41 protein-coding genes and 1 tRNA gene are annotated in these 49,599 nt (G+C 70.6%); 6 read left to right on the top strand and 36 right to left on the bottom strand.

Annotated features, from left to right (window positions below; all coding sequences use genetic code 11):
• Window positions 1-456: 456 nt before the first annotated feature.
• The 7 genes from ACFWX1_RS12805 to ACFWX1_RS12775 form a co-directional block, all read right to left on the bottom strand.
• Window positions 457-1,236 (bottom strand): type III pantothenate kinase, encoded by a 780-nt coding sequence (locus ACFWX1_RS12805; RefSeq protein ID WP_378386724.1) that lies wholly within the window; start codon window positions 1,234-1,236, stop codon window positions 457-459.
• Between the two features lie 44 nt (window positions 1,237-1,280).
• The gene (panD, locus tag ACFWX1_RS12800; RefSeq protein ID WP_378329000.1) at window positions 1,281-1,775 is read right to left on the bottom strand and encodes an aspartate 1-decarboxylase; all 495 of its coding nucleotides are present in this window, start codon (window positions 1,773-1,775) and stop codon (window positions 1,281-1,283) included.
• A gap of 12 nt (window positions 1,776-1,787) precedes the next feature.
• Complete coding sequence (panC, locus tag ACFWX1_RS12795) at window positions 1,788-2,699, bottom strand: pantoate--beta-alanine ligase (RefSeq protein ID WP_378386722.1); 912 nt, start codon at window positions 2,697-2,699, stop codon at window positions 1,788-1,790.
• A complete protein-coding gene (locus tag ACFWX1_RS12790) occupies window positions 2,696-3,649 on the bottom strand; it encodes a Rossmann-like and DUF2520 domain-containing protein (RefSeq protein ID WP_378386739.1) in 954 nt (317 codons plus the stop codon). Before ACFWX1_RS12790 ends, panC begins: the two co-directional genes overlap by 4 nt.
• A 97-nt stretch (window positions 3,650-3,746) precedes the next feature.
• Window positions 3,747-4,916, bottom strand: coding sequence for a PrsW family intramembrane metalloprotease (locus tag ACFWX1_RS12785; RefSeq protein WP_378386720.1), 1,170 nt, complete (start codon window positions 4,914-4,916; stop codon window positions 3,747-3,749).
• A 63-nt stretch (window positions 4,917-4,979) separates the two neighbouring features.
• A complete protein-coding gene (locus ACFWX1_RS12780) occupies window positions 4,980-7,139 on the bottom strand; it encodes a DUF6779 domain-containing protein (RefSeq protein WP_378386718.1) in 2,160 nt (719 codons plus the stop codon).
• 69 nt (window positions 7,140-7,208) lie between these two features.
• Window positions 7,209-7,670, bottom strand: coding sequence for a DUF3180 domain-containing protein (locus ACFWX1_RS12775; protein ID WP_378386716.1), 462 nt, complete (start codon window positions 7,668-7,670; stop codon window positions 7,209-7,211).
• A gap of 61 nt (window positions 7,671-7,731) precedes the next feature.
• Between ACFWX1_RS12775 and ACFWX1_RS12770 the strand changes: the two genes are divergently transcribed.
• Window positions 7,732-8,673 carry a MerR family transcriptional regulator gene (locus tag ACFWX1_RS12770; RefSeq protein WP_378386714.1) on the top strand — a complete coding sequence of 314 codons (942 nt, stop codon included), beginning with the start codon at window positions 7,732-7,734 and terminating at the stop codon, window positions 8,671-8,673.
• Window positions 8,674-8,818: 145 nt separating this feature from the next.
• Here ACFWX1_RS12770 and folK read toward each other — a convergent pair whose 3' ends face one another.
• The 13 genes from folK to dacB all read right to left on the bottom strand — a co-directional run bounded on the left by folK (window position 8,819) and on the right by dacB (window position 22,823).
• Entirely contained in the window at window positions 8,819-9,313 is a 495-nt protein-coding gene (gene folK, locus ACFWX1_RS12765) for a 2-amino-4-hydroxy-6-hydroxymethyldihydropteridine diphosphokinase (RefSeq protein WP_378386712.1), read from the bottom strand.
• The gene (gene folB / locus ACFWX1_RS12760; protein WP_378386711.1) at window positions 9,310-9,669 is read right to left on the bottom strand and encodes a dihydroneopterin aldolase; all 360 of its coding nucleotides are present in this window, start codon (window positions 9,667-9,669) and stop codon (window positions 9,310-9,312) included. Before folB ends, folK begins: the two co-directional genes overlap by 4 nt.
• Window positions 9,662-10,468: a dihydropteroate synthase gene (gene folP / locus ACFWX1_RS12755; protein WP_378386737.1), complete on the bottom strand. Its 807-nt coding sequence runs from the start codon at window positions 10,466-10,468 to the stop codon at window positions 9,662-9,664. Before folP ends, folB begins: the two co-directional genes overlap by 8 nt.
• Before the next feature lie 32 nt (window positions 10,469-10,500).
• Window positions 10,501-11,109, bottom strand: a complete 609-nt coding sequence (gene folE, locus ACFWX1_RS12750) for a GTP cyclohydrolase I FolE (RefSeq protein ID WP_378386709.1) — start codon at window positions 11,107-11,109, stop codon at window positions 10,501-10,503.
• Window positions 11,084-13,516 carry an ATP-dependent zinc metalloprotease FtsH gene (ftsH, locus tag ACFWX1_RS12745; RefSeq protein ID WP_378386707.1) on the bottom strand — a complete coding sequence of 811 codons (2,433 nt, stop codon included), beginning with the start codon at window positions 13,514-13,516 and terminating at the stop codon, window positions 11,084-11,086. Before ftsH ends, folE begins: the two co-directional genes overlap by 26 nt.
• A gap of 185 nt (window positions 13,517-13,701) precedes the next feature.
• The gene (locus ACFWX1_RS12740) at window positions 13,702-14,541 is read right to left on the bottom strand and encodes an ESX secretion-associated protein EspG (RefSeq protein ID WP_378386705.1); all 840 of its coding nucleotides are present in this window, start codon (window positions 14,539-14,541) and stop codon (window positions 13,702-13,704) included.
• Between the two features lie 87 nt (window positions 14,542-14,628).
• Window positions 14,629-15,429 (bottom strand): ESX secretion-associated protein EspG, encoded by an 801-nt coding sequence (locus ACFWX1_RS12735; protein WP_378386703.1) that lies wholly within the window; start codon window positions 15,427-15,429, stop codon window positions 14,629-14,631.
• Window positions 15,430-15,490: 61 nt separating this feature from the next.
• Complete coding sequence (locus tag ACFWX1_RS12730) at window positions 15,491-16,906, bottom strand: hypothetical protein (RefSeq protein WP_378386701.1); 1,416 nt, start codon at window positions 16,904-16,906, stop codon at window positions 15,491-15,493.
• 23 nt (window positions 16,907-16,929) lie between these two features.
• On the bottom strand, window positions 16,930-17,295 hold the full coding sequence (locus ACFWX1_RS12725) for a hypothetical protein (RefSeq protein WP_378386699.1): 366 nt from the start codon (window positions 17,293-17,295) through the stop codon (window positions 16,930-16,932).
• A 190-nt stretch (window positions 17,296-17,485) separates the two neighbouring features.
• Entirely contained in the window at window positions 17,486-18,037 is a 552-nt protein-coding gene (gene hpt / locus ACFWX1_RS12720) for a hypoxanthine phosphoribosyltransferase (RefSeq protein ID WP_345406546.1), read from the bottom strand.
• 3 nt (window positions 18,038-18,040) lie between these two features.
• The gene (tilS, locus tag ACFWX1_RS12715) at window positions 18,041-19,018 is read right to left on the bottom strand and encodes a tRNA lysidine(34) synthetase TilS (RefSeq protein ID WP_378386697.1); all 978 of its coding nucleotides are present in this window, start codon (window positions 19,016-19,018) and stop codon (window positions 18,041-18,043) included.
• Window positions 19,015-20,040, bottom strand: a complete 1,026-nt coding sequence (locus tag ACFWX1_RS12710; protein WP_378386735.1) for a zinc-dependent metalloprotease — start codon at window positions 20,038-20,040, stop codon at window positions 19,015-19,017. Before ACFWX1_RS12710 ends, tilS begins: the two co-directional genes overlap by 4 nt.
• 644 nt (window positions 20,041-20,684) lie before the next feature.
• Entirely contained in the window at window positions 20,685-22,823 is a 2,139-nt protein-coding gene (gene dacB, locus ACFWX1_RS12705) for a D-alanyl-D-alanine carboxypeptidase/D-alanyl-D-alanine-endopeptidase (protein WP_378386695.1), read from the bottom strand.
• A 171-nt stretch (window positions 22,824-22,994) separates the two neighbouring features.
• Here dacB and ACFWX1_RS12700 point away from each other — a divergent pair, with 171 nt between their 5' ends.
• Window positions 22,995-23,513 carry an inorganic diphosphatase gene (locus ACFWX1_RS12700; protein WP_378386693.1) on the top strand — a complete coding sequence of 173 codons (519 nt, stop codon included), beginning with the start codon at window positions 22,995-22,997 and terminating at the stop codon, window positions 23,511-23,513.
• 74 nt (window positions 23,514-23,587) lie between these two features.
• On the opposite strand, the gene ACFWX1_RS12695 is transcribed toward ACFWX1_RS12700, so the two are convergent.
• From ACFWX1_RS12695 to ACFWX1_RS12675, 5 genes are all read right to left on the bottom strand, one after another.
• Window positions 23,588-25,249 carry an MDR family MFS transporter gene (locus tag ACFWX1_RS12695; protein ID WP_378386692.1) on the bottom strand — a complete coding sequence of 554 codons (1,662 nt, stop codon included), beginning with the start codon at window positions 25,247-25,249 and terminating at the stop codon, window positions 23,588-23,590.
• 183 nt (window positions 25,250-25,432) lie between these two features.
• Window positions 25,433-26,701, bottom strand: coding sequence for a serine hydroxymethyltransferase (gene glyA, locus ACFWX1_RS12690; RefSeq protein ID WP_378386690.1), 1,269 nt, complete (start codon window positions 26,699-26,701; stop codon window positions 25,433-25,435).
• A 209-nt stretch (window positions 26,702-26,910) separates the two neighbouring features.
• Window positions 26,911-27,435, bottom strand: a complete 525-nt coding sequence (locus ACFWX1_RS12685; RefSeq protein ID WP_378327820.1) for a gamma carbonic anhydrase family protein — start codon at window positions 27,433-27,435, stop codon at window positions 26,911-26,913.
• 95 nt (window positions 27,436-27,530) lie between these two features.
• A complete protein-coding gene (locus tag ACFWX1_RS12680) occupies window positions 27,531-28,757 on the bottom strand; it encodes a M14 family metallopeptidase (protein ID WP_378386733.1) in 1,227 nt (408 codons plus the stop codon).
• Window positions 28,758-28,886: 129 nt separating this feature from the next.
• Window positions 28,887-29,474: a TetR/AcrR family transcriptional regulator gene (locus ACFWX1_RS12675; RefSeq protein ID WP_378386688.1), complete on the bottom strand. Its 588-nt coding sequence runs from the start codon at window positions 29,472-29,474 to the stop codon at window positions 28,887-28,889.
• A gap of 134 nt (window positions 29,475-29,608) precedes the next feature.
• Between ACFWX1_RS12675 and ACFWX1_RS12670 the strand changes: the two genes are divergently transcribed.
• A complete protein-coding gene (locus tag ACFWX1_RS12670) occupies window positions 29,609-30,067 on the top strand; it encodes a GreA/GreB family elongation factor (RefSeq protein WP_378386686.1) in 459 nt (152 codons plus the stop codon).
• A gap of 19 nt (window positions 30,068-30,086) precedes the next feature.
• Here the strand turns inward: ACFWX1_RS12670 and ACFWX1_RS12665 are convergent, their stop codons facing one another.
• Together ACFWX1_RS12665 and ACFWX1_RS12660 are read right to left on the bottom strand one after the other, a co-directional pair.
• Window positions 30,087-30,623, bottom strand: coding sequence for a class I SAM-dependent methyltransferase (locus ACFWX1_RS12665; RefSeq protein ID WP_378386684.1), 537 nt, complete (start codon window positions 30,621-30,623; stop codon window positions 30,087-30,089).
• A 170-nt stretch (window positions 30,624-30,793) separates the two neighbouring features.
• Window positions 30,794-30,870: transfer RNA gene (locus ACFWX1_RS12660), tRNA-Thr, on the bottom strand.
• 137 nt (window positions 30,871-31,007) lie between these two features.
• On the opposite strand from ACFWX1_RS12660, the gene ACFWX1_RS12655 reads away from it, so the two are divergent.
• Entirely contained in the window at window positions 31,008-32,687 is a 1,680-nt protein-coding gene (locus tag ACFWX1_RS12655; protein ID WP_378386683.1) for a hypothetical protein, read from the top strand.
• Window positions 32,688-32,760: 73 nt separating this feature from the next.
• Here ACFWX1_RS12655 and ACFWX1_RS12650 read toward each other — a convergent pair whose 3' ends face one another.
• From ACFWX1_RS12650 to topA, 6 genes are all read right to left on the bottom strand, one after another.
• A complete protein-coding gene (locus ACFWX1_RS12650) occupies window positions 32,761-33,966 on the bottom strand; it encodes a DNA polymerase III subunit delta' (RefSeq protein ID WP_378386681.1) in 1,206 nt (401 codons plus the stop codon).
• Window positions 33,963-36,074 carry a bifunctional MFS transporter/dTMP kinase gene (locus ACFWX1_RS12645; RefSeq protein ID WP_378386679.1) on the bottom strand — a complete coding sequence of 704 codons (2,112 nt, stop codon included), beginning with the start codon at window positions 36,072-36,074 and terminating at the stop codon, window positions 33,963-33,965. The genes ACFWX1_RS12650 and ACFWX1_RS12645 overlap by 4 nt, the downstream gene beginning before the upstream one ends.
• Window positions 36,075-36,213: 139 nt before the next feature.
• Window positions 36,214-36,837, bottom strand: coding sequence for a hypothetical protein (locus ACFWX1_RS12640; RefSeq protein WP_378386677.1), 624 nt, complete (start codon window positions 36,835-36,837; stop codon window positions 36,214-36,216).
• A 293-nt stretch (window positions 36,838-37,130) separates the two neighbouring features.
• On the bottom strand, window positions 37,131-37,916 hold the full coding sequence (locus tag ACFWX1_RS12635; RefSeq protein ID WP_378386675.1) for an ESX secretion-associated protein EspG: 786 nt from the start codon (window positions 37,914-37,916) through the stop codon (window positions 37,131-37,133).
• The gene (locus tag ACFWX1_RS12630; protein WP_378386673.1) at window positions 37,909-38,700 is read right to left on the bottom strand and encodes an ESX secretion-associated protein EspG; all 792 of its coding nucleotides are present in this window, start codon (window positions 38,698-38,700) and stop codon (window positions 37,909-37,911) included. Before ACFWX1_RS12630 ends, ACFWX1_RS12635 begins: the two co-directional genes overlap by 8 nt.
• A 555-nt stretch (window positions 38,701-39,255) precedes the next feature.
• Window positions 39,256-42,126: a type I DNA topoisomerase gene (gene topA / locus ACFWX1_RS12625; protein ID WP_378386671.1), complete on the bottom strand. Its 2,871-nt coding sequence runs from the start codon at window positions 42,124-42,126 to the stop codon at window positions 39,256-39,258.
• Window positions 42,127-42,450: 324 nt separating this feature from the next.
• On the opposite strand from topA, the gene ACFWX1_RS12620 reads away from it, so the two are divergent.
• Window positions 42,451-43,287, top strand: a complete 837-nt coding sequence (locus ACFWX1_RS12620; RefSeq protein ID WP_378386669.1) for a serine protease — start codon at window positions 42,451-42,453, stop codon at window positions 43,285-43,287.
• A gap of 3 nt (window positions 43,288-43,290) precedes the next feature.
• Here the strand turns inward: ACFWX1_RS12620 and ACFWX1_RS12615 are convergent, their stop codons facing one another.
• The 3 genes from ACFWX1_RS12615 to ACFWX1_RS12605 all read right to left on the bottom strand — a co-directional run bounded on the left by ACFWX1_RS12615 (window position 43,291) and on the right by ACFWX1_RS12605 (window position 46,995).
• Complete coding sequence (locus tag ACFWX1_RS12615; protein ID WP_378386668.1) at window positions 43,291-43,917, bottom strand: hypothetical protein; 627 nt, start codon at window positions 43,915-43,917, stop codon at window positions 43,291-43,293.
• 52 nt (window positions 43,918-43,969) lie between these two features.
• Window positions 43,970-44,449, bottom strand: a complete 480-nt coding sequence (locus ACFWX1_RS12610) for a hypothetical protein (protein ID WP_378386666.1) — start codon at window positions 44,447-44,449, stop codon at window positions 43,970-43,972.
• A gap of 284 nt (window positions 44,450-44,733) precedes the next feature.
• Entirely contained in the window at window positions 44,734-46,995 is a 2,262-nt protein-coding gene (locus ACFWX1_RS12605) for a sodium-translocating pyrophosphatase (RefSeq protein WP_378341316.1), read from the bottom strand.
• Window positions 46,996-47,296: 301 nt separating this feature from the next.
• Between ACFWX1_RS12605 and ACFWX1_RS12600 the strand changes: the two genes are divergently transcribed.
• Window positions 47,297-49,579 (top strand): DEAD/DEAH box helicase, encoded by a 2,283-nt coding sequence (locus ACFWX1_RS12600; RefSeq protein ID WP_378386731.1) that lies wholly within the window; start codon window positions 47,297-47,299, stop codon window positions 49,577-49,579.
• Window positions 49,580-49,599 lie beyond the last annotated feature (20 nt).

Genomic DNA, 49,599 nt, shown 5'->3' with positions numbered 1-49,599 from the left:
CCCTCAAGGTGGCCTTACCAGCACGGGTGTCCTATGTGGACGCTGGCTCACGACCCGAGGGTTGCTCGCCTGACATAGGTGCCCAACGCACCCAGAGCGCCCCTCGGGCTTCCCCCGTAATCGCTCGACGTCCCGAACGCGCCGTTCAGGACACCGGCCCGGCGGCACCCACGGCCTCGCCCCCTTGCCCCGAACGCTCCGATCGAGACGCTGAACGTCCCGAACGCGTCGTTCGCGACGCCCGCGCGGCAGCACCAACGACCACCCACCCTTGTCCCGAACGCTCCGATGAGGACGTTCAACGTCGCGAACGCGTCGTTCGCGACACTGGCCCGCCAGCGCCAAGAGCCACCCACCCGCCCCGAACGGTCCGTTGAGGACGCTGAACGTCCCGAACGCGTCGTTCGCGACGGCCGACACCCCGATACCGGCGACCCCGGCGAACTGCCAGCGAAGCTACGACCTGCGCGCGTTGCGTTCGTAGACCAGCCGCAGGCCGAGCAGCGTCAGATCGGGGACGTGCTCGGTGATCGTCTCCGATTCGCTGAGCACCAGCGGGGCGAGCCCGCCGGTCCCGAGCACGGCGACCGGCGCGGCCCCGTCCGGCGACAGCTCGCGCACGATCCGCCGGACGAGGCCGTCGACCTGGCCCGCGAAGCCGTAGAGAATGCCCGACTGCAGGCATTCCACGGTGTTCTTGCCGATCACCGAACGCGGCGGCACGAGTTCGACCTTGCGCAACGCGGCGGCGCGGGCGGCCAGCGCGTCGACCGAGATCTCGATCCCCGGCGCGAACGCGCCGCCGAGGAATTCACCCTTCGCCGAGATCGCGTCCACATTGGTCGAAGTGCCGAAGTCGACCACCACGCACGCGGTGTTGTGCAGGTGATGCGCGGCCAGCGTGTTGACCAGCCGGTCCGCGCCCACCTCCTTCGGGTTGTCCACCAGCAGCGCGACGCCGGTGCGCACGCCGGGCTCGACGACGATCTTCGGCAGCCGCGGGTAGTAGCGCGCCAGCATCACCCGCAGCTCGCGCAGCACCGCGGGCACCGTCGACAGCGCGCTGATCCCGGTGATCGCGTCGGCGTACCGGCCGAGCAGACCCCGCATGGTCAGCGCGAGCTCGTCGGCGGTGATGTGCGCGTCGGTCCGCATCCGCCAGTCGCCGACGAGTTCCTCGCCCGAGTACAGGCCCAGCACGATGTTGGTGTTGCCGACGTCGACCACGAGCAGCACGAAGTTGTTCCTTTACTGCGGCGAGGCCGCCGTCCTGGGGTGGTTCAGCTCTCCGCGTGCAGCAACGCGTCGAGGCGGCGCGCGTCCGCGGTCTCGGCCACCGGGAACGCGATGGTGTCCTCCTCCGGCAACGTCACGGTGCCGCTGAGCAGGCCGGACCCCTCCGGCGCGTGGCCGGCGTCCGTACCGCGCTCGACGATCCGGTTGTCCGCGTCGACGAACACGATCCTCGGCTGGTAGGCGGCGGCCTCCGCGTTCTCCATCTGCCCGTAGGAGATCAGGATGACCAGGTCACCGGGGTGCACCAGATGCGCGGCGGCACCGTTGATCCCCAGCACGCCGCTGCCGCGTTCCCCCTTGATGACGTAGGTCTCCAGCCGCGCGCCGTTCGTGATGTCCACAATGGACACCTGCTCGCCCGGCAGCAGATCGGCGGCCTCCATCAGGTCCTCGTCGACGGTCACCGAACCCACGTAATGCAGGTCGGCCTGGGTCACCGTGACCCGGTGGATCTTCGATTTCAGCATCGTCCGGTACATCGTGGACTCTCCCTATTCCCCTGCGTCCAACTCAGCTGCCTCCGGATGCTCGGCGGCCTTGCCGAGCAGCACCGGAACGTTGTCGATCAGCCGGGTGCTCCCTACCCGGGCGGCGATCAGCAACCGTGCTTCACCGTCGACGGGCGCGGGCCCGAGGTCGGTTCCCCTCAACTCCAGATAGTCGACATCGACCGCAGGTCGCGCGGCCAGTGTCCGGTTCGCGGCGTCGAGCACCGCTTCGGCGCCCTCGCGCCCGACGAACGCCCCCGCGGTGAGGGCGGCCGACAGCGCTACCGCGTCCGCACGCTGTTCCGGCGTGAGGTACACGTTGCGCGAGGACAACGCGAGTCCGTCCCGTTCACGCACGGTCGGGACCCCGATCACGCGCGTGGGGATGTTCAGATCCGCCACCATGCGCTTGATCAGCACCAGCTGCTGGTAGTCCTTCTCCCCGAAGAACGCGTAATCCGGACGTACCAGGTTGAACAACTTCGCCACGACCGTGAGCACCCCGGCGAAATGCCCCGGCCGGGACGCGCCCTCCAGCTCGTCACCGAGCGGTCCGGGATGGACGGTCACCGTCGCGCCCTCAGGATAGAGATCCGACGCCTTCGGCACGAACGCGATTTCGGCGCCCGTCTCTTCGAGCGTCTTCAGGTCGTCCTCGAGCGGGCGGGGGTAGGCGTCGAAGTCCTCACCCTCGCCGAACTGCAGCGGGTTCACGAAGATCGACGCCGCCACGACGGTGTTCGGGATCCGCTTGGCGCGGCGCAGCAGCTCGCGGTGCCCGGCGTGCAGCGCCCCCATCGTCGGCACGAAGGAGACCTTGCGGCCCACCGCGCGCAACGCGCCGGTGACCTGGCTGACGTGCTCGGGCGGCTGGAACGTGTTCAGCCTGCCGCGGGTGAATTTCGGTGTGGTCACTGGATCTGCTGCCCTTCGGCGGGATCGTCGAGAAGATCGGTGAGCTCGGCGGCCGCGGCGCCGTCCAGCAGCCCGGCGGTTTCCGAGCGCGCGACCGTGCGCCTGGCGAGCGCGCGGTAGGCCGGGGCGACCTCGGGTGCCTGCTCGGTGAGCACGGCCAGATGCTTGCGGACGGTACCGAGATCACCACGGGCGACCGGACCGGTCAGTGCGCGATCCCCGTGCCGCAGCACATTATCCAATGCCGCCGACAACAACGGTGCGACGAGTCGCTCGGACTGGCCGATTCCGGCCTCCCGCAACAGTTCCGCGCAGTCGGCGACCAGCGTCATCAGGTGGTTCGCGCCGTGCGCGAGCGCGGCGTGATACAGCGCACGCGCAGATTCGGGCACCCGCACGGGCTCCGCGCCCATCTCGACGGCGAGTGCCTCGCCGACGTTCCACGCGGCCTCGTCGGCCCCCATCGCGGTGATCCCGATGCTGCACGCGGCCAGCCGCTCGAGGTCCTCGGACCGTCCGGTGAACGTCATCACCGGATGCAGGGCCAGCGGCAGCACGCCCGCTTCGGCGGCGGGCCCGAGCACGTCGACACCGTGTGCGCCCGAGGTGTGCACCACGATCTGCCCCTGCCGGAGCGAGCCGGTGGCGACCAGTCCGCGCACCATGCCGGCGAGCGCGTCGTCGGGCAGCGCGAGCACCACGAGATCCGCGCGCCGCACCACCTCGTCCGGGGGCAGCAGCGGCACATCCGGCAGCAGGCGTTCGGCCCGCGCCAGCGAAGCCGCGGACAATCCGGACGCCGCGACCACGGTGTGTCCCGCCCTGGCCAGCGCGGCACCGAGCACGCTCCCCACCCGGCCGGCGGACACGACACCCACCGCGAGTCGGGCGGGCCTCATCATGGCGTACGCCCGTGGACGCTCATGGCAGACTCCCTTTGCTCGTTCCAGTCCCGTTTTCTTCGCACGGGTACCAGACGACGCGGCGAGAGTAGCCCCGATCCGCCCGGAGCACGGGCCTCAGGTGACAAGCTTCACCCGGACCGGGTCACCCTGAGCGGGCGGTCTCCGCGAGCCGGACGGCCTCGGCACGGGCCGCTTTCAACGTGGCCAGCAGCTCGGCCTGGCGTTCCCGGTCGTCCTCCGTACGCAGTCCACGACGGTACAGAAAGGCCAATTCGGTCACACTGGCCTGGTAGAGCCCGACCGCCTTGGCGGCCCGTTTGCCGGACTCGCGCCGTGCCTGGCGCCGCCAGTCCCGGCGTCCCGGGAGGCTCGCGAGCAGGTCGACCTCCGACGGCGCGATCCAGCGGTTCGCGACCATCTTGGGCAACGCGGCGGCGACGATCCGCTGCTCACGGCGTCGCTGCAGCACCACGAGGTAGAAGACCCCGATGAACAGCGGGACCATGATCAGGAAGTACACGGTGAGGAACGTCTTCGATCCGCCGATCAGCGCGGCGCCGTTCCACAGCGCGTGCAGGCACACCGCCGCCACGTACCCGCCCAGCGGCGCGAGGATCCGCATCACCTTGCTCGCGGTGATCGCCGCGACCCCGATGCCGATGCCGGTGAGCACCGCGAACAGCGGATGCGTGAACGGCGACAGGACACCGCGCAGGAAGAAGGCGGCGAGCACCCCGGCGTTCTGGCCGTTCCCGAAGCCGTGGTCGGCGAACGCGCGGCCGAAGTAGTAGATGTTCTCCATGAAGGCGAAGCCGGCCGCGCTGAACCCGGCGTAGACGACACCGTCCACAACGCCGTCGAACTCGCTGGTGCGCCGCCACAGGATGAGCAGGACGAAGGCGCCTTTCAACGCCTCCTCGACGATCGGCGCGGAGACCACCGCGCTGAACGTGCTGCCCTGCCCGCTGCCCAGCAGCAGGTCACCCACGGCCTCCGCGGTGCTGTTGATGAGCAGCGCGGCGATCGCCGCCACGCAGGCACCCCAGGCGAAGGCCAGCAGCAGCAGCTTCGCGGGTTCGGGCTCCCAGCGGTCGACCCACAGGAACGTGGCCACGACCACCGCGACCGGCACGAGCGCCGCGAGGGTGCCGATCCCCACCGCGAGCACGCCGACGCGGGCCGTGGCGAGGCCGAACAGGAACAGGCCGCACAGGGCGACGGCGATGAGCCCGAGCACGGGTAGCAGGACGGTGATCCGCCGTGGCCTGCGCCCGCGGTCGAGAGTCGTCGCCGTGGAGGGAGGTCCGCTCACAGCGGGTCACCCTACGCACACCGCGCCGGGGCGGGTCCGCTCACCCGAACGCCCGGCACGAGATCAGTCCTCGGCACGACGGCGGCGCCGGGGCGTCGAACCGCCGGCACCGTGTGCCGCGAGCAGCTCGTTGACCGAGCGGCCCGCCGCGTGCGAACCACCGGCGGCGGCCTCTTCACGCTCGGCGGAGCGGCGGCCCCGCGACGCGGAACCGTTGGCCTCGGCGTCGTGCTCGGCCTGGTGGCTACCGGAACCGTTGACCGCGCTGCCGTTCCGCTCGCCGTTCACCGGCTGCATCCCGCGGCGGCTGGTGGACGCGCGCTCGGCGACCAGGCCTTCCCACGCGGGCGGCTCACCCTCGGGACGCCGGCGGCGGCCGCCGCCCGAGGCGGGGGCGGCGGACGGTGCCGGCTGGTCGTCGTCCGCACGACGGCGGCGTCCCCCGGTGCGGCCGAGGCCGCGTTCCGACGGCGGCGGGGCCGGTGTGGAGGACAACGGCGCCGGGGTCGGCGTCGTCGGTTCCTCGGGCGGATCCTCGGCCGGGGTGCGGTGCGCGCCGTGCCGGGACGCCGGGGTCTCGAGGATCGGCGAAAGATCCGACCGGGAGAATTGCTCCAGCTTGGACGGCTTGCGCTGTTCGGGCTCGGCGGGCGCCTGCGGCTCGGGACGCGCGGGCGGCAGATCGGTGCGCGAAGGCTGCCGGGCCGCGCGGGGCTGCTCCGGAGTCGGCTCCGTCGCCGGTTCGACCGGCGGCTGCGGCCGGTTCGGGCGGGCCCGCTCGGCGAAGTCGTCGCGGCTCGGGAACGCGGCACTCAGGTCGGACACGGCACGATCCGGCGTCCGGGACGCGGCCCAGCCCGGCTGCCATTCGGCGGTGTTCTCCTTGGGCGTCTCCGGCTCGGTGCGCGGGCGCGCGGGAGGCGCGACGCTCGAGGCCGGACGGCCACGGTCGGAAGGCTTCATCGCGGGCCGGGTCAGGTCCGGCTCCGCGGGCCGCTTCTCGACCGCGGGCATCCCCGGATTGCTCTGCTCGGCGTTCGGCCGCGGGCCGAACCGGCCCTGCGGCGCACCCGCGCGCGGCATCTGCGGCCGCGACGCCTCCGCCGGGCGCAGCTGCGGCCGGGAGGCTTCCACGGCACGCATCCCCGGCTGCGAGACCTCGGCGGGCCGGACGACGTCGGCCGCGGGCTGCGAAGCCTCCGAGCGGGGGACGTCACGGCGCGTGGCCTCGGCACGGGCGGGCGCCGGGCGGGACTTCTGCGGCTCCGGCGGGCGCTGCCGCTCGATACGCGTGGTATCCGTGCGCCCGGCCGCCGCGGCCTGCCGTCGTGCGGCCTCGGCCCGCAGCTCGGCGTCCTTCACCGCACGCGCGGCGGCGGTGTCGGCCAGTGGATCCGGCGGCGCCGGACGGGTCGGGGGTTTCCCCTCGGCGGGCGCCGGCTTCGGACGGGAAATCTGCTGCGTGTGCAGGATGTCGTCGCCGTTGTTCCCGGCCGCGGGTTTGCGGCGGCGTTCCGCCATCGGGACCTTGACGCGGTCGATCAGCTCGGTCGGCCGTTCGGTCTCGGTGGCCTTCTTGGCCTTCTTACCGCGGCCCTTCCCGGCGCCGTTGCGATTGCCGTTCCCGTTTCCGTTGGCGCTGCCGTTCGCATTGCCGTCGAGGGTCGCGCTGAGATTGCCGTTGCCACCGGTCCCGGCGAGCAGCTGGGCAGGGGCGGGCTTGCCGGTGCCGTCACCCCCGGTGACGAGCCGGTTCTCGTCGTGCAGCGAGCGCATCCTGGTCGCCTGCGCGGTGAGCGCGACCCGTTCCAGCAGCACTTCGCCGCCGAAGAGGGCCTGCAGGCTCTCCCGCAGGGCGAGGACCTCGGAACGCAGCGCCTCGAGTTCCTCCTGGGACCTCGAGTCGGCCGCGGCCCTGGCCTCCGCCTCCATCTCCAGCTCGTATTCGCGGCGAGCCGCGATCTCCCGCTCGAGTTCGAGCTCGTACACAGCCTGCGCCTCGGCGACCGCGTCCTCGCTGTGTGCCGCGTGCTTGCGATAACGCACCGCCAGGAAGCCGCCGATCAGGGCGGCCCACAGGGCAGCGACGATGCCGAGCCGGAGGTAGCGAAGGTCATCGCTGAGCACGAGCGCGAGGGTGGCGCCGATGGCGAGGACTAAGCCGACGACTAGCCACGGCCTGCCCAGTAGGCGGCCGCGCGAGTCGTCACCCACGCCGGTCATGCCTGACACCGTACCTTCTAGTAATCCGAACGAGACCTAGTCGGTACTTCGAGCGGTCCGATTCAGGCGTTAACCGGTCGTTCGTCCGGGGTGCTCCCGATCACTGTCCGACGGCGTCCGGCAGCAGTGCTCCAGCCACAAAGCCGCTGCTACGAGCACTGCCGACGACGCCACGCCGATCACCGCGGCCGGGGTGTCGGCGACCGCGGCAACGAGTTCGTCACGTCTGGGGAAGACGTAGGCGAACGCCGCCAGCCACGCTCCGGCCATGAACGCGCCCGCGAGCGAACTCGCCTTGGCGAGTGCCACCGAACGTGCGATGCCGATTGCGGAGCGTATCCGGCGGGTGCGGATACGGGACCGGACGACGAACGCCAGCACGGTCTCGATCACGGCCAGCACGGCGAACGTGATCCCGGCGAGCGCGGGCAGCTGCGGCAGCGATCCGTAGGAAATCAGGAACAGCAGGTAGACGAGGACCAGGCCGAGCAGCCCGGCCACCACCAGGTCCCGTGGCCGGGTGAAGTGCATGACCCCACGGTACCGAGTCGGCGCTGGGAGACTTGACTCTCCACCGACTGGAGACTTCACGATGCGACCCGTGGGTACTTTCACCATCGGCGAACTGGCCAGGCGTACCGGCCTGCCGGTCAAGACCATCCGGTTCTATTCGGACGAGGGCCTGCTGCCCCCGACCGAGCGGACGGGCGCCGGATACCGCCTCTACGACACCAAGGCGCTGGCCCGGCTCGAGCTGGTCCGGACGCTGCGCGAACTCGGTCTCGGGCTCGCCGACGTCGAACAGGTACTGAGCATGCAGGCGACGGTGCGGGATCTGGCGATCCGGCACGTCGAGGCGCTCGACGAGCAGATCCGGCGGCTGCGGCTGCGCCGGTCGGTCCTGCGCGCGGTGGTGAAGCGTGATTCCGAGCTGGAGGAAGTGAAACTGATGAACCGCCTCGCGTCGATGTCCGACGAAGAGCGCAAGCGCCTGGTCGACGAGTTCTGGGCGGAGGTCTCCGAGGGTCTCGACGTGGACCCGGAGTTCTACGCGCGGATGAGTTCGGCCAAGCCCGACCTGCCGGACGACCCGAGCCCCGAACAGCTGGAGGCCTGGATCGAGTTCGCCGAGCTGATCCAGGACCCCGGGTTCCGGGCGCTGATCCGCGGGATGAGCCAGCGGCACGCCGACCAACGGGAGACCGGTGAGCAGCCGGCGATCGGCGACGCCCAGCAGCAGCACTGGTTTTCCTGGAGCACACGGGCCCAGGAGTGCTTGGACGGTGGGATCGCGCCGGACTCCGCGGAGGGTCGTGAGCTGGCGGAGGAGATCTTCGCAGCGTCGGCGCCGACAGGCCGCGACACCACCGACCCGGCGTACCGGCTGCAACTCGCCGAGACGATCGCCGCGGGCGCCGACCCGCGAGCCGAGCGGTACTGGACGCTGCTCGGGATCATCAACGGCTGGCCACCCTTCCCGAGCCAGGCGGCCCCGGCGCAATGGCTGGTCGCGGCGCTCAACGCCCACGCCTGACGACCGTCTCCGTTGAGCGTCCCCCAGGTTGTCCACAACCACCCTCGTTGTCCACAGATTCACCGAGGACCCGATATCCCCAGGTCAACCGCGATACGCTGGTTGCAGGGGTGCCCCCGGGAGGGTGGGGAATGCCCAGAGGTTGTCAGGCCAGGGTGAGGTCGGGGCGGAGCCGGACACCGGCGCGGTCGGCTTCGGGCAGCGCCGCGAGCAGGTCCGCGATGGGGCCACGTCCGGGAAGTTCCGCGTCCGGCTCGATCTCGAGCCACGGGATGAGCACGCTCGCGCGGTCCGGCGTGCCGGGGTGCGGCAGCAGCAGTTCGGGGTCGTCCGAGCGCACGCCGTCGACGGTCACTATGTCGACATCGAGCGTCCGCGGCCCCCAGCGCTGCTCCCGCACCCGCTCCGCGGCCCGCTCGGCGGCTTGCCCGGTGCGCAGCCAGTCCCACTGGTCCCGCGCCGGGTCGTCGACGAGACAGACGGCGTTGAGGAAGTCCGGCTGGTCCTCCACGCCCCAGGGTTTCGTCTCGTACACCCCCGACACCGCGACGAGTGCCGGGCGCACGGCGTCGAGCGCTATCCGCAGGAAGCCGAGCCGGTCGCCGAGATTCGAACCGAGCGAGAGGACAGCGCGGCTCATCGCTCCCGCCGGACGGTGACGGCGACGTCGTCGAACGTCAGCGGAATCGGCGCGGACGGCTTGTGCACGGTGACCTCGACCGCGTCCAGCCGCTCGTCCCGGATCACCTCGTCGGCGATCCGGCCCGCGACACTCTCGATCAGGTCGTACGGCTCACCCGCGACGATCCCCGCCGCGAGCTCGGCCAGTTCCCCGTAGTGCAGTGTCTTGGTGAGGTCGTCGGACACCGCGGCCGGGCCGAGGTCCAGCCACACCGTGATGTCGACGACGAACTCCTGCCCGTCGCGCTTCTCGTGCTCGAACACCCCGTGGTGCCCGTAGACTCGCAACCCGGTCAACGTGATCCGGTCAGGCATTCGCCGTTCCCCTCTGCCAAGCCGCCGCGACGGCGGCCGCGTCCAGTGACGCGCCGACCTCGTGCACCCGCACTCCCCACGCACCGGCCGCCGCGGCCAGTACCGTCACCGCCGCGGTGGCGTCCTCACGGCCGTCCGGCGGGCGCGGCTTACCGTCCTTGTCGGACAGCAACCGTCCGAGAAAACGTTTTCGCGAAGCCCCGACGAGCACCGGGAATCCGAGCGACAGCAACGAATCCAGCCCGTGCAGCAGGGCCCAGTCGTGCTCCGCGTCCTTCGCGAATCCGAGCCCGGGGTCGAGTACCAGCGCGTGTTCGTCCACTCCGGACGCGAGCGCTTCGTCCACTCTGGACATCAGTTCGGCGCGCACCTCGGCCACCACGTCCCGATAGGACGCGAGCTGCTGCATGTCCTTGCTGTGCCCGCGCCAGTGCATCAGCACCCACGGCACCCCGGTCTCGGCCGCGACCCGCGCCATGTCCGGATCGGCGAGCCCGCCCGACACGTCGTTGATCACCCGCGCACCCGCTTCGAGCGCCGCCGCGGCCACCGCCGCACGAGTGGTGTCCACGGACAGCACGATGCCTTCGCCCGCGAGCGTGCGGATCACCGGGAGAATCCGGGAAAGCTCGGTTTCGGCGTCCACCCGGGACGCACCCGGCCGGGTCGACTCGCCGCCGACGTCGATCAGATCGGCCCCGCGTGCCCACATCTGCCGTGCATGGTCGAGTGCCTGCCCGACGTCGAGGTAACGGCCACCGTCGGAGAACGAATCCGGCGTGACATTGAGGACGCCCATCACGGCGCAACGGCCAGGCGAAGGCAGCGTGTTCACCGGCGACCCTTGATCAGTTCGAGCGCCTCGGCCCGCGAGGACGCCGACGTCTGCAGCAACCCCCGCACCGCCGACGTCGTCGTGCGGGCGCCGGGCTTGCGGATCCCGCGCATCGCCATGCACAGGTGCTCGGCCTCCATCACCACGATCACCCCGCGCGGCTCCAGCTTGCGCACCAGCGCGTCGGCGACCTGCGAGGTCAGCCGCTCCTGCACCTGCGGGCGCTTCGCGTAGAGATCGACCAGCCTGGCCAATTTGGACAGTCCGGTGACCTTGCCGTGTCCATTGGGGATGTACCCGACGTGCGCCACACCATGGAAGGGCACCAAATGGTGCTCACAGACCGAAAACATCGGGATGTCGGTGACGAGGACGAGTTCCTCGTGGGCCTCGTCGAAGGTCCGGTCGAGGACCGAGTCGGGATCGGCGTAGAGACCGGCGAACATTTCGTGATAGGCGCGGGCGACCCGGGCGGGCGTGTCGAGCAGACCGTCCCGGTCCGGGTCCTCACCGCAGGCGAGCAACAGCTCGCGAACCGCCTTCTCCGCCCGGTCCTGATCGAAGACCGGGCGGCCGGCGTCACTGCTTCTTGTCGTCTCGTCCATCCGCGTCACGACGGTGCTGCCCCTCGTCCTGCTGCTGACCACCGGCCGGGTCGGCGAACCAGCCGTGCTCGCGCGCGCGGTCGTCGGCGGCAGGGCGCCAGGGCTGGGCTGGCTGGCCACCCGGCGAGGTCGCCGGCGTCCAGCCCGGAGGAGCCCCGTAGTTCGGTGGGCCACCGGGCGCACCGGCCTGGCCACCGGGGTGGTACCCGCCTCCCGCCGGACCGCCCGGCTGCTGACCACCATAGGCCTGCGGCCAGGACCCGGTGCCGTTCGGTCCGGCATTCGGGCGACCGCCGTTCGCGTAGCCACCGGGCGGCGGCGGGGCGTACGGGTTCGCGTTCGGGTCCGCGACCGGGTACGGCGGCGGCGCGGGCAGCTCGCCGACGGCACCGGAACCACCGCCGACCGGGGTCGGCTCCGGCTGCGGCGCGGGCTTGGGCTCCTTCTCCGGCGGCGGCCACGGCTCGCCGCGCTCCATCGCCAGCTCGCCGGGGGTCTTGATCGGCGGCTTGTCCGACGGGGTCCGCTCACCGAACTCGTTGAACACGGTGATGTGCGGGCGCTTCTCGACGGTGGCGAAGATCCGCTCGAGATCCTTGCGCTGCAAGGTTTCCTTCTCGAGCAGCTCGATGACGAGATCGTCGAGCACGTCGCGGTAGGTGTTGAGCACGTGCCACGCCTCGGTGTGCGCGGTCTCGATGAGCTTGCGCACCTCCTCGTCGATCTCGTGCGCGACCTCGAGCGAGTAGTCCGCCTGCCGCCCCGCCGACCGGCCGAGGAACGGGTCGCCCTGCTCCTGGCCGTACTTGACCGCGCCGAGGCGGGCGCTCATGCCGTACTCGGTGACCATCGCGCGGGCGATCTTGGTCGCCTGCTCGATGTCGGACGAGGCACCGGTGGTGGGCTCGTGGAACACGAGCTCCTCGGCGGTGCGGCCACCCATCGCGAAGACCAGCCGTCCGATCATCTCGGAGCGGGTCATCAGCTCCTTGTCGTCCTCGGGGACGAGCAGGGCGTGCCCGCCGGTGCGGCCGCGCGGCAGGATCGTCAGCTTGTACACCGGTTCGATGTCCGGCATCGCCCACGCGGCGAGCGCGTGCCCGCCCTCGTGGTAGGCGGTGATCTTCTTCTCCTTCTCGGAGATGATCCGGCTCTTGCGCGCGGGCCCGCCGACGACGCGGTCGACCGACTCCTCCAGCGCGGCGTCGGTGATCACGTGCCCGTTCTGGCGGGCGGTGAGCAGCGCGGCCTCGTTGATCACGTTGGCCAGATCGGCACCGGACATGCCGACCGTGCGCTTGGCCAGCGCGTCGAGGTCGGTGCCCTGGGCGATCGGCTTGCCCTTCGAGTGCACGGCGAGGATCGCGCGGCGGCCGCGCAGGTCCGGCGCGGACACCGGGATCTGCCGGTCGAACCGGCCGGGCCGCAGCAGCGCCGGGTCGAGGATGTCGGGCCGGTTGGTGGCCGCGATCAGGATGATGCCGCCGCGGGCGTCGAAGCCGTCCATCTCGACGAGCAGCTGGTTCAGGGTCTGCTCGCGCTCGTCGTGCCCGCCGCCGAGGCCGGCGCCACGCTGGCGGCCGACGGCGTCGATCTCGTCGACGAAGATGATGCACGGCGCGTTCTGCTTGGCCTGCTCGAACAGGTCGCGGACACGCGAGGCACCGACACCGACGAACATCTCGACGAAGTCCGAGCCGGAGATCGTGTAGAACGGCACGCCCGCCTCGCCTGCGACGGCGCGCGCGAGCAGCGTCTTACCGGTACCGGGCGGCCCGTAGAGCAGCACGCCCTTCGGGATCTTCGCGCCGAGTGCCTGGTAGCGCGCCGGGTTCTGCAGGAAGTCCTTGATCTCGTACAGCTCTTCGACGGCCTCGTCCGCGCCCGCGACGTCGCCGAAGGTGGTCTTCGGCATGTCCTTGTTGAGCTGCTTGGCCTTCGACTTGCCGAAGTTGAGGACGCGGTTCCCGCCGCCCTGTGCGTTGTTCATCATCCACATCAGCAGCCCGAGCACGAGCGCGAGCGGGATGGCGAAGATCAGCAGCTGGGTCAGGAAGCCCTGCTGGGTCACCTTGGTGGTGAACTTGATCGGCGCGTCACCGTTCTTCGCGGCGAGCAGTTTGCTGTAGATGTCGTAGGTCGCGTCCGAGGGGTACTGCGCGATGATCTGGTCGGTCTGCTGACCGTCGTAGTCGATCTTCTGCGTCAGCAGCAGCTTGACCTGCTGCTCCTTGTCCTCGAGATTCGCTTCCTTGATGTGGTTCTGGGTGATCTGCTGGTTCGCCACCGAGATGGGCACCTGGGTGTACCCACGATCGCTGTCGAAGATCGTGTTGTATGCGAACAACGCCAGCAACCCTGCGACGATCCACAGCAGTGGGTTCCTGAGCACGCTCTTCCGGTTCATACGACTCGGCCCTGCTGGCCTCGACCCTCCCTGGTTGGGCGGCTCCTGTGATACCCGCCATGCGATCTTGACAGCCGTGGTGCCTGAACACCCGTCCCATCAGGGTACCGTCCGCCCGGGCGAACGACCCCTGTGAGCCTCCAGGTCAACGGTCCACGCCGCACCCGGGTTCCCTGGCGGGCAGGCTAGCGTGTGTCGACCGCCACGCTGGAGACCATCTCACCGAGCCGGGTCCGCAGTGTTTTCGGGTCCGCCGGAGCGACGGTCACCCACTCCCGCCCGTCGGTACCCGCCCGTGACAGGCTCAGATAACGCCCGGTAGCGGTGTCGAACCAGGCCAGCACCCGCGACCGCTGCCGCGCGCCGACGTGCGAGCGGCTGTTCGCTGCGAGCTGACCGCCGCACAGCCGGGGCTGGCCCGCCAGCTTGGCGTAGGCCTCACGCGGATCGGCTGTGACGCGCTCGCTCAGTGATGTCCGTCTCGGTGCCTGCGCGCGTTCTTTCCGCTTGCCCTTTTCCGGCTCTTCCGCCGGTGTGGCGCTGACCGGGACACGCACCGGCGCGGTGCGCAGCGCCTCGTCCAATGGCAGCGTGATCGAGGCTTCGGAGCCACGCCTGCCAGGGGGCAGCAGCTCGACGATGGTCGACACGAGCCCGTCGGGCGGGGCGTCCCGCAGCCAGATGCCGTCGGCGTCCTGGATGGCCACGACGCCCTTGCGGCCGTCGCCCGCGGCGAGCAGCCCGACGGTCGGCGCCTGGAACCGCGGGATGTGCAGCGCGTCGATCGTCATCGGCGCGCGGGCGAGCAGGTGCAGCGTGTCCTCGATGTCCGGTTCGAGCCTGCCTCGCGAATCACGGAGACCACGGGCCTTCAGCTCGTTGTCGACGCGGTGACGCAGCGAAACCCGCTCGTCGTCGGTCGTGCCGTGGGACGGGACGCGCAGCGGGTACGGCAGTTCACCGAGCTGGGCCGACTCCCACAGGAAGTCGAAGGTCAATGCCGTAAAGAACTCCTGGAACCCCAACGTCACTCTCCACTATCGATCTCACGCACAGCGTAGCGCCGCCACCGCACGGCCGGAAACGCCTTCCACACGGTGGCCGCTGGGGCGTCAGAGCGAGGCGGTGGTGGCGTTCGCGGCCGAACTCAGCATCTCGCCGAGCCGGTGCCGCAGCGTCGCGGGGTCGGCGGGGGCGATGGTGATCCAGTCACGGCCGTCACGGCCGCGGGAAGCCTGCGTGAAGTACCGGCCGGTCTCGGTGTCGAACCAGCTCAGCACCGGGGTCCTGGTCCGGCCGCCGATGCGGCTGCGCGCGTTGGCGCCGATCTGGCCGCCGCGCAGCCGGGGCTGGGCGTGCAGCCTGGCGAGCGCCTTGCGGTCCTCGTCGACGCTCGCGCGGCCGTCGGCGTCGACGTGGTTTCCGCGCCGCTGCAGGAAATCCGCCCCGGAGTTGCCGATGAGCTGTTCCAGCGGCACGGTGATGGACTTCTCGGTGCCGCGCTGCGCGCCGGGCAGCAACGAGATGACCGCGCTGGCCAGGCCGTCGGCCGGGATCGGCTGCAGGTGCAGGCCGCGGCCGTCCTGCACGGCCAGCAGCCCCTGTCCGCCGAGCGCGCCGGCGACCGCGAGCAGCGGTTCGCCGTTCGGGTCGAGCAGCTGGACGATGTCCAGGCTCAGGCCCGGCGAGGCGAGCACGCCGAAGTAGTCCTCGAGGTGGGGTTCCGGGCGGCCGCGGTGATCGGCCAGCCCACGCCGGGCGAGCGCGTCCAGCGTCTGACGCCGCAGCGCGGCACGTTCGTCGAGGGTCGCCCCGTGCGAACGCGCCCGCAACGGGTAGGGCAGCTCGCCCACGGCGGCGGACTCCCACAGGAAGTCCAGTTCGAGCGGCGTGAGCAGCTCCGCGGCCGGCATCGACCAGCCCCTCCCAGGATTCGGGGCGGGCGCGCGGTTTCTCCCGCGCGCCCGCTCGGCCTCAGCGGTCGTCTTCGTCCGACCACGCGCCGATGACCGGCGGCGGGGTCGCTTCGTTGGCACCGAAGGTGTCGTCGGGGTCGGGCTCGATGAGGAACGAGGCGTGCGTGTGCTCCTCGTCCTGCTCGGCGTGCGCACCGTGCGCGCCGCCCATGCCACCCATGCCGCCCATCGGGTTCATCCCCGGCGGCGTGGCCTGCCCGCCGATGGTGCCCGCCGAGGAGACGACGCCCGGCTGCGGAGCACCGGCCGAGGCCGCGCTCTGCGCGGCGCCCTGATGGTCGGCCGCCGCGGCGGCAGTGTCCGATTCGGACTTCGCGCCGGACTTGCTGCCCTGGCTCAGCGCCCGGCCACCGGCGAGGCCGAGACCGCCGCCGAGCGCGCCGAGTCCCAGAGCCTGGCCGACGCCGCTGCCCGTGCCGCCGCCGGCCGGCACCGCGGGGGCCGCGGGCGCGGCCGGTACACCGCCCGCACCGACACTGGCACCGCCTGCCAGCGCGTTGCCGCCGGTGTAGCCGGAAGTCGCGAACGTCCCGGAGTCCGGCACGTGCCCGGCAGGCCCACCCTGCCCGCCGGCACCGCCGCCGGCGGCGTGACTGCCGAAGGACGTTCCGCTGCCGCTGATGCCGTGCCCGACCGGGGTGGCGTTGATCCCGCCGACGTTGCCGAAGCCGCCGACCGAGTTGTGTGTCGCGGTCGGCTTCATGCCGAGCGATTCGGGGCCGAAGCTCGGGGTCGAGCTGTCCACCTCGCTCATCGCCTTGGTGTACTCGTCGAAGAACCGGACCTGCACGGCCTTGACGCTGCCGGCGTCGTCGGCGGGGCCCTTCTGGTCGACAACCAGCGCGGCCGGGCCACCGGCGAGCGCGCCGGCCACGGCCTGGCTGGGGTCGTGCTTCTTCCCCTTGGGCATGTTCTTCACTTTTTCGGCCGCGGAGGCCTGCTTGGCCAGCCTGTCCGCCATCGTGTGCGCGGCTTCCGACGCCTGCGAGCCCGAGTTCGCGATGGCGACCAGCGCGCCCTGCGCGGACGCGGCGCCCTCGCCGACCCACACCGCGCCCAGTTCGGAGATCGCGGCGTACAGATCGTTCGACGCCTGGCTCAGCTCACGGCCGTGATGGCTCCAGGCGTGCCCGATCGCCACGGCCGTGGCGGGCTCGTTGTTGTTGATCGCCATGTCATAGAGATCGCCGCTGTCCTGGCTCGCCCAGTTCGGCGGACTCCCGATCGCGCGGTCTCCGCCGATCTCGAAGCCGTCCGAACGGCCGCGGGCGGCGTTGACGATGTCCTGCGACGCCGAGTTGTCCCCGAGCGGGACCTTCGACGCGGTGGAACCGGTCGAACCAATGGACGGCGAGGTGGGGACGGACGAGGACGAGTCGCCGCCCAGCCCTTCGCTGCTGTGCTTGGGTGCCATGACTTCGGATTCCCCCTCAGGTGTCAGGCGTGACGGAACGGATCGGCGGCGGCCTGGTCGATCTCGTGGTACTTGGCCATCGCGGTGACGATGCCCTGCTCGGCGGCCTCGTACTGGCTCAGCAGGTTCCGCAGCGCGGCGGCGTAGGAGTCGTTGCCGCCCTCGGCGCGCTGCTCGAACTTGGCTGCCATCGCCCGGCCGACCGGGTTGTCGCCGAGCTTCGGCTTCTCGGCGAGCGCACCGGCGCCCGCGAGCAGCGCCTCGACCGTGTCCTTGCCGGTGCGGATCTTCTTCAGCACCGTCTGGGCCGCGTCGGGATCGATCCCCACCTGACCAGCCACCGCCGCTGCCTTGAACGCGTTCGCGTCAGCCAAGCTGCTGTTGCCCATCTGCCCTCTCTCCATTCCCCCTGGCAGGCCGCCATCGACACCGTCGGCCCTGTGGCCTGGACTCTTTGCTTAGGTTAACCGACCAGATCGGCACCTATGACGCAATGGCGATGCTCAGGGTTCCGCATCACCGCCCGTGACCGCAAGCAGTTCCGCGAAGAAGGGGCAAGTCCTCGTTCACACGACGAGGTCAGGACGTGTAGACGTGGGGATCCAGCGTCCCGATGTAGGGAAGGTCGCGGTAACGCTCCGCATAGTCGAGGCCGTAGCCGACGACGAACTCGTTCGGGATGTCGAAGCCGATGTACTTGACCGGGACGTCGACCTTGACCGCCTCCGGCTTGCGCAGCAGCGAGACGACCTCGAGCGACGCCGGGTTGCGGCTCGCCAGGTTCTTCAGCAGCCACGACAGCGTCAGGCCCGAGTCGACGATGTCCTCGACGATCAGGACGTCACGGCCCGCGATGTCGCGGTCGAGGTCCTTGAGGATGCGAACCACCCCCGAGGAGGAGGTCGACGAGCCGTACGACGAGACGGCCATGAACTCCAGCTGCGTCGGCAGCGGCAGCGCCCGCGCGAAGTCGGTCATGAACATCACGGCGCCCTTGAGCACACCGACCAGCAGGAGTTCCCCGCTTCCGTTGGCCGGGTAGTCGGCGGCGATCTTGGCCGACAGTTCCGCGATCTTGTCCTTGATCTGCTGCTCGGTGACGAGCACGGAGGCGATCTCGCCTTCGTACACGGGTCATTCCCCTCGTGTGGTGGATTGAGGTTTCAGGCAGAGCCTGCCATGTGCCCGGCGTGCCTCCAAGTCGCCGGGTAGCCAAACGCCGCCCTGCCCGCGCCAGCGGCCGATCAGCGCGTCGACGGCCCGCAGGTGCGCGTCGGTGAGTTCGCGGACCCCGCCGATCAGCAGCCACCTGCGCAGGACCCGCCGCCGGAGCGCGGGCGGCTCCGGGGTGAGCACGGCGACGTCGAGGCCGTCACCGGTGTCCGAACGGGACAGCAGCGCGTCGGCGAGTGTGTCCAACGCCTCGGTGTCTTCGCGCAGCTGTGCCGCGGTGCGGGCGAGCGCGGCGGCGACCCCGCCGTTGAGGACGTCTTCCAGCAGCGGCAGGGCTTCGGTGCGCAGCCGCACGCGGGTGAACCGCGGGTCGGCGTTGTGCGGGTCGTGCCAGGGTTCGACGCCGAGTTCGGCGCAGGCGCGCGCCGTGGTGGCCCTGGTGACGCCCAGCAGCGGCCGTCCCCACGGCGGATCGTGCGGGCGCATTCCGGCGACCGACCGCGGCCCCGAACCGCGACCGAGGCCGAGCAGCACCGTCTCCGCCTGGTCGTCGAGGGTGTGGCCGAGCAGGACGAGCGCGTCGGCGGGAATCGCGCGCCGCAGCGCGTCGTACCGGGCCCTGCGCGCGGCCGCCTCCGGACCACCGGGACCGCTGACGGTCGCGGTGAGGATCTCGGCCTCGTCGGCGCCCAGCTCACGGGCGACCGTGACGGCGTCCTCGGCGATCTTCGCCGAGTTTTCCTGCAGACCGTGATCGACCACGAGTGCACGAACCCGCTGTCCCGTCCGGTGCGCGGCGTGCGCGGCCGCTTCGATCAGCGCGAGCGAGTCGGCGCCGCCGGACACCGCGACGTCGATCCGTGCCGGGAGTGGCATGGCGGCGAGGAAATCGCGGACGGCCAGCCGGACCTCCGCCACCGCCTGCCCGGGGCCGTTCACCCGTGCAGGCGCCGGACCCAGGCCGCGGGGTCGGTGATCTCGGCGCGGGTGGGCAGCGTGTTGGGAGACGTCCAGACGGCGTTGAACCCGGCCATGCCGACCTCGTCGACGACGTACCGGGTGAACTTCGCGCCCTCCTCGTACTGGCGGATCTTCGCGTCGATGCCCAGCAGCGCGCGCAGCAGCCGGTCGAACGGGCCGCCGCCCTTGCGCCGCGCGGTGAACCGCGAGCGGATCGTGTCGACGGACGGCACGACCCGCGGCCCGACGGCGTCCATCACGTAGTCCGCGTGGCCCTCCAGCAGCGTCGACAACGCGAGCAGCCGGTCGAGCACGGCGCGTTCCGCCGGGGACTGGAGGAGATCGACGAGCCCGCCGCCGAACCGGCCGCGCCCGGCCTGCTTGATCACGTCGGGCAGCTTGCCGACCAGATCGGACAGACCGTCGGCGTCCCGGCCCGCCAGCCCCGCGACGAGCCGCTCGACCTCGTCGGCGAAGTAGTCGCGCAGCCAGGGCACGGCGGTGAACTGCAGGCGATGGGTGCATTCGTGCAGGCAGACCCAGAGCCGGAAATCGTGCGCGGACACGTCCATGGCGCGCTGCGCCGCGACGACGTTGGGGGCGACGAGCAGGAGCTGCCCCGTTTTTTCGGGGCCGCCGAAGGGGTCGTACTGGCCGAGAACCCGGGAGGCGAGGAACGCGAGCACCACCCCGGTCTGCACCCCGGCGCCGGACGCCAGTATCGGGCCCAGTGGGCCACCCTGCGCCGCGGGCAGCGCGCGGCCGGTGAGCGCGTCGAGCCCGGACGCGGCGGAACGGACCCAGCCCGGCCGGTCCACGACCTCGCCGGGCAGCAGCGGCAGGTCGAGCCCGAGCCCGGTCAGCTCGCGGACGTGCCCCTCGGCCTCCACGGTCAGCTCGCGGAGGCCGGCGACGGCCGCCTCGGCCTCCTCGCGCGGCACCTGCGGGCCGCCACGCACCAGGAACGCGGCGGTCGACGCGGCGAGTGACCAGTCGACGATCGGGCGACGGCGGGTCTCGGTTTCCTGACTCACCCTTTCGACGCTACCCGTCCGCGGCGGTTTTTCCGCCACGCCTTCCGTATCGATCTCCTGCCGATCGCCTCACGTCCGCCGCCCGTTCCTGCCGGGCGTTGTGGTCGGGCATCGTGGTCGGGCGTCGTGGTCAGGTGTCGTGGTCGGGGTGGGAGCAAGGGACCTTTGCTATCGCTTCCGGTGTGACCGAGGCGTGCGGTGCGGGGTCGGCGCGAGGCCGGTGTGCCCGAGAGTGTCCCGAACGACGCGTTGCGGACGTTGAGCGTCTCGAACGCGTCGTTCAGGGCATGCTCGCGGACGCGGGACCGGGCGGCTCGCCGGCAGAGCATGTCCCGAAAGCGTCGTTCGAGACGTTCACCGCCGCGAACGACGCGTTCCGGACATCCCCGAGCCCCCACTTACCTCATACCGCACCCGTCCGACACCGAGTGCTCCGTTCGCCGCCGCGGCACCCGAGTTGTCCACAACGGCACCGGCCATCCACAGATTCGCCGAGCGCCCGTTTTCCCGCCCCCGACGGCGATACGCTGGTTGCAGGGGTGCCCCCCGGGAGGGTGGGGGATGCTCTTTGCGGTACAGGGTGGGGATGCTCTTCTCCCGGTGAGGCGAGATCAGCGGCAGCCGCAGTTGCGGAGGGTGGCGGCGAGGACGTCGAGGGCGGCGCGGCCGGGTTTTTCGTCCGAGCCCTGGGACATCAGCGCGAAGACCAGCACCCGGCCGTCGGCGTCGAGGACGTAGCCCGCGAGCGTGTTGACGCCGGAGAGTGTGCCGGTCTTCGCCCGGATCCAGCCCTTGCCCGCCGACGAATCCGGCTTCCCGTACCGGTCGGCCAGCGTGCCGGAGCCACCGGCGACGGGCAGGCCCGCCAGCAGCGGCCGCAGTTTCGCCGTGTCCGGGTTCTTCCCGTCCGGCTCGGCCGCGCGGGTGAGGATCTGGGCGAGCAGCCTGGCCGGGATCTTGTTCTGCACGGAAAGCCCGCTGTTGTCCGAAAGTTGCACGCCCGTGGTGTCGAAACCGTGCTCCTGCAACACCTTCAGCGTCGCCTCCGCCGCGCCCGAGAAGGACGGCTCGGCGCCCTTCGCGATGGCCACCTGACGCGCGACAGCGTCCGCGAGGACGTTGTCGGAAAGCTGGAGCAGGTCGTAGGTGAGGTCGGTCAGCGGCGCCGACTTGACCTCGCCGAGCACCTTCGCCCCGGCGGGCGCGGTCGCGGGGCCACCGGCGTTCGCGCTCAGCTTCTGGGCGATGAGCTGGGTCAGCGCGGTGGCCGGGTTCGCCGCGCGCATCGCGTAGTCGTTCTTGGGGTCCGTGCGGCCGCCGTCGGCCATCACGGGCGCGACCTGGGCGGCGAAGGTGGACGGCGCGTCCGACGGGTCCCAGCCGGGCGCGGTCGCCGGACCCTTGTACGCGTTCAGGTCGACCTGCACCTTCTTGACGTTGTTGCCCGCGACCTTCTTGACCTGCGCGACGAGATCGTCCACGTGCGCCGCGCCGGGGTACAGCGGCGAGTCGGTGCCGAGCGGCAACGTCGTCAGCGTCACGTCGCCACCCGCGACCAGGATCACCGTTCCCGGATCGGCGCCCTGCACGATCTTCGTGCTCAGCTGCTTCTCGTGGTCGAGCGCCAGCAGCGCCGCCGACACGGTGAGCACCTTCGTCGTCGAGGCCGGGGTGAGCACCTGATCGGAGTTGCGGTCCCACAGCACGGTGCCGGTCACCGGATCGATCACGCTGCCGGTCAGCTTGCCGAGCGCGGCATTGCCCGACGGACCGGCGAGCGCGGACTTGACGCCTTCCGGTGTCGGCGCCGTGCCCGAGGTGTCCGGCCCGCGCAACGCGGCCTTCGCGACCGCCGGGTCGGGCATCGCCGCCTTCGGCGCGTTCGGCGCCCACGGCAGGCCCAGCTTGTTCGCGACGCTCGGCCTTGTCGCCGTGACCCCGGCCGCCACCAGCAGCACGACCACCACGAGCGCGCCGATCAGCAACCCCCGGCGGCGTTTACGCGGCGGCGCGGCCTCGGCCGGCGGCTCCTCGCGAGGCGGCTCGGGCGGCGACGGCGGCTCGGCCTGTTCCCGCGGCGCCTCGGCCCCGGACGTCGCCTCGGCCGGGTGCTGCTCCCTGCCGGGCTCGATCCGCATCGGACGCGCCAGCGTCGCGGACGACGCCGGCGGCGGCGCGGCACCCCGCGGTGGTTCCGGCGGCAGGCCACGGAAGTACTCGGTGGCCTCGCTGTCGGCGGACGGCTTCGGCACCTCGACGCGCTGCGCCCAGACCGTGTCCGCCTCGGACGCCGCCACCTCCCGCGGCGAAGGCTGCCGCTGTTCCGGATTTTCGGCGCGCTGCTGCGCCGGGCGCTCGACCGGGACCCACGGCGCGGCGGCGGGCCGCACCGGAAGCTGCTGCGTGCTCTCCTCCGGCCTCCGCTGCCCGGCCTCCCGCGCGGGCCACTGCTCGGGCTCGGACGCGGGACCCAGCCGATCGGCGAGTTCCTGGGGGCGGCGCGGCGGCGCGGCGGGCGGCTCCTCGTCCGGCAGGTCCCGCGGCTCCGGCGGCACCACGGGCCGGAACCACGAGCCGGGCCCGTCGCCCGGTGTGACATTCGTCTGCCGCGGTGTGACCTTGGGCACGGGAAGCGCGTCCGTGGCACCGGAATCGGGTTTCGGGAGCGGCAGCCGGGCCGTCGCGCCACCGTCGCCGGAAGACCCGTCCTCATCAGCGGAAGGCCACCTCGGCTCGTCGTTTTGCGACACGCACCCACTCCTTACGCGACTGCCCCGGCCGGGTCGACCACCCATGACCGCGCGGCCGACATCCGTGCGGCCGCCCCTGGCGGGCGTAGTCCACACTAGTGAGGTCAAAAGTGTCAGCACGGTGGCCGCCCGACGCGTGGGTGGCCGAGAGCGGGAACAGCGAGGACCGGCGTGGAGTTCGACGTCACGATCGAGATCCCCAAGGGGGAGCGCAACAAGTACGAGGTCGACCACAAGACCGGCCGCATCAAGCTGGACCGGACCCTGTTCACGGCGACCCAGTACCCGGCCGACTACGGCTTCATCGACGACACGCTGGGCCAGGACGGTGACCCGCTGGACGTGCTCGTCCTGGTGCAGGAGCCGACCTTCCCCGGCTGCCTGATCCGCTGCCGCGCGATCGGCATGTTCCGGATGACCGACGAGAAGGGCCCGGACGACAAGGTCCTCGCGGTCCCGACCAACGACCCGCGCCTGGAGCACCTGCGCGACATCCACCACCTCAACGAGTTCCACAAGCTGGAGATCCAGCACTTCTTCGAGGTGTACAAGGACCTCGAGCCCGGCAAGAGCGTCGAGGGCTCGTCCTGGGTCGGCCGTTCCGAGGCCGAGGCCGAGATCGAGCGCTCCCTCGGCCGCGAGCGCGACCGCATCGCCAAGGAAGAGGCGAACGGCGGCGCCGCCCACTAGGCCCCAAAGCCTCTGAAGGCCACCATGAGGGACTTGAGTGCCCTCATGGTGGCCTTCAGCGCGTTACGACCCCGTCAGTGCGCCATGGCCAGCGCGGGGGTCGCGGCTTCCGCCTCGGCGTCGGCACGCTGCTCCATCGCCGACTTGTCCGACAGCGGCTTCTCCTTGAGCAGCCACACCAGCGCGAAGCCGACCGTCAGCACGATCCCGCCGACGACGAACACCGTGCTCATCGAGCCCGCGAACCCGTCGAGGATCGGCCGCGCCAGCACCGGGTCCAAAGTGGACAGGAACGACGTGTCGTTGATGTCCACCCCGCCACCGGACATCCGCTGCGCGAACTCCGGGTGCCGCGCCAGCGCCGCCGCGTAGGCGGGCGAGGCCATCGCCGAGCGCACCGCCGCCGCGATCCGGTCGCCGACCGTGGCGAACAGGATCGACATGAACACCGCGGTACCCGCCGTGCCACCGATCTGCCGGAAGAACGTCGCCGACGAGGTCGCGACGCCGATGTCGGACGGCGGCACGTCGTTGGTCGCGGCGAGTTGCAGCGTCTGCATCGAAGCGCCCAGCCCCAGCCCGATCGCGAACGCGGTGGTCATGACGACCGCCATCGGCGTGTCCACCCCGATCGTCGCCAGCGCGAACACCGACGCCGCCATCACGCCGAGCCCGGCCACCGCGAACGCCTTGTACCGCCCGGTCCGCCCGATCACCGAACCGCTCACCAGGCTCGCGACCATGATCCCGAGCGTCAGCGGCAGCATCTGCAGGCCCGCCTGCGTCGGCGTCGCGCCCTTCACGATCTGCAGGTACAGCGGCAGCGACATCATCGCGCCGAACATCCCGACGCCCTGGATCACCGTGACCAGCGTGGCGACCCGGAACACCGGCCGGGAGAACAACCGCAGCGGCAGCAGCGCGGCGTCGCCCATCCGGCGTTCCTGCCAGACGAACGCGGCCACACCCAGCGCGCCGACGACGTACATCGCGATCGACGCCGGGGAGCCCCAGCCCCACTCACGGCCCTGCTCGGCCACGAGCAACAGCGGCACCATGCCGACGATCAACGCCACCGCGCCCCAGTAGTCGATCCGCTGCTCGACGCGGGTGTGCGGCACGTTCAGCACCTTGCTGACCACGACCAGCGCGGCCAGCGCGATCGGCACGTTCACCAGGAACACCCAGCGCCAGCCGGTGATCCCCGCGAAGGAGTCGAGCCCGGCGAAGAAGCCCCCGACGACCGGACCCGCGACGCTCGAAATGCCGAACACCGCCATGAAGTAACCCTGGTAGCGGCTGCGCTCCCGCGGCGAGGTGATGTCGGTGATGATCGCCAGCGCCAGCGACATCAGGCCACCGGCACCGAGCCCCTGGAACGCGCGGAACGCGGCCAGCTCGTACATCGAACCCGCCATTCCGCTGGCCAGCGAACCGGCGAGGAACAGCGAAATCGCCGTGAGATACATCGGTTTCCGGCCGTAGAGGTCGGACAGCTTGCCGTAGAGCGGCGTCGAAAGCGTCGCCGTGATCAGGTACGCGGTGGTGGCCCAGGCCTGGAGGCTCTGGCCGTGCAGCTCGTCGGCGATCGTCTTCATCGCCGACGACACGATCGTCTGGTCCAGCGCCGCGAGGAACATGCCGAGCATCAGCCCGGACAGCACCGTCAGGATCTGCCGGTGGGAGAGCTTGCCTTGCGTAGCGGTCTCTCCTTCCGCCGTGGATGTCGTACTCATGGGATCTCCCTCAGTCTTCGGTAGTTGCTTGTACCCCTCAACTACTTGCCGAAGACAAGTGTTCCCTCAAAGCTTGTATTCAGCAACCAAATTTCCTGTGACGCTCGTCTCGGGTCCCGAAAAGCCGTGAAGGCCTCCTTCACAGCGCTCAACGCTGTGAAGGAGGCCTTCACGGAACGACGGTCAGGCGGAGTAGCCGGGGATCGGGAAGGGCGCCAGGAACTCCCGGATCTCGGCGGCGATGGTGTCCAAAGCGGACTCCTCCTGCGCGGCGGCCGCGGTCACCGTGCGGTCGATCCAGTCGGCGACCTGGACCTGGTGTTCCGGCTTGAGACCCCGCGTGGTGATCGCCGACGTGCCGAGCCGGATGCCCGACGGGTCGAACGGCTTGCGCGGATCGAACGGCACGGTGTTGTAGTTCAGCTCGATACCCGCGCGGTCCAGCGCCTGCGCGGCGGGCTTGCCGGGCACGGCCTTGTTCGTCAGGTCGATCAGCAGCAGGTGGTTGTCCGTGCCGCCGGAGACCAGGTCGTAGCCCTTCTCCAGCAACGCCGCCGCCAGCGCCTGGGCGTTCGCCACGATCGAGTGCGCGTACTCGCTGAACGACGGCTGCTGCGCCTCGCCCAGCGCGACCGCGATCGCGGCGGTGGTGTGGTTGTGCGGGCCCCCCTGCAGACCGGGGAACACCGCCTTGTCGACGGCCTTCGCGTGCTCCGCGTCGGAGAGGATCATCGCGCCACGCGGACCGCGCAGCGTCTTGTGCGTGGTCGTGGTGATGACCTGCGCGTGCCCGACCGGCGACGGGTGCGCGCCGCCCGCGACGAGCCCGGCGATGTGCGCGATGTCGGCGACGAGCACCGCGTCGACCTCGCGGGCGATCTCGGCGAACGCCGGGAAGTCGATCGTGCGCGGGATCGCCGTGCCACCGGCGAAGATCAGCTTCGGCCGGTGCTCGCGGGCGAGGTCGCGGACCTGGTCGAGGTCGACGCGGCCGGTCTCCTTGGCCACGCCGTAGCGCACGGGCGTGAACCACTTGCCGGTCGCCGAAACGCCCCAGCCGTGGGTCAGGTGGCCGCCGTCCGGCAGCGCCATGCCGAGCACGGTGTCGCCGGGCTTGGCGAAGGCGAGGTACGCGGCGAGGTTCGCCGGGGAGCCGGAGTACGGCTGGACGTTCGCGTGGTCGGCGCCGAACACCACCTTCGCGCGCTCGATAGCCAGCTTCTCGACCTGGTCGATGAGCTGCTGACCCTCGTAGTAACGCTTGCCCGCGTACCCCTCGGAGTACTTGTTGGTGAGCACGGTGCCGGTCGCCTCGAGGACGGCCTGCGACACGTAGTTCTCCGACGCGATGAGCCGGATCTTGTCGTGCTGGCGCTTCGCCTCGTCCTCCACGAGCCCGGCGATCTGCGGGTCCGCGGCGGCGAGCGCGGAAAGGGCTGGCTGGTGCGTCAAGGGCCTTCTCCTGCCGTGACGGCCGGACCCAGGCGCGCGGTGCCGGCCTCGTCGTCGCTTCCCGGTGGTGCTCCACCTCGTGGCGCCAGTCGCTGCTGCCCGACCAGCCTAGTCCACGCGGCCAGAGGCCCGGTCGAAGCGAGATCGGGACCGCCACACCACTTTCGGGTGCGCACGCACGTCATTCCACGATCGCGGCGCCCGAACGCTCAGCCTTCGATCGGCTTGATCCCGGCCGCGTGCCGGCGCGCGAGCTCGCGGTAGACCTCGGCGTTGTGGTCGACCCACAGCCGGGCGCTGTCGGTGAGCGGCACGAACTTCTTCGCCGGGCTGCCCATGGCGATGTGCTCGGCGGGCACGACGGTGCCCGGCGTGACCGTGGCGCCCGCCGCCACCAGCGCCCGCTCGCCGATCTGCGCCTTGTCCAGCACGGTCGAGCCGTTGCCGATCAGGGCCTGCTCGCCGATCGTGCAGTCGTGGACGAGGCACTGGTGCCCGACGGTGACGTTCTTCCCGACCTCGCACACCCCGTCGTTGACGTGCAGGACCGAGTTGTCCTGGATGTTCGAGCCCGCACGGATGACGATCTTCCCGAAGTCCGCGCGGATGACCGCGCCGTACCAGATCGAGACGTCCTTTTCGATGACGACGTCGCCGATCAGCGTCGCGGTGGGGGCGATCCACGCGTCCGGATGAATCTGCGGGCTGAGCCCCTCGAAGGAGAACAAAGGCATGCCCGCACCCTAACCGCGCGCCCGGCCCGGACGCGCCGTGAAGGCCTCCTTCACAGCGGTGAGCGCTGTGAAGGAGGCCTTCACGGACCGCTGCGTTAGCCGGTGATCGCGGCGTTGATGATGATGTCCACCGCCTTGTCGTTGCGGGTGGTCTGCGGCACGATCGCCGTGTCGGGCGGGTAGAAGCCCGGGCTCGCGCCCCGCGGGTACATCTCGAAGGTGTAGCTCCAGATCTTGTTCGTCGCCCACATCCAGTCGTTCATCGAACCGTCGGTGATGTACAGCTGGCTGGACTGCTCGGGCGTGTAACTGTTCGTCGCGGCCATCTGCCTGCCGAGGTTCTGGAACTTCGCCGCCTCGGCCTGGGTCATCCCCGGCCCGGTGGCGTCGTAGGTGTAGCCCCACGGCCAGAGCACCAGCTCGGAGTAGGTGTGGAAGTCGATGTGCGTCTTGATCCGCTGGACTCCGTTGACCTTGCGCGCGTTCACCCAGTTCGAGACGGCCTTGGTCTCCGGCGCGGAGAACGCCGCCGTGCCGCGGTAGGTCTCACTGCTCGGGGAACCGGACGAACCACCGCAGCAGCCCCACTTGTAGCCCCAGTTGCGGTTCGGGTCGGTACCGGGGCCCTGGCGGTTCTTGCGCCACGAGTGGAACCGGCCACCGGAGATGTCGTACTCCGAACCGTCCGGGTTGATGTTCGGGATCACGAAGATCGCCGTGCTGTCGACCATCTTCTTGATCGCGGGATCGGTGGCGTACCCGGTGGTGAACCGTTGCACGATGCGCAGGCACATCTCGGTCGTCAGGTGTTCGCGGGCGTGCTGGTTGCAGGTGAACAGGACCTCGGGCTCGTTCTCGTCCGCGTCGACGTTCTTGCTGATCTTGAGCACGTTGAGCGTGCGGCCCTCGTACGAGGCGCCCGCGCTCGACAGCTTCGCGATCGCCGGGTAGTTCGCCTGCGCCTTCTGCAGTTCGGTCGTCACTTCGGCGTAGGTGTGATAGCCGGTGTACCCGGGCGGGAACTCCGCGGGCGCGGCGCTCGTGCTCGGCGAGCGGTCGACCGATCCGCGCGGCTCGAGGGTGAACCCGAGCGCCCGCAGCTGGGCGGCTTCACCGGGGTTGGCGATGATCGTCGTCGTGGCACCGGACGTCCCGAGCACGTCGACCCCCGTGCGCGCGACCTCGGTGCGCAGCTGCGGGGTTCCGGTGCCGAGGACCTCGTAGATCTGCGGCCCGTCGGGCTGTCGCGCGGGTTCCGCCGCCGCCTGACTCGCGGCGAACCCACTGGCGAGCACCACCAGGGCGGACAACGCCGCCGCCACACACCGTCTCTTGCGGTTGTTCGCAAGCATCACGCCTCCTGCTCTCTCGGCAGCCTTCGGCTTCGATCGACCTTGGCGGGCACCGATGCGGGAGAACAATCCGTAGCGGTACGGATCTAATGCGCGTTTCTAGCCGTAGTTCGCGAAACAGAGCGCCTCGATGTCCCCGCGCAGCGTGGCGTAGGACCGTGGCCGGACCCGCTGCTGGACGACGGCGCCGAGCAGGTAGGACAGCAGCGCCCGGGCGCGGGCCCGCGGATCGTCGACGTCCAGCGGGGACAGCAGTTCGGCGAGCAGCTCGGTGATCGAGGTCAGCATCGCGTCGATCGCCTGCGGGTGCTGCGCGCGACCGGCCGCGATCCAGTACTCGAACCACAGGAAGGCCGCGTTGGGCCGGTCGGCGAATTCGTCGAGGTAGGCCTCGGTGACCTTGAACAACCGTTCGCGCGGATCTGTGTACCGCTCGGCCACCGCACGCAGACCCGCGGCGAAGGTGTTGATGTGCGCGGCCATCGCCCGGTCGATAAGGACGTCGATATCGGCGAAGTAATAGTGGATGGCGCTCTTCGTGAGCGGCCCGGCCTCGGCGATGGCGCGGACCGTGCACCCGGCGAGGCCGTCCCGCGCGAGGACGGCACGGGCCGCCTCGACGATCTGCTGCTGCTTGTGGAGCTGGTTGGGCGACAGCTGTTCGCTGCGACCGGGGACGACACTCACGGTGATCCTCGTTACTGATTCCGGGACGCCAGGCCCAAAGTCTAGGGCAGACGTCCCATCCGGCGCCGGTGGGTGACCGGGCTCTCGGAAAACCGGATTGGCCACCCCGGTCCAGACAGCGGACAATTCCCGTCATGGTGATCTCAGGGGACAAGGGGCTGAGTGCGGCGACCCGCCGTCAGCTGGAGAAGGAACTGGACAGCTTGCGTGCGCAACGGGCCGCGCTGTCGCCGCAGCCGGGCGAGCTCGAACGCACCGGTGACGCGGCGGACCAGGCGGACGTGATCGACCGCGCGGAGGCCGCTGCCCGGCTCGACCGCCAGATCGCCGACCTGAGCGCGAAGATGGAGCACGGCGCGTCCGACAGCTCGCTGGTGCCCGACGGCACCAAGGTGTCCCTGCGGTTCGACGACGGCGACGAGGAGACCCTCCAGGTCGTCACGGTGCCTGGTGAGGACCCCGACGCGGTCACCTCGGACAGCCCGCTCGGGCTGGCGCTCGTCGGCGCCAAGGAGGGCGACAAGGTCACCTATCGCACCCCGCGCGGGGAGATCACCGTGACGGTGGTGAAGCTGACCCCGCCACAGGGCTGATCCGTCCTTTGTGGACATATCAGGGCGACGCCGGGCGCGTGAGGAGCGCGAACCCGGCGTCGCCCTGTTTCAGCTCCGGCTCGGTGAACCCGTTGGCTCCGAGCGCTCGCGTGATCGGGCCGACCACCTTGGCGCCGGTCGTCGGCCCCGACGCGCCGTAGGCGATGTACAGCGTTCCGCCCGGCGCCAGCGCGCGCCGCAGCACCGCGAGTTCGGGCGCCGGGTCCCGGACCCAGAACAGGTTCACGTCGACGGCGAACGCCGCGTCGTAACCACCGGACGGCAGAGCGAGCCGCGGGAGTTCGCCGTGCCGCACCTCCAGCCGTCCGGCCTCGATGTGCTCGCGATTACGCGCCGTGGTCCGGGCTATCGCCGTCGCCGACCGGTCGATCGCCGTCAGCTTCCCGCCCGCCAGCCGCGCGCACACCAGCTCGGCGGCCGCGCCGGGGCCGCAGCCGATTTCGAGCAGCCGGGCGTCCGGTGCCGGATCGAGCACCGCGACCGCCCACCGCACCCGATCCGGCACCGCGAGCTGTCGACGCGCTTCGGCGGACATGTCGGCAAAGTAGCCGAACCGCGGGCTCCGCAGAGCCGCTCAGGCGCCGCTGCCGTCGCCCGTTCGCGTGAATCCGTCGACTTCGCCGGTTCGAGTGAAATTCACAGTTGACCGCGTTCCCCGGAAACAGAGCAGGGACCCTCCGGAATCCGGAAAGTCCCTGGTCAGAGTGGAGCCGCCTGCGGGAATCGAACCCGCGACCTATTCATTACGAGTGAATCGCTCTGGCCGACTGAGCTAAGGCGGCAAGCACCGGACTGTCGCCCGGAGCTGGAAGCCAGTGTAGCGGAGCCCTCGCGCGTCACTTCCCCGGGGCGTCGTCGTTAGGGTCCTATGACGTCGATCTCACTCCCCGATCGACCTACCTCCTGGAGGACCTGGCACATGCGGCGAAGACTGCCCCGCTCGGTGGCCCTGCCGGCCGCCGCGGCGCTGCTCCTGCTGACCGCGCCTGTCGCGACGGCCCAGACGATCCCCACCACGCCGATCCCCGAACCGGCGAACCCGGGACAGCCGCCCGCGTCCGCACCGATCGGGCCCCAGCCGCTCGGCCATGCCGTCGGCGACGCGGGCTCGGCGCTCGGCGTGCTGCGGCTGCTGCCGAACGCGGTGCCGACCAGTTCGATCATCCCCGGCTACGACAAGCAGCTGCCGAAGCAGTCGGCGCTCGAAGCGGGGATGGGCCTTTCGAGCGCGTCGGCGAACTCCGAGGCGTACCTGAGCTACGAGAAGGCGATCGCGCAGGCCTCGCCGTTCGGGCTGTCGGTGGGCGGCAACGCCCCGCAGACGCCGGGCAGTGTCGTGCAGACGGCGCTGCCGGACAACCCGCAGCCGATCAGCGGCGGCCTCAACGGCCCGCCCAACCCGCTGCTCAACGTCGGCCTGCTCAACGGCAGCGCGCACGCGCGCTGGAGCCCGACACTCGGGCCGTGCGTCGACACGATCTCCGACGCCAGCACGTCCGTGGCAAGCCTTTCGCTGCTCAACGTCATCCCGTCGATGCCGAGCCTCGGGCTGGACAAGCTCAACGTCGACCCGAAGACCCTCGCCCAGGGCTTCGACCTGACCAAGGGACTGCAGAGCCTCGGCGGGCTCCTGCAGGGCGGCGGGCAGACCGCCGCGAACGGCAACGGGTCGCTGCTGAGCCTGCCGAACACGCTGTCCTCGCGTTCGCAGGTCAAGCTGGTCGACATCCCCGGCTCGAAGAACAAGGCCGTCCAGTCGATCTCCACGCTGCAGGGCGCCGACATCGAGATCCTCAAGGGCACCCCGCTCGCGCTCAGCATCAAGGTCGCCAGCCAGCCGACGCTGAAGGTGACCTCCACCGGTGACGAGAAGACGTCCAAAGTGGAGTACACCGCGCCGGTGCTGACCATCGAGGCGGGCGGCAAGGTGCTCTACACGCTCGACGCGGCGCACCCGACCAAGGACATCCCGATCGGGCTGCCGCTGTCCGGGCTGAGCGACCAGTTCGGAAAGGTCAACGACATCCCGGTCGTCGGCGGGCTCGTCTCGACGATGACCAAGGGGCTCCAGCAGGTCGGCAACACCGCGGGCACCGTGCTCGACCTCGGTGTGCTGCGGCTGTCCATCGCCGGGCTCGACCAGAAGGGCGCGCAGCTGAACGACCCGTTCAAGGGGTATCAGCTCGGCGCCTCGGCCCGGATGTTCGACCTGCAGCTGCTGCCCACCAGCAAGTTCAAGGACCTGCTGCCCGGCGACGCGGCGAAGAACCTGCCGTCCTCGCTGGCCCAGGTCTCGCTGGGCGAGCAGATCGCGCGGTCCTACGCGCCGAACGGCGGCGTGGTGTGCGGGACGACAACCCCGGCGCCTCCGCCGGGTGGTGGCGAAGCGCCCAAGGGGCCGGTGAAGAACCTGGCCTACACCGGCGCGTACGACACCGTGCCGATGTTCTGGACCGGAACCGCGATGCTGCTGCTCGGCGTGGTCATGGTGGCCGCGATGCCGAACCGGCGCCGTCGCCCTGCCGCGCTCACGCTGACCCCGGCGAAGGAGCCGGAGACACCTGAGCCGTTCAAGCCGTCGCCGCGCCCTCGGGAGTAGGCACCCGACGTCCATCCACAAAGGACGGCCCTTCATCCCGCCCGGGATGAAGGGCCGTTCCTTGTCTTGGGGTTCAGCCTTGGCGCAACGTGGTGACCATGGCTTCGACGGCGATTCGCGGCTTCACGTTGAGCCCGATGGCATCGCGGCATTCCAGCACGGCCTCGAGCCGGCGCAGTGCCGACTCGGCACCCCAGGACGCCGCCGCCGTCGCGATCTGCTCGGCGTGGTCCGGATGGTTGAGCGTCGCGCCCGCCCCGGTCGTCGTCACCAGGACGTCGCGGTAGAACGCGGCGAGGTCGACCAGCGCCAGATCCAGGGTGTCCCGCTGGGTACGGGTCGCCCGCGATTTCTGCTTCTTCTCCAGTTGCTTCACCGCGGCCTCGGCGGCTCGTTTCGCACCGGCGACGCCCTTGCCGGTGCCGTCGCCACCCATCGCGGTCCGCAGTTCGGCACGCTCGTTCTCGTCGCGGGCCTTGCTCGCCTCGCCCGCGTCGGCCTCCGCGGCGCTGATGAGCTGATCGGCACTGGTGAACACGTCCGACGGACGGCGCAGGCCCAGCGGGATCCGCAGCACGGTAGCGCGACGCTGCCGGGCGGCCTCGTCGGTGGCGAGCCGGCGCGCGCGGCCGACGTGCCCGCCGCACACCGACGCGGCCCACTGCGCGCGGTCCGGCTCGACGCCGTCGCGTTCGATCAGCACCTGGGCGATCGCGCTCGCGGGCGGCGTTCGCAGCGCCACCAGGCGGCAACGCGAGCGGATCGTCACCGACACGTCCTCGGGATGGTCAGAGGGCGCGCAGAGCAGGAAAACCGTGCGCTCCGGCGGCTCTTCGACCGCCTTGAGCAACGCGTTCGACGCGCCTTCGGTGAGCCTGTCGGCGTCCTCGATGATCACGACCCGCCAGTTGCCCGTGGTCGGGCGGCGGGCGGCCGCCTGGACGAGGGCGCGCATCTCGGCGACCGAGATCGACAGTCCTTCCGGCACGACCAGCCGGACGTCGCCGTGCGTGCCCGCCATGGTGGTGCGGCAGCCGGGGCATTCGCCGCAGCCGGTCCCGGTGCTGCACTGCAACGCCGCGGCGAACGTCCGCGCCGCCGTCGAGCGGCCGGAGCCGGGCGGGCCGGTGAGCAGCCACGCGTGCGTCATCGCCGCCGGGGCGACGGGTTCGCCCGCGACGATCTTCGCCGCGGCCGTGGCCGCCGACGCGAGCGTCTCCGCGGCCGGCTCCTGGCCGACGAGCTGCCGCCAGACACCGATCCGTACCTGCTCTGTCACTTCGCCTCCGCCGGAGCTTCAACAGGTTCAGCCGGGGACTCGGGCGTCCCGGCAGGGGAAGCGGCCTCGTCCACCGGAGCGAGGCCGGACAACCGGCCGACGAACACCGCGCGGACAGCCTCGCGGACCCGCTCGGCGACCTCTTCGTCGGTGCCGTCGGCCTCGACCACGACATAGCGATCCGGATCCGCGGCGGCCATCTCGGTGAGCAGGTGCTGCACCCGCCACTGGTCGTTCATCGCCTCGGACCGGTCGCGCGGCTCCTCGCCGGGAGCGGCGTCGAGCAGGACCGTGAGGTCCGGCCGGAGCCGTCCGGTCGCCCAGTCCGCGAGCCCTTCGAGCTCGCCGCTGTCGAGACCCGCGACGGCGGAAAGGTGCGCGAGCGGCGAATCGACGAACCGCTCCATCACGACGACCGAACCGGCGTCCAGCGCGGGCTGTACGTGCCGCTCGACGATGTCGGCACGCACCGCCGCGGCAGCGAGCGCCTGCGCGCGGGCACCGGTCAGCGACGCGCTGGAGAGCAGCTTCTCCAGGCGCTGGTTGTCGAGCGCGGGGTCGGCGGCGAGCACGACGGGCCGGGTGCCCGTGCTCAGCCAGTCGGCGAGGCCTGCGGCCTGGCGCGCGGTGTTGATCGCCGTGGTGCCCTCGACCGCGACGAGGAAGCCGTTGACGCGGCGCGGGTTGCGGCGCAGTGCGTTGCGCAGGTCGCTCAGGATCGGTTCGGTGCGGCGGTCGTCCATCTGCCGGTAGGCGAAGACACCCGCCAGCACCGCGAGCACGGCCCCGCCGAGCAGGACCGGCCGGGTGCCGTCGATGGTGAGCGAACTGCCCCACACGTCGATCCGGCGGGGCTGGACGAGACCGATCAGCAGCGGCGCGGTGATCGTCGCCCCGAACACCACGATCTTCAGCATCGACTGGTAGATCGCGTTGATCCGGCCGCGGATCGCGTCCTCGACCCGGGAGCCGATGATCGTCACGCCGGTGAGGAACGCGGCCCCGGCCGCGAGGCCGACCACGGCCACCGCGACCAGCGACACCGCCAGATGCGGGGACATCGCGACCACCGCCAGTGCCAGCCCGGCCGCGACGATCGAAATGCCGAACAGCCGGTCGTGCGCCAGCCGCCTGGCCAGCTTGGGCGCCACCGCCATCCCCGTTGCCAGCCCGAGGAAGACCGAGAGCACCAGCATGTTGAACGCGGCGTCGCCGGCGAGCAGGCTCGACGAGTACGGCTTCGCCGAGCCGATGACCGCGCCACCGGCGGCGAACGCGCCGAACGCGCCGATCAGCAGACCGCGGACGAGCGGGGTGCTGCGGACGAACTTGACGCCGTCGCGCAGCATCGCGCCGATGCCGAGCTTCTCCTCGTCCGCCTTCTGGACCGTCGGCTTCGGCGCCTCGTGGACGTTGCGCAGCGACAGCTCGGGGATCCGGGTGGCGATCAGGATCGCGCTGGTCAGGTACAGCAGGCCGTTGATGACGACGACCATCTTCGCGATGTTGAGGTCGGCACTGCCGCCGGGGAAGAAGTGGAACGTCGTGTTGATGCCGGTGAGCACGGCGTTGGCACCGGCCGCGGTGATCACCGCGAGGCCGTAGGTCATCACCATGCCGAGCTGGTTGGCGGTCTCGACCTGATCCGGGCGGCGCAGCAGGTTCGGCACCGCCGCGTCCTTCGACGGGATCCACATCATCGAGCAGCAGCCGACCAGGAAGTTGCCGACGAACAGCCACCACGGGGCGCCGACGAACGCGATGGACAGCAGGAAGCCGCAGCGCCCCAGATCGCACAGCACCATCACCTTGCGCCGGTCGAACCGGTCGGCGAGCAGGCCGCCGACCGGGGCGAACAGCAGCCCCGGCAGCAAGGCGGTGAGGACGACCGCGACGAACGCGAAGTTCTGCGCGGTGTAGTTGTCGAGCAGCTTCGTGGCCAGGCCGGTCAGCGCGAGGAGGTTCAGCCAGTCGGCGACGCTGCACAGGTACGTGACGCCCCAGAGACGGCGGAAAGGCTTGATCGCCAGTACCCGCCGGACCCGGTGGATCGTCGACGCATCGGCAGCCGACGATCCGCCCGGGTCGGCCCCGGGTACTGATCGCATGCCCTCGCTGATGCTGCCCACCCCACTCGTCCCGACGGCGTCGGGCGACCCCGGCAGGGTCCCCCGACCGTGCCGCCAGAGTAACCCTGGTAACGGGTGGGGCGCGGCGGCGGGCCGGTGCGAGCGGGCGGCGAACGCGTTAGTGGAACAGCCCCGTCACACTGCTGACCAGGCTCGACACCATCTGGATGGCCACGATCCCGAACACGATCAACAACGCGACCGCCAGCATGACGCCCGCGGTACTGGAGGACGGCCGCCCGAAGCTGGGCATGCTGATCGACGGCAGCCCGCGTTTCTTCGGCGTGGCCGCCTCGATCTCCTCGTCGATCTCGTCCTCGGCGACCGGGGCCGGAGCCGGTTTCGCGCGCCGCAGCAGCTGCGGCGGCCGGGCGGGCCAGGTGCGCTGCCGGGGCAGCACGCCGAGTGGTGGCGCCACCTGCTCGCCGAGCGTTCCGCCGGTGCCCGCCGGCGGGATCGCTTCGGGTGCACGGGGCTCGCCGCCCTGTTGCGTGTCCTCACGCAGCGCGGCGTCCACCATCTGACGCACCACCTCGGGATCGTGCTGCACCGGACCCGGGACCACGACCCTGGGCACACCGTTCCCTGCCCCGTTGCCGGTACCCGCCGGTGGCGCGTCCGCGGCGGTCACGAGCCCGGAAAGGGGATCGGCGAACGTGTCGCTCGGCCCGCCGGACAACGTGCCGTCGCGCGCCGGAGGCTCCGGAGGATTGAAGAAGGGCGCCTCACCGCTATTGCTCATGGGGGACCACCTCACTGTGTGTGTCGCGGCGGAAGTGCCCACGTTCCGCGTGTTCAGTCACTAGCCGTGAGCGCACCGAGACTCCGTTTCGCGACGACTCCACTGTCGAATGTCCTCGCCTTTCAGGGTAGCGACGTGGGCGTCGAGCGCATCCGCCCAATGGGCCAGATATCCGTCACGCCTTGCACACTGTCCGTCGCGTTCACAGGCAGTGTCCAGCCATCCGGAACTAAGGTCGACCTCTCTTCGTGACACATCGTAGTGATTCCGGTCACAACGCGGCTACGGGCCTGTCACGACGGCTCCACCGGCCCGGCGTCGACGACCTCGCGGAACCAGCCGATGAGCATGTCCCTGCTGAACGGCGCGAGCACCAGCTGCCGCTGCCCGCCACCACGGTGAATGGCGCACAGGACGTGCCTGCCGACGTCCGTGTCGAGCAGGACGAACCCGTGCTCGGGGAACTCGGCGCACAGCCCGCCGAAGGCGAACACGTCGAGCACCGCGGTGCCGCTGCGTGGCCGGGCCAGCAGCTCGCGCAGCGCGCCGACCTCCTCGTGCTGGCCGTGGATCAGGCCGTGCTCGTCGACCGAGAGCCAGATCTGCCGGAACTCCCCCTCCGGCGCGTCCGGCAGCGATCCGACGACGAGCTCCGGCAGGCGGGCGTAGTCGTCGAGGTGGATGGCCGTGCGATCGGGCAGGGAGGCCATCACGAGGGCGTGCTCGCCGTCGGCGTAACAGCGGATGTCCGCGGTCTCCGGCCCTTCCTCGAACACCCCGCTCACGGCGGCGCGCACCGAGCCGCGCAGGATCAGGGACACCACCTCGTACCCGACCTCGGTCAGCTCACCGTCGTCCCCGAAGGGCGTGCCCTCGAGCGCGGCCGCCCATGCCGCGTGCCGCTCGACCTCGGCGACCAGATCGGCCGGATCGTCGGACACCGTGCCGTGGACGCGGATCTCCTCGTCGGTCACCTCGGGGTTGTAGAGCCGATCGACCGGATCGCGCTCCGGCATGGCTTCCAGCACCGGTGCGGCCGCCAGCTCGAGCAGCTCCAGCACCGCTGTCCGGTTAGGCATGGCTCTGCACCGCCTTGACGATCCACTGCTCGGCGGTGCTGCGGGTGGCGGGCCCCCAGGTGATCGTCCAGCGGCCGGACCGGCCGACGGCCGCGCTGAACTGGTACCGGCCGAGGTCGTTGTCCACCAACCCGAAGGCTCCGTGCGGATATTTGGCGAGGATGGCGTCCCGCACCGCGAGGTCGACCAGCACGGTGCCCAGCCGCGGCCGGGCCGCGCACTCGCGGATGACGGCCAGCTCCGGAGCGCATTCCGCCGGGATGAGCCCGCCCTCGTCGGTGTGAATGCGCACGGACGCGCCGGGCCCTGGCGGCCGGTCGGGCAGATCGTCGAACACCCAGCCCGGCAGCGAGCTGAGGAAACCCGAGCGCAGCCGGGCGCGGTGGCCCAGTTTGTTCAACACCGTGGTGTAGTCCTCGTCGCCGAAGAAGCGGACCTCCCACGGCTCCCGCCGGGTGGGGAACACGCCGGTGACGACGCCCCGGATGAACCCGCCACGCAGCGCGCGATAGAGCCCGACGGCCTCCGGCGTGACCTCGCCGCCGGGCGCGAGGCCGATGGCGGACATGCCGGCGACGAACCGGGTGTACTGCTCGACCTCGTCGGCGAGACTGAGGCCGGGCGGCGGTTCGGCGTCGGCGAGGACGGGCGGCACCTCGAACTGCGGGTCGTAGAACTCCATCACCGAAGGCCGCTCCGGCACCTCGGCGCGGAGCGGGGCGATGACTTCGTCGATGACGTCGAAGACGGCGAGTGCTGAGTTGCTCACCCATGCATTGAACACCCTGGCACCGACAATTTCTCGAACAAAGGTTCGAGTGGGTGACGGTATTCGGTAAGCGGTTCCGATGACGCTGCGAAGGGGGTCTCGCCCCCTTCGCGGTGACGCTGCGGAGTCGCTTCGCGGCGTGGACGGCTACGCCGTTTGGCCGCTTCGCAGCGCTTGATGGGGACGGCCGATCGCTGTCCGTGGGGGTGTGTTCCGGGCGCCGTGGGACGCCCTTCGGTGCGGCTGTCCGCACGGCGCCGGACGCGGAGCAAGGGACCTTTGCTATCGCTCCGCTGCCGAGCGGGGCGGGCGCGGGGTCGTCCCCGGTGTGCGCGCCGCCTCGGCCACGGGGGCATGTCCCGAACGGCCGTTCGAGACGTTCGACGTCCTTTACGACGCGTTCGAGACATCACCAGCGGCTGACCGCGATGCCGGACGGGAGCGAGGGACCTTTGCTATCGCCGCCGCCTGGCACCCAGCGCGACCACCACACCCCACAAAGCCGTGAAGGCCTCCTTCACAGCGCTCAACGCTGTGAAGGAGGCCTTCACGGACCTGACGACTACGCGGCTACTTCGACTTCGCCGTCGTGGTGCGCTTCTTCGCGGCGGTCGTCTTCGTCCCGGTCGACTTCGCGGCCGCCGACTTCGCCGTCCCCGACTTAGTCGTGCCGGACTTCGACGCGGACGACGTCGACTTGCGGGCGGGAGCCTTACGCTTCGGAGCCGGGCCCTTCGCGCGCTTCTCCGCCAGCAACTCGGCAGCGCGCTCGGCGGTCAGCTCCTCGATGCTGTCGGTCTTCCGCAGCGTCGCGTTGTACTCGCCGTCGGTCACGTACGGGCCGAACCGGCCGTCCTTGACGACCATCGGCTTACCCGACACCGGGTCCTCGCCCAGTTCCTTCAGCGGCGGCTTCGCCGTCGCCGAGCGGCCACGCTGCTTCGGCTCCGAGTAGATCTTCAGCGCCTCTTCGAGCGTGATCGAGAACAGCTGGTCCTCTGTGGACAGTGAACGCGAATCCGTGCCCTTCTTGAGGTACGGCCCGTAACGCCCGTTCTGCGCGGTGATCTCGTCGCCGGACTCCGGGTCCTTGCCGACCACTCGCGGCAGCGAGAGCAGCTTGAGCGCGTCGTCCAGCGTCATCGTCTCGATGGACATCGACTTGAACAACGAACCCGTACGCGGCTTCGGCTGCTTCGCCTTGGCGGCCTTCTTCTGCGCGGCCGTCGCACCCTCGGGCAGTGGCTCCGGCTCCGGCAGGATCTCCGTGACGTACGGGCCGAAACGGCCTTCCTTCGCCACGATCTCGTGCCCTGACACCGGATCCGTGCCCAGCACGCGACCCTCCTGCGGAGTCGCGAACAGTTTCTCCGCGATCGCCTGGGTCAGCTCGTCCGGCGGCAGGTCCTCGGGCAGGTTCGCCCGCTGCGACGTCCCGTCGACCTCGCGCTCCAGGTACGGCCCGTAGCGGCCGACGCGGACGACGACGGTGTGACCGTCCGCGTCGCTGAACAGCGGGATCGAGTTGATCTCGCGGGCGTCGATGTCCTCGACACTGGAGCCGACGAGCTTCTTCAGCCCGCCGAGCCTGCCGACCGAACCGTCGACGCCCATGTCGCCGCCGAAGTAGAACTTGCCCAGCCACTCCGTCCGGTGCTCGTCACCGGCGGCGATGCGGTCGAGCTCGTCCTCCATGCCCGCGGTGAAGCCGTAGTCGACCAGCCGCTCGAAATGCCGCTCCATCAAGCCGATCACGGCGAACGCGACCCACGAGGGCACCAGCGCGGAGCCCTTCTTCCACACGTAGCCGCGGTCCTGGATGGTCTTGATGATCGACGCGTACGTCGACGGGCGGCCGATGCCCAGCTCTTCGAGCTTGCTGACCAGGCTCGGCTCCGAGTAGCGCGCCGGCGGCGAGGTGGTGTGCCCGTCCGGGGACAGCTCGGTCGCGGTCAGCGCCTGGTCCTTGACCAGCCGCGGCAGCCTGCTCTGCTTGTCGTCGGCCTCCCCGCCGGTCTCGGTGTCGACCGCCTCGACGTACGCCTTGAGGAAGCCCGCGAAGGTGATCGTGCGGCCCGACGCGGCGAAGGTGCACTCCTCGCCGCTGGTGGCGGTACCGACGATCCGCACGGACATCGTGGTGCCCTTGGCATCGGCCATCTGCGAGGCGATCGTGCGCTGCCAGATCATCTCGTAGAGCCGGTACTCGTCGGTGTCCAGCTCCTTCGCGACCTGTCCCGGCGTCCGGAACACCTCACCCGACGGCCGGATCGCCTCGTGGGCTTCCTGCGCGTTCTTGACCTTGCGGTTGTACTGCCGCGGCGACGGCGAGACGTACTCCTTGCCGTACAGCTGCGTCGCCTGGCTGCGCGCGGCCGAGAGCGCAGACTCCGACAGCGTCGTCGAGTCGGTACGCATATAGGTGATGTACCCGTTCTCGTACAGCTTCTGCGCGATCCGCATGGTGCGCTCGGAGGAGAACCGCAGCTTGCGGCCCGCCTCCTGCTGCAGCGTCGAGGTCATGAACGGCGCGTACGGCTTCCGCGTGTACGGCTTCTCCTCGACGCTCGCGACCTTGAAGTCGCGCTGGTTCAGCGCCTGCGCGAGCCGGACGGCGTCGGCCTCGGCGAGGATCCGCACGTCGGCCGAGGACGACTTGAGCTGCCCGTCGGAACCGAAGTCGCGGCCGGTCGCCAGCTTCGCGCCGTCGATCGAGATGAGCCGCGCCGGGAACGCCCGCGGTGTCGCGTCGGCGCCGGCGTCCATCGTCGCGGAGATGTCCCAGTAGGACGCCGAGGTGAAGCGCATCCGCTCGCGCTCCCGCTCGACGATGATGCGCGTCGCCACCGACTGGACCCGGCCCGCCGACAGCTTCGGCATGACCTTCTTCCACAGCACCGGCGAGACCTCGTAGCCGTAGAGCCGGTCGAGGATGCGCCGGGTCTCCTGCGCGTCGACGAGGTCGGCGTCCAGCTCGCGGGTGCTGTCGGCGGCGGCGCGGATGGCCTGCTCGGTGACCTCGTGGAAGACCATCCGGCGGACCGGCACCTTGGGCTTGAGTGTCTCCAGCAGGTGCCAGGCGATGGCCTCGCCCTCGCGGTCGGGGTCGGTGGCGAGGTAGAGCTCGTCGACGTCCTTCAGCAGGCCCTTGAGCTCGGTGACCTTGGACTTCTTGTCCGGGGTGACGACGTAGAGCGGCTTGAAGCCGTTGTCGACGTCGACGCCGAGGCGCGCCCAGGCCTCTCCTTTGTATTGGGCCGGCACGTCGGCGGCACCACGCGGCAGGTCGCGGATATGCCCGACCGAGGACTCGACGACGTAGTTACCGCCCAGGTAGGGGGCGATCTTGCGGGCCTTCGTGGGCGACTCGACGATCACCAGCCGCCGGCGCCCGGAGGCGTCCGTCCCGGTGCCGTTCTTCTTGGTCCGTGCTCCTGCCACGCTTCGCCTGCTCTCCGCTCATCTCCGGCCGCCGCGGCGGCGGCCCGCCCCTCGACGCCGGGGCCACGCCCGTGTCTCCGACCTGTCAGTGTGCACGCTCGTACCACCCGAACGGCGCCGAGGTGGCACAACACGCCGCTTCGGGAGTGTCCACCACATCGCCACTGACCTCGGCGATGTTTCTTTTCCACACCTAGCACGTGATGTCGGACACGCGCAGTGCAGGGTGCGAGAGTAACTGGCCGGATACCCTCCGTTCGACGGTGGTGGGCGTCACGCGTCGTCGCTTGACTTACTAGCTCGTCGAGCTGAAAGGACCCCACCATGATCCGACGACTCCTCGGCGCACTAGCCGTCGCGGCCACGGCCACCGCCGTGCTGGGAACCACCCCGGCGCAGGCCGCGACAACCACGTTCGCGGGCACCGTCGCGCTGTCCAACTGTTCGGGCTCCGTGGTCAAGCCCGCGGGCACCCCGGACACCGCTCCCGCGATCGTGATGTCCAACGGGCACTGCCTGGAGAGCGGCATGCCGCGGCCCGGCCAGGTCATCGTCAACAGGGCCTCGTCACGCAGCTTCAGCCTGCTCTCCGCCGACGGGCGACGCTCGGTCGGGACCCTGCGCGCGAAGAAGATCGTGTACGGGACCATGACCGACACCGACGTCTCGTTGTACCAGGTGAGCACGACCTATGCCCAGATCAAACAGCAGTACGGGATAACCGCGCTCGAACTCTCCAACGCGCACCCCACCGACGGCGTGCGCATGGACGTGGTGTCCGGCTACTGGAAGCAGATCTACTCCTGCACGGTCAACGGCTTCGTGCACGAACTGCGCGAGAACGGCTGGGTGTGGAAGGACTCGATCCGCTACACGCCGGACTGCCAGACCATCGGCGGGACCTCGGGCTCCCCGATCATCGAAACCTCGACCGGCAAGGTCATCGGCGTCAACAACACCAGGAACGAGGACGGCCAGCGCTGCACGCTGAACAACCCGTGCGAGGTCGACGAATCCGGGAACGTCACGGTGCACCAGGACACGCCCTACGGCCAGGAGACCTACGGCATCCCCGCCTGCCTGACCGCGGCCAGCGAGATCGACCTCGCCAAGCCGGGCTGCTCGCTGCCGAAGCCGCTCGCCGCCGACATCGCCGCCTGAGACTCACCCCGCCCGCCTGGCCGGAGCCGCCTCCGGCCAGGCCGCCTCGGCCCCGCTCGGCGGCTCGCCGATGAGTTCCAGCAGACTCTCCAGCCTGCGGCGTCCGGTCACCCGTACGGCGGGGGCGTCCGCCTTGGGGCCGAGCAGCCGGGCGGGCACGCCGAGCGGCGCCAGCGCGGCGGCCAGCCTGGCGTGCGTGCCGGGTGCCAGCGGGTCGAGGGCGAGCAGGTAGGCGCTCCCGCCCTGCCTGCCGCTCGCCAGCGCCCACATGCGCAGCATCGCGCCGCTCAGCCGGAACCCGTCGGGCACCGCCTTGCCCGAATCGTCCTCCGCCGGACCGGTGCGGCCGTCCCGCAGCCAGCGGGACGCCAGCGGCAGCAGGTCCACCCGGAACGACGTGCGCACCTGCGGATGACCGCACTCGGCGGTGCCGACCTGCGCGTCGGCACCGCGCCTGCGGCATTCGCCCGCCAGCGCGCGGGCCCGCCACGGCTCGTCCACGACCACCGACAGGCGCGCGGCGGTACGGCCGAACCCGGTGATCTGGCCGTGGCAGCACAGCAGCCCGGCCAGATCGGCCAGCCCCGGCCCGCTCGCCTCGGCGGAGAAGAACGAGATCGTCCGATCCACTCGGGTATACTAGAACACAAGTTCGAATCGAGCGAGGTCTTCGCGGGGAGGGTTATTTGGGCGCGGCAGGCACCGTCAGCTGCTGACAACCGGGCGTCCGCTTGCTCGCGGCGTCCGTGTCCGGCACGTCCTGCAGGCCCTTGAGCACGTTGAGCCCGGCGATCTGGTCGAGCGTCGCCCGCGCGTCCCCGAGGGCGTCGCGCGTCACGGCAGGGTCGGCGTGCGCGTCGTCGATGCGCTGCCGCACGTTCTGCGTGCGCTGCCGGATATCACCGAACCGCTCGACCATGTCCCGCCTCGCCTTGTCCGCGGCGGGCGCCGGCGGCGCGTCGAGGCGCTGGAGGCCGTCGATGGTCTCGTCGAGCCCGCCGACCAAGGAACCCAGCAGCGCACTCGACGTTTTCGAAGCCTGCTGGGGAGTGCTGGGATCGACGGTGGGCAAGGCCGCCAGCGCGCGCACCAGGTGCGTGACCGCACCGCAGTAACCGTCCGCCCATCTGGCCGCCGGATCGGCCTGCTCCGCGGCACTCACGGGGTTTTCCTCACGTGCCTGCGAAGTGATCGCCGGCTGCTGTCCGCATCCGGCGAGGCCGATCCCGATTCCTGTTGCTAGCGCGGCAAGAACGGTCAACCGCGGCCGCACTCGTACACCTCCTGCCCGTCGACGTCCAGCAGCCCCGACCGTACCGACACGAGCATGCTGCGCAAGTCGCCGGGCGTTTTCTGGGACGAGATCACACACGGAGCGTGATCGGTTACAGAGCGACGCGGCCCGGCATGCGAAGTTCGCACACCGGGCCGCGTCCGGGAAAAGGATCAGACTTTCGCTTCCGCCGGGGTGTCGGCGATGACGGTGCCCCGTCGCTTGGACACCACGATGGCCGCGATGATCACCGCGACCGCGACGAGCGAGATGATGATCCGCACCGCCGGGCTGGCGTGCTCACCGATCGAGAACTGCACGACAGCCGGGGCGACCAGCACCGAGACCAGGTTCATCACCTTGATCAGCGGGTTGATCGCCGGGCCCGCGGTGTCCTTGAACGGGTCGCCGACGGTGTCACCGATGATCGTGGCCTCGTGCGCCGACGAGCCCTTGCCACCGTGGTTGCCGTCCTCGACGAGCTTCTTCGCGTTGTCCCACGCACCACCGGAGTTGGCGAGGAAGATCGCCATCAGCGTGCCGGTCGCGATCGCGCCCGCGAGGTAACCCGCGAGCGCGCCGGTGCCGAGACCGAACCCGACCGCGATCGGCGCGAACACCGCCAGCAGCCCCGGAGTCGCCAGCTCACGCAGCGAGTCGCGGGTGACGATGTCGACCACCTTGCCGTACTCGGGCCGTGTGGTGCCCTCCATGATCCCCGGGATGTCACGGAACTGACGGCGCACCTCGTACACGACAGCGCCTGCCGCCCGCGAAACCGCGTTCACCGCGAGACCCGAGAACAGGAACACGACCGCCGCGCCGACGATGACACCCACCAGGGTGGCCGGGCCGACGACGTTGGCGATGAACTCCTTGCCGTCCCCGATCGCCTTGGTGATCGCGTCCGAGTAGGACCCGAACAGCGCCGTCGCCGCGAGCACGGCCGTGGCGATCGCGATGCCCTTGGTGATGGCCTTGGTGGTGTTGCCGACCGCGTCCAGCTCGGTGAGGATCTGTGCGGCTTTTTCGTCGACGTCACCGGACATCTCCGCGATGCCCTGCGCGTTGTCCGAGACCGGGCCGAAGGTGTCCATCGCGACGATGACGCCGACCGTCGTGAGCAGACCGGTACCGGCCAGCGCCACGGCGAACAGCGCGACGCCGCCACCGAGCAGGTAGGCCCCGAACACGGCCGCGCCGATCACCAGCGCGGTGTACACAGCGGACTCGAAGCCGACCGAGATACCGGACAGGATCACCGTGGCCGCACCGGTTTCCGACGTCTTGCCGACGTCCTTGACCGGCTTGTGCTCGGTGCCGGTGTAGTACCCGGTGAGCCGCAGGATGATCGCGGCGAGCACGATGCCGATGATCACCGCGACGGTCGCGATGACCGCGGGGTTGCCGGGTTCACCGACCTTCCCGCCGGTGAGTTCGGAGAACGAGCTCGGCAGGTAGACGAACGCCGCGATCGTCGAGAGCACCGCGGAAATCGCCGCGGAGATGTAGAACGAGCGGTTGATCGTGACGAGGCCGCCTTCGCCGGCGCGCGCCTTGGTGATGTAGACCCCGATCACCGCGGTGATCACGCCGATGGCGGGCACGATGAGCGGGAAGATCAGGCCGTGCACGCCGAATGCCGTGCTGCCGAGGATCAACGCGGCCACCAGCATGACCGCGTACGACTCGAACAGGTCCGCCGCCATCCCGGCGCAGTCGCCCACGTTGTCACCGACGTTGTCGGCGATGGTGGCCGCGTTACGCGGGTCGTCCTCGGGGATGCCCTGCTCCACCTTGCCGACCAGGTCCGCGCCGACGTCGGCGGCCTTGGTGAAGATACCGCCGCCGACACGCATGAACATCGCGATCAGCGCGGCACCGAAACCGAAGCCCTCCAGCACCTTCGGCGCTTGGCCGGTGTAGACGAGCACAACGAGGGCGGCACCGAAGAGGCCGAGGCCGACGGTGATCATGCCGACCACGCCGCCGGTGCGGAACGCGACCCGCATCGCGATCTCGCGGCCGCCCTCTTCCCGTGCCGCGGCCGCGACGCGCAGGTTCGCCTGCGTGGCCAGCCACATGCCGAGATACCCGATGCTGAACGAGAACGCCGCGCCGACGAGGAAGAAGATCGACCGGCCGATCCGCTCGTTCCAGTCATCGGCGGGGAGCGCGAACAACAGCAGGAACACGATCACGCCGAAGATCGCGAGGGTGTTGCGCTGCCGTTTGAGATAGGCAGCCGCGCCTTCCTGCACTGCCTTCGCGATGTCCTGCATCTTGGTGGTGCCCTGGCCCGCGGCCAGCACCTCCTTGAGCAGCACGTAGCCGATGACCAGTGCGGCAAGGGCGACCGCGGCGACCACACCGACGATGGTGTAGCCACCTCCGGAGAGCGTCAGACCGCCCTCCGCGAGGAACTGCCGGGACATTCGTCCTCCTGGAGACGTCGCCGTTCGCCAACGACGAACCCGCCGATCTCCGGCGTGCCGGCGCTGGCATGGATCTGTACCGATCGACACGCTAGCCGTGCGGGGACGCACGTCTCACATGACGCTCGCCACAGAGAGTGTGGATTGCGGGAGTGTATTGGTAGTGAGAAAGTGCCTGGCAAGGCGTCCCGATCACAATACGATCCGTGACCTTGTGAGGCTGCTCACTGGATCGATCAGTGCAGCGCAAAGCCCGCGCCCGGCCAGGTTGTCGTACCCCTGTGCCAAGCTCGACGCCGTGGTGGACGGCACGGCGGGCGCACGCGGGCGGCGGTTACTGGAGCGGGTGACGGCGGGCATCCCGGCCAGCGAGAACCCGATCACTCATGTGGCCGAGCTGCCCGCCCGGCCCGCCGGGCACGCACCGTGGCCGGATTGGGCCGCGGCGCCGGTGGTCGACGCGCTGCGGGCGGGCGGTGTCGAGCGGCCGTGGACGCATCAGGCGGAGGCGGCCGAGCACGCGTTCTCCGGGCGGCACGTGGTGATCTCGACGGGAACGGCGTCGGGGAAGTCGCTGGCCTACCAGCTTCCGGTGCTCACGGAGATCGCCGAGGGCGGCCGGAGCACGGCGCTGTATCTGGCGCCGACGAAGGCACTCGGCGCGGACCAGCTGCGTTCGGTGTCCTCTTTGGACGTCGAGGGTGTGCGCGCCGCCGCGTTCGACGGGGACACCCCGATGGCCGAGCGGGACTGGGTGCGCGCGCACGCGAACTGGGTGTTCACCAACCCGGACATGCTGCACCGCGGCATCCTCTCGGCGCATGGCCGCTGGGCGCAGTTCTTCCGGCGCCTGCGCTACGTCGTCGTCGACGAATGCCACAGCTACCGGGGCGTGTTCGGTTCGCATGTGGCATTGCTGCTGCGACGGCTGCGGCGAGTCGCCGCGCACTACGGTGCTTCGCCGGTGTTCGTGCTCGCCTCGGCCACGACGGCGGCTCCCGCCGAATTCGCCACCCGGCTGACGGGGGTCGATTGTGTGGCGGTCACCGAAGACGCGTCGCCGCGCGGGGCGCGCACGGTGGCGTTGTGGGAGCCTCCGCTGTTGCCGGAGCTGTCGGGGGAAAACGGGGCGCCGGTCCGCCGTTCGGCCGGGGCGGAGGCGTCGCGGATCCTGACCGAGCTGGTGGTCGAGGGCGCCCGGTCACTGGCGTTCGTCCGCTCCCGGCGCGGCGCCGAACTGACCGCGCTCGGCGCGCGGCGGCTGCTGTCCGAAGTGGACCCCGCGCTCGTCGGCACCGTCGCCGCCTACCGGTCCGGGTACCTGCCGGAGGAGCGCCGGGAGCTGGAAGCGTCGTTGCTGTCCGGGCGGTTGCTGGGGGTCGCGACGACGAACGCGCTCGAACTCGGCGTGGACATCGCCGGGCTGGACGCCGTGGTGCTCGCCGGATATCCGGGGACGCTGGCGTCGTTCTGGCAGCAGGCGGGCCGGGCGGGCCGCACCGGTGACGCGGCGCTGGTGCTGTTCGTGGCGCGGGACGATCCGCTGGACACCTATCTGGTGCACCATCCGGCGGCGCTGCTCGACCGGCCGGTGGAGACCGCGGTGCTCGATCCGTCGAATCCGTACGTGCTGGCGCCGCAGCTCGCCTGCGCGGTCGCCGAACTGCCGCTCACCGAACCGGAGCTGGCCGCCTTCGGCGGTGACGCCGCGCGTGCGGTGCTGGCCGAACTGACGGCGGAACGGTTGCTGCGCCGCCGTTCGAGTGGCTGGTACTGGATCTCTCGGGACCGCCCGCACGCGGATGTCGGCATTCGTGGTTCGGGTGGTGATCAGGTCGCGGTGGTGGAGGCGGACTCGGGGCGGATGCTCGGCACGGTCGATCCGGGTTCGGCGTGTTTCGCGGTGCATCCGGGCGCGGTCTACCTGCATCAGGGTTCGTCGTACGTGGTGGACGAACTGGATCTGGAGACGGGGCTGGCGCTGGTGCACGCCGAGGATCCGGATTGGAACACGTCGCCGCGCGAGGTGGTCGACATCTCGGTGCTGAACACGCAGGAGCGTTGTGTGCACGGCGGGGTGAGTGTCTGTCTCGGTGAGGTGGCCGTGACGTCGCAGGTGGTGGGCTACCTGCGACGCCGCCCCTCCGGCGAGGTGCTGGACCACACGCCCCTGGACCTGCCGGAGCAACGCCTGCAAACCCGCGCCGTCTGGTACACCCTCTCCGCCGACCTCCTAGGCCCCACCCCCGAGAACCCGGCAGGGACCAAGGATTCTCCGGCGGGGACCAAGCCTGATACACCGGTGGGGCCCGAAACTGTCGCGCCGATGGGGACCGAGGACTCTCGGGCGGGGACCGAAACTCCTGACAACGCAACAACAACAGACACCACCCCCGCTACAAAGACCGAGCACGTCCAACAGGCAAACGACCCGACAGACGCAACCACTGTGGGGGTCCGGGGGCGTGCCCCCGGGCGGGGTGGGGGGGGGGGGGGGCCCCCCCCCCCACACCGCGCGCCGCCGGGCCACCCCCCACCGCGCCCACGCCGGCCCCCCCCCCCCCCCCCCCCACCCGGAGAATAAAAAAAACCCACCCCCCCCCC

Source organism: Amycolatopsis sp. NPDC059021 (genome assembly GCF_042739895.1).
GTDB lineage: Bacteria > Actinomycetota > Actinomycetes > Mycobacteriales > Pseudonocardiaceae > Amycolatopsis.
This window is presented reverse-complemented; position numbering and strand designations above follow the sequence as displayed.

Bases quoted from the DNA above. Each gene is read 5' to 3' on its own strand.
- ACFWX1_RS12770 (WP_378386714.1), top strand. From the start codon at position 7,732: ATGCGACCCGTGGGTACTTTCACCATCGGCGAACTGGCCAGGCGTACC.
- panD (WP_378329000.1), bottom strand. From the start codon at position 1,775: ATGTACCGGACGATGCTGAAATCGAAGATCCACCGGGTCACGGTGACC.
- ACFWX1_RS12635 (WP_378386675.1), bottom strand. From the start codon at position 37,916: ATGCCTAACCGGACAGCGGTGCTGGAGCTGCTCGAGCTGGCGGCCGCA.
- ACFWX1_RS12620 (WP_378386669.1), top strand. From the start codon at position 42,451: ATGATCCGACGACTCCTCGGCGCACTAGCCGTCGCGGCCACGGCCACC.
- ACFWX1_RS12725 (WP_378386699.1), bottom strand. From the start codon at position 17,295: ATGGGCAACAGCAGCTTGGCTGACGCGAACGCGTTCAAGGCAGCGGCG.
- ACFWX1_RS12670 (WP_378386686.1), top strand. From the start codon at position 29,609: ATGGTGATCTCAGGGGACAAGGGGCTGAGTGCGGCGACCCGCCGTCAG.
- folE (WP_378386709.1), bottom strand. From the start codon at position 11,109: ATGGACGAGACGACAAGAAGCAGTGACGCCGGCCGCCCGGTCTTCGAT.
- ACFWX1_RS12640 (WP_378386677.1), bottom strand. From the start codon at position 36,837: ATGAGCAATAGCGGTGAGGCGCCCTTCTTCAATCCTCCGGAGCCTCCG.
- folP (WP_378386737.1), bottom strand. From the start codon at position 10,468: ATGGGCGTCCTCAATGTCACGCCGGATTCGTTCTCCGACGGTGGCCGT.
- ACFWX1_RS12735 (WP_378386703.1), bottom strand. From the start codon at position 15,429: ATGCCGGCCGCGGAGCTGCTCACGCCGCTCGAACTGGACTTCCTGTGG.
- ACFWX1_RS12780 (WP_378386718.1), bottom strand. From the start codon at position 7,139: ATGACCGGCGTGGGTGACGACTCGCGCGGCCGCCTACTGGGCAGGCCG.
- ACFWX1_RS12665 (WP_378386684.1), bottom strand. From the start codon at position 30,623: ATGTCCGCCGAAGCGCGTCGACAGCTCGCGGTGCCGGATCGGGTGCGG.
- ACFWX1_RS12695 (WP_378386692.1), bottom strand. From the start codon at position 25,249: ATGAGTACGACATCCACGGCGGAAGGAGAGACCGCTACGCAAGGCAAG.
- ACFWX1_RS12645 (WP_378386679.1), bottom strand. From the start codon at position 36,074: ATGCGATCAGTACCCGGGGCCGACCCGGGCGGATCGTCGGCTGCCGAT.
- folK (WP_378386712.1), bottom strand. From the start codon at position 9,313: ATGAGCCGCGCTGTCCTCTCGCTCGGTTCGAATCTCGGCGACCGGCTC.
- ftsH (WP_378386707.1), bottom strand. From the start codon at position 13,516: ATGAACCGGAAGAGCGTGCTCAGGAACCCACTGCTGTGGATCGTCGCA.
- ACFWX1_RS12605 (WP_378341316.1), bottom strand. From the start codon at position 46,995: ATGTCCCGGCAGTTCCTCGCGGAGGGCGGTCTGACGCTCTCCGGAGGT.
- ACFWX1_RS12655 (WP_378386683.1), top strand. From the start codon at position 31,008: ATGCGGCGAAGACTGCCCCGCTCGGTGGCCCTGCCGGCCGCCGCGGCG.
- ACFWX1_RS12775 (WP_378386716.1), bottom strand. From the start codon at position 7,670: ATGCACTTCACCCGGCCACGGGACCTGGTGGTGGCCGGGCTGCTCGGC.
- folB (WP_378386711.1), bottom strand. From the start codon at position 9,669: ATGCCTGACCGGATCACGTTGACCGGGTTGCGAGTCTACGGGCACCAC.
- ACFWX1_RS12685 (WP_378327820.1), bottom strand. From the start codon at position 27,435: ATGCCTTTGTTCTCCTTCGAGGGGCTCAGCCCGCAGATTCATCCGGAC.
- ACFWX1_RS12730 (WP_378386701.1), bottom strand. From the start codon at position 16,906: ATGGCACCCAAGCACAGCAGCGAAGGGCTGGGCGGCGACTCGTCCTCG.